50 protein-coding genes and 6 pseudogenes (1 of these 56 only partly in view) are annotated in these 57,671 nt (G+C 51.7%); 37 read left to right on the forward strand and 19 right to left on the reverse strand.

The window, feature by feature from the left end; genetic code table 11:
* Positions 1–554: 554 nt before the first annotated feature.
* Positions 555–1,433 carry an IS982 family transposase gene (locus tag ACVX3G_RS08570; RefSeq protein WP_014196309.1) on the reverse strand — a complete coding sequence of 293 codons (879 nt, stop codon included), beginning with the start codon at positions 1,431–1,433 and terminating at the stop codon, positions 555–557.
* Between the two features lie 506 nt (positions 1,434–1,939).
* Between ACVX3G_RS08570 and ACVX3G_RS08575 the strand changes: the two genes are divergently transcribed.
* The 3 genes and pseudogenes from ACVX3G_RS08575 to ACVX3G_RS08585 form a co-directional block, all read left to right on the forward strand.
* Entirely contained in the window at positions 1,940–2,203 is a 264-nt protein-coding gene (locus tag ACVX3G_RS08575; protein WP_033845386.1) for a hypothetical protein, read from the forward strand.
* A gap of 315 nt (positions 2,204–2,518) precedes the next feature.
* The gene (locus tag ACVX3G_RS08580; RefSeq protein WP_014196308.1) at positions 2,519–2,995 is read left to right on the forward strand and encodes a GNAT family N-acetyltransferase; all 477 of its coding nucleotides are present in this window, start codon (positions 2,519–2,521) and stop codon (positions 2,993–2,995) included.
* A gap of 456 nt (positions 2,996–3,451) precedes the next feature.
* A pseudogene (locus tag ACVX3G_RS08585) lies at positions 3,452–3,754 on the forward strand (sporulation initiation factor Spo0A C-terminal domain-containing protein); the annotation flags it as partial.
* 151 nt (positions 3,755–3,905) lie between these two features.
* On the opposite strand, the gene ACVX3G_RS08590 reads toward ACVX3G_RS08585, so the two are convergent.
* Entirely contained in the window at positions 3,906–4,058 is a 153-nt protein-coding gene (locus ACVX3G_RS08590) for a YycC family protein (RefSeq protein ID WP_011231868.1), read from the reverse strand.
* Positions 4,059–4,167: 109 nt separating this feature from the next.
* On the opposite strand from ACVX3G_RS08590, the gene ACVX3G_RS08595 reads away from it, so the two are divergent.
* Positions 4,168–4,896, forward strand: coding sequence for a glycerophosphodiester phosphodiesterase (locus tag ACVX3G_RS08595; protein ID WP_011231867.1), 729 nt, complete (start codon positions 4,168–4,170; stop codon positions 4,894–4,896).
* A gap of 75 nt (positions 4,897–4,971) precedes the next feature.
* Here the strand turns inward: ACVX3G_RS08595 and ACVX3G_RS08600 are convergent, their stop codons facing one another.
* Complete coding sequence (locus tag ACVX3G_RS08600) at positions 4,972–5,220, reverse strand: DUF2627 domain-containing protein (protein WP_011231866.1); 249 nt, start codon at positions 5,218–5,220, stop codon at positions 4,972–4,974.
* 139 nt (positions 5,221–5,359) lie between these two features.
* Here ACVX3G_RS08600 and ACVX3G_RS08605 point away from each other — a divergent pair, with 139 nt between their 5' ends.
* The 13 genes and pseudogenes from ACVX3G_RS08605 (at position 5,360) to ACVX3G_RS08665 (ending at position 20,927) form a co-directional block, all read left to right on the forward strand.
* Complete coding sequence (locus ACVX3G_RS08605) at positions 5,360–7,423, forward strand: sigma-54 interaction domain-containing protein (RefSeq protein WP_031206533.1); 2,064 nt, start codon at positions 5,360–5,362, stop codon at positions 7,421–7,423.
* Between the two features lie 140 nt (positions 7,424–7,563).
* Positions 7,564–8,463: a phosphate butyryltransferase gene (gene yqiS, locus ACVX3G_RS08610; RefSeq protein WP_011231864.1), complete on the forward strand. Its 900-nt coding sequence runs from the start codon at positions 7,564–7,566 to the stop codon at positions 8,461–8,463.
* Positions 8,464–8,487: 24 nt separating this feature from the next.
* The gene (locus tag ACVX3G_RS08615) at positions 8,488–9,591 is read left to right on the forward strand and encodes a leucine dehydrogenase (RefSeq protein ID WP_011231863.1); all 1,104 of its coding nucleotides are present in this window, start codon (positions 8,488–8,490) and stop codon (positions 9,589–9,591) included.
* Positions 9,592–9,646: 55 nt separating this feature from the next.
* The gene (gene buk / locus ACVX3G_RS08620; RefSeq protein ID WP_011231862.1) at positions 9,647–10,759 is read left to right on the forward strand and encodes a butyrate kinase; all 1,113 of its coding nucleotides are present in this window, start codon (positions 9,647–9,649) and stop codon (positions 10,757–10,759) included.
* A 30-nt stretch (positions 10,760–10,789) separates the two neighbouring features.
* Positions 10,790–12,211 carry a dihydrolipoyl dehydrogenase gene (gene lpdA, locus ACVX3G_RS08625; RefSeq protein WP_479454604.1) on the forward strand — a complete coding sequence of 474 codons (1,422 nt, stop codon included), beginning with the start codon at positions 10,790–10,792 and terminating at the stop codon, positions 12,209–12,211.
* A 69-nt stretch (positions 12,212–12,280) separates the two neighbouring features.
* Positions 12,281–13,276, forward strand: a complete 996-nt coding sequence (locus ACVX3G_RS08630; RefSeq protein WP_011231860.1) for a thiamine pyrophosphate-dependent dehydrogenase E1 component subunit alpha — start codon at positions 12,281–12,283, stop codon at positions 13,274–13,276.
* A gap of 13 nt (positions 13,277–13,289) precedes the next feature.
* Positions 13,290–14,273 carry an alpha-ketoacid dehydrogenase subunit beta gene (locus ACVX3G_RS08635; protein WP_011231859.1) on the forward strand — a complete coding sequence of 328 codons (984 nt, stop codon included), beginning with the start codon at positions 13,290–13,292 and terminating at the stop codon, positions 14,271–14,273.
* Positions 14,274–14,450: 177 nt separating this feature from the next.
* Positions 14,451–15,794 (forward strand): dihydrolipoamide acetyltransferase family protein, encoded by a 1,344-nt coding sequence (locus tag ACVX3G_RS08640; protein WP_011231858.1) that lies wholly within the window; start codon positions 14,451–14,453, stop codon positions 15,792–15,794.
* Positions 15,795–15,913: 119 nt separating this feature from the next.
* Positions 15,914–16,891 (forward strand): YncE family protein, encoded by a 978-nt coding sequence (locus ACVX3G_RS08645; RefSeq protein ID WP_047758052.1) that lies wholly within the window; start codon positions 15,914–15,916, stop codon positions 16,889–16,891.
* On the forward strand, positions 16,888–17,562 hold the full coding sequence (locus ACVX3G_RS08650) for a response regulator transcription factor (RefSeq protein WP_011231856.1): 675 nt from the start codon (positions 16,888–16,890) through the stop codon (positions 17,560–17,562). The genes ACVX3G_RS08645 and ACVX3G_RS08650 overlap by 4 nt, the downstream gene beginning before the upstream one ends.
* A 2-nt stretch (positions 17,563–17,564) precedes the next feature.
* Positions 17,565–18,971, forward strand: a complete 1,407-nt coding sequence (locus tag ACVX3G_RS08655) for a sensor histidine kinase (protein ID WP_011231855.1) — start codon at positions 17,565–17,567, stop codon at positions 18,969–18,971.
* Positions 18,972–19,037: 66 nt separating this feature from the next.
* A pseudogene (locus tag ACVX3G_RS08660) lies at positions 19,038–19,520 on the forward strand (Uma2 family endonuclease); the annotation flags it as partial.
* A gap of 270 nt (positions 19,521–19,790) precedes the next feature.
* A complete protein-coding gene (locus ACVX3G_RS08665) occupies positions 19,791–20,927 on the forward strand; it encodes an IS110 family RNA-guided transposase (protein WP_110107723.1) in 1,137 nt (378 codons plus the stop codon).
* 344 nt (positions 20,928–21,271) lie between these two features.
* On the opposite strand, the pseudogene ACVX3G_RS08670 reads toward ACVX3G_RS08665, so the two are convergent.
* A pseudogene (locus ACVX3G_RS08670) lies at positions 21,272–21,408 on the reverse strand (type II toxin-antitoxin system HicB family antitoxin); the annotation flags it as partial.
* A 186-nt stretch (positions 21,409–21,594) separates the two neighbouring features.
* Between ACVX3G_RS08670 and ACVX3G_RS08675 the strand changes: the two are divergent.
* The 6 genes and pseudogenes from ACVX3G_RS08675 to ACVX3G_RS08700 all read left to right on the forward strand — a co-directional run bounded on the left by ACVX3G_RS08675 (position 21,595) and on the right by ACVX3G_RS08700 (position 28,828).
* Positions 21,595–23,643, forward strand: a complete 2,049-nt coding sequence (locus ACVX3G_RS08675; protein WP_042380944.1) for a methylmalonyl-CoA mutase family protein — start codon at positions 21,595–21,597, stop codon at positions 23,641–23,643.
* Positions 23,627–25,822 (forward strand): methylmalonyl-CoA mutase, encoded by a 2,196-nt coding sequence (gene scpA, locus ACVX3G_RS08680; RefSeq protein WP_014196299.1) that lies wholly within the window; start codon positions 23,627–23,629, stop codon positions 25,820–25,822. Before ACVX3G_RS08675 ends, scpA begins: the two co-directional genes overlap by 17 nt.
* Complete coding sequence (gene meaB, locus ACVX3G_RS08685; protein WP_047758049.1) at positions 25,819–26,967, forward strand: methylmalonyl Co-A mutase-associated GTPase MeaB; 1,149 nt, start codon at positions 25,819–25,821, stop codon at positions 26,965–26,967. Before scpA ends, meaB begins: the two co-directional genes overlap by 4 nt.
* Before the next feature lie 32 nt (positions 26,968–26,999).
* Positions 27,000–27,437 (forward strand): BrxA/BrxB family bacilliredoxin, encoded by a 438-nt coding sequence (locus tag ACVX3G_RS08690; RefSeq protein ID WP_020756259.1) that lies wholly within the window; start codon positions 27,000–27,002, stop codon positions 27,435–27,437.
* Positions 27,438–27,677: 240 nt separating this feature from the next.
* Positions 27,678–28,424 carry an HIRAN domain-containing protein gene (locus ACVX3G_RS08695; RefSeq protein WP_033012375.1) on the forward strand — a complete coding sequence of 249 codons (747 nt, stop codon included), beginning with the start codon at positions 27,678–27,680 and terminating at the stop codon, positions 28,422–28,424.
* 107 nt (positions 28,425–28,531) lie between these two features.
* Positions 28,532–28,828 (forward strand): annotated as a pseudogene (locus ACVX3G_RS08700) (nucleotidyltransferase family protein).
* Positions 28,829–28,953: 125 nt separating this feature from the next.
* Here the strand turns inward: ACVX3G_RS08700 and ACVX3G_RS08705 are convergent.
* The 10 genes and pseudogenes from ACVX3G_RS08705 to ACVX3G_RS08750 all read right to left on the reverse strand — a co-directional run bounded on the left by ACVX3G_RS08705 (position 28,954) and on the right by ACVX3G_RS08750 (position 40,223).
* Positions 28,954–29,586 (reverse strand): hypothetical protein, encoded by a 633-nt coding sequence (locus ACVX3G_RS08705; RefSeq protein WP_021322388.1) that lies wholly within the window; start codon positions 29,584–29,586, stop codon positions 28,954–28,956.
* Complete coding sequence (locus ACVX3G_RS08710; RefSeq protein WP_014195391.1) at positions 29,579–30,445, reverse strand: ATP-binding cassette domain-containing protein; 867 nt, start codon at positions 30,443–30,445, stop codon at positions 29,579–29,581. Before ACVX3G_RS08710 ends, ACVX3G_RS08705 begins: the two co-directional genes overlap by 8 nt.
* Positions 30,429–32,450 carry an ABC transporter permease gene (locus ACVX3G_RS08715; RefSeq protein WP_021322389.1) on the reverse strand — a complete coding sequence of 674 codons (2,022 nt, stop codon included), beginning with the start codon at positions 32,448–32,450 and terminating at the stop codon, positions 30,429–30,431. Before ACVX3G_RS08715 ends, ACVX3G_RS08710 begins: the two co-directional genes overlap by 17 nt.
* A 114-nt stretch (positions 32,451–32,564) precedes the next feature.
* The gene (locus ACVX3G_RS08720; protein ID WP_014195389.1) at positions 32,565–32,729 is read right to left on the reverse strand and encodes a hypothetical protein; all 165 of its coding nucleotides are present in this window, start codon (positions 32,727–32,729) and stop codon (positions 32,565–32,567) included.
* 74 nt (positions 32,730–32,803) lie between these two features.
* Positions 32,804–33,463, reverse strand: coding sequence for a hypothetical protein (locus tag ACVX3G_RS08725; RefSeq protein ID WP_033012969.1), 660 nt, complete (start codon positions 33,461–33,463; stop codon positions 32,804–32,806).
* Positions 33,460–34,329: an ABC transporter ATP-binding protein gene (locus ACVX3G_RS08730; RefSeq protein WP_020279884.1), complete on the reverse strand. Its 870-nt coding sequence runs from the start codon at positions 34,327–34,329 to the stop codon at positions 33,460–33,462. Before ACVX3G_RS08730 ends, ACVX3G_RS08725 begins: the two co-directional genes overlap by 4 nt.
* Entirely contained in the window at positions 34,326–36,377 is a 2,052-nt protein-coding gene (locus ACVX3G_RS08735) for an LTA synthase family protein (protein ID WP_020279883.1), read from the reverse strand. Before ACVX3G_RS08735 ends, ACVX3G_RS08730 begins: the two co-directional genes overlap by 4 nt.
* A 213-nt stretch (positions 36,378–36,590) precedes the next feature.
* A complete protein-coding gene (locus ACVX3G_RS08740) occupies positions 36,591–37,838 on the reverse strand; it encodes an RNA-guided endonuclease InsQ/TnpB family protein (RefSeq protein WP_110107725.1) in 1,248 nt (415 codons plus the stop codon).
* A gap of 136 nt (positions 37,839–37,974) precedes the next feature.
* A pseudogene (locus ACVX3G_RS08745) lies at positions 37,975–38,358 on the reverse strand (hypothetical protein); the annotation flags it as partial.
* Positions 38,355–40,223: a DUF2339 domain-containing protein gene (locus ACVX3G_RS08750; RefSeq protein WP_011231839.1), complete on the reverse strand. Its 1,869-nt coding sequence runs from the start codon at positions 40,221–40,223 to the stop codon at positions 38,355–38,357. The gene ACVX3G_RS08750 and the pseudogene ACVX3G_RS08745, both read right to left, overlap by 4 nt.
* Before the next feature lie 192 nt (positions 40,224–40,415).
* Between ACVX3G_RS08750 and ACVX3G_RS08755 the strand changes: the two genes are divergently transcribed.
* The 6 genes and pseudogenes from ACVX3G_RS08755 to ACVX3G_RS08780 all read left to right on the forward strand — a co-directional run bounded on the left by ACVX3G_RS08755 (position 40,416) and on the right by ACVX3G_RS08780 (position 45,227).
* Entirely contained in the window at positions 40,416–40,508 is a 93-nt protein-coding gene (locus ACVX3G_RS08755; protein WP_021322083.1) for a hypothetical protein, read from the forward strand.
* A gap of 220 nt (positions 40,509–40,728) precedes the next feature.
* Positions 40,729–42,385, forward strand: a pseudogene (locus tag ACVX3G_RS08760) (IS1634 family transposase).
* A gap of 470 nt (positions 42,386–42,855) precedes the next feature.
* A complete protein-coding gene (locus ACVX3G_RS08765; protein WP_015375348.1) occupies positions 42,856–43,263 on the forward strand; it encodes an AbrB/MazE/SpoVT family DNA-binding domain-containing protein in 408 nt (135 codons plus the stop codon).
* Entirely contained in the window at positions 43,250–43,588 is a 339-nt protein-coding gene (locus ACVX3G_RS08770) for a type II toxin-antitoxin system RelE/ParE family toxin (protein ID WP_015375347.1), read from the forward strand. The genes ACVX3G_RS08765 and ACVX3G_RS08770 overlap by 14 nt, the downstream gene beginning before the upstream one ends.
* An 89-nt stretch (positions 43,589–43,677) precedes the next feature.
* The gene (locus tag ACVX3G_RS08775; protein WP_020960464.1) at positions 43,678–44,652 is read left to right on the forward strand and encodes an aromatic acid exporter family protein; all 975 of its coding nucleotides are present in this window, start codon (positions 43,678–43,680) and stop codon (positions 44,650–44,652) included.
* Between the two features lie 68 nt (positions 44,653–44,720).
* Positions 44,721–45,227 (forward strand): L,D-transpeptidase, encoded by a 507-nt coding sequence (locus ACVX3G_RS08780; protein ID WP_020278250.1) that lies wholly within the window; start codon positions 44,721–44,723, stop codon positions 45,225–45,227.
* Positions 45,228–45,271: 44 nt separating this feature from the next.
* Here ACVX3G_RS08780 and prli42 read toward each other — a convergent pair whose 3' ends face one another.
* Positions 45,272–45,364, reverse strand: coding sequence for a stressosome-associated protein Prli42 (gene prli42, locus ACVX3G_RS08785; RefSeq protein WP_012820630.1), 93 nt, complete (start codon positions 45,362–45,364; stop codon positions 45,272–45,274).
* A gap of 213 nt (positions 45,365–45,577) precedes the next feature.
* Here prli42 and mce point away from each other — a divergent pair, with 213 nt between their 5' ends.
* The 7 genes from mce (at position 45,578) to gndA (ending at position 51,682) form a co-directional block, all read left to right on the forward strand.
* A complete protein-coding gene (gene mce, locus ACVX3G_RS08790; RefSeq protein ID WP_021322086.1) occupies positions 45,578–46,000 on the forward strand; it encodes a methylmalonyl-CoA epimerase in 423 nt (140 codons plus the stop codon).
* Positions 45,997–47,547 (forward strand): acyl-CoA carboxylase subunit beta, encoded by a 1,551-nt coding sequence (locus tag ACVX3G_RS08795; protein ID WP_021322087.1) that lies wholly within the window; start codon positions 45,997–45,999, stop codon positions 47,545–47,547. The genes mce and ACVX3G_RS08795 overlap by 4 nt, the downstream gene beginning before the upstream one ends.
* Before the next feature lie 87 nt (positions 47,548–47,634).
* Positions 47,635–47,886 (forward strand): hypothetical protein, encoded by a 252-nt coding sequence (locus ACVX3G_RS08800; RefSeq protein WP_011231830.1) that lies wholly within the window; start codon positions 47,635–47,637, stop codon positions 47,884–47,886.
* 224 nt (positions 47,887–48,110) lie between these two features.
* Positions 48,111–49,235 carry a tripeptidase T gene (locus ACVX3G_RS08805; protein ID WP_014196287.1) on the forward strand — a complete coding sequence of 375 codons (1,125 nt, stop codon included), beginning with the start codon at positions 48,111–48,113 and terminating at the stop codon, positions 49,233–49,235.
* Between the two features lie 116 nt (positions 49,236–49,351).
* A complete protein-coding gene (locus tag ACVX3G_RS08810; protein ID WP_014196286.1) occupies positions 49,352–49,837 on the forward strand; it encodes a chemotaxis protein CheW in 486 nt (161 codons plus the stop codon).
* Positions 49,838–49,919: 82 nt separating this feature from the next.
* The gene (locus ACVX3G_RS08815) at positions 49,920–50,111 is read left to right on the forward strand and encodes a hypothetical protein (RefSeq protein WP_012820645.1); all 192 of its coding nucleotides are present in this window, start codon (positions 49,920–49,922) and stop codon (positions 50,109–50,111) included.
* Between the two features lie 161 nt (positions 50,112–50,272).
* Positions 50,273–51,682: an NADP-dependent phosphogluconate dehydrogenase gene (gene gndA, locus ACVX3G_RS08820; protein ID WP_014196285.1), complete on the forward strand. Its 1,410-nt coding sequence runs from the start codon at positions 50,273–50,275 to the stop codon at positions 51,680–51,682.
* Positions 51,683–51,846: 164 nt separating this feature from the next.
* Here the strand turns inward: gndA and ACVX3G_RS08825 are convergent, their stop codons facing one another.
* The 4 genes from ACVX3G_RS08825 to ACVX3G_RS08840 all read right to left on the reverse strand — a co-directional run bounded on the left by ACVX3G_RS08825 (position 51,847) and on the right by ACVX3G_RS08840 (position 56,308).
* A complete protein-coding gene (locus ACVX3G_RS08825; protein WP_014196284.1) occupies positions 51,847–53,772 on the reverse strand; it encodes an FtsX-like permease family protein in 1,926 nt (641 codons plus the stop codon).
* Positions 53,769–54,524 carry an ABC transporter ATP-binding protein gene (locus ACVX3G_RS08830; RefSeq protein ID WP_014196283.1) on the reverse strand — a complete coding sequence of 252 codons (756 nt, stop codon included), beginning with the start codon at positions 54,522–54,524 and terminating at the stop codon, positions 53,769–53,771. The genes ACVX3G_RS08825 and ACVX3G_RS08830 overlap by 4 nt, the downstream gene beginning before the upstream one ends.
* A 93-nt stretch (positions 54,525–54,617) precedes the next feature.
* Positions 54,618–55,622 (reverse strand): sensor histidine kinase, encoded by a 1,005-nt coding sequence (locus tag ACVX3G_RS08835; protein WP_014196281.1) that lies wholly within the window; start codon positions 55,620–55,622, stop codon positions 54,618–54,620.
* Positions 55,622–56,308, reverse strand: coding sequence for a response regulator transcription factor (locus ACVX3G_RS08840; protein ID WP_014196280.1), 687 nt, complete (start codon positions 56,306–56,308; stop codon positions 55,622–55,624). Before ACVX3G_RS08840 ends, ACVX3G_RS08835 begins: the two co-directional genes overlap by 1 nt.
* A gap of 511 nt (positions 56,309–56,819) precedes the next feature.
* Between ACVX3G_RS08840 and ACVX3G_RS08845 the strand changes: the two genes are divergently transcribed.
* A protein-coding gene (locus ACVX3G_RS08845) for a YncE family protein (protein WP_235045602.1) crosses the window boundary here: on the forward strand, positions 56,820–57,671 show its 5' portion. It continues 777 nt past the right edge of the window; 852 of the gene's 1,629 nt are visible here — the first part of the coding sequence; it begins with the start codon at positions 56,820–56,822; its stop codon lies off the right edge, out of view.

A 57,671-nucleotide genomic window follows, 5' to 3' on the forward strand; every position in this document is an offset into this window, starting at 1 on the left:
GTTGAACAAGGCATACAAAAAAGACAGATTTATTTCGGTCTTTTTCTGTGGTATAAAAATCAACACTGAAATTTAACAAAGCCGAAGATTTAAAAAGCGTGATAGGTAAAATTTATCTTTCGAAAACTTTTTATTCTTTTCTTATTTAACTATCCCGAAAATTAGTATTTTCATCATTTGCTGGTGCCGTAAGCACGACATGGAGGTCTATCCTGAAAATTTCTCTTTCCAGTATTTTAATAAGGTTATGTAACATAGTTGAACATTCCATTAATTTTACGAACGGTTGGCAATAGTTGAGTGACAAAAAGAAAACGTTTGGTTTTTAAAAAATTATCCAAGCGTCTTTGCTTAGTGTGTGTTCAATCTTATGCTAAATGGTCAATGAAATGATGATTGTTTTATGTTGTTATTTGAGATTTTGTACTTCAAAATCTTTTAGTTAATTATCTCAGTGCAGAAAAATTTATGAATTTTAATAATGCAGAAAAAAGGCAAGAAAAAATTATTGACCAAAAATGAGATAATTTATAACCCGTGGTGCTAGTTGAACGTCAGCGCTCAACCAGCCCTAGTGTGACCAAGGAATAAGCCAACAAGATGCCATCGAGTGCCACTTCAAACCCGGCCATGGAATTCGCTCGAATGTCGGTGATCCGGTATTGGTCTACGAGAATCGAAAACACCGTCTCGATGACTTTGCGTTTTTTCCTGATCCATTCTTCCCATGCCTTGGATGGGCCGTGCTTTTGATTGTGTCGAGACGGTGTCCAGAACGCGGCTTGGTGTTCTTCGTACAGCTTTTCTCGAAGAGCGTGGCTGATGTACCCTTTGTCCCCAAAGTTGTAGGGATGAGGGATTTGAGTCATCACCGTTTCAGCGGCTTTGACGTCGTGGCAGGACGCTTCCGTCACGACATAGCCCATGGCCAGCCCTTGATTGGTCACTTGAAGATGCAGCTTGAAACCGTAGTACCATTGCTTTTTGGAAGCACAATACCCCATATCCGCGATCCCTCGAAACCGCTTGACGCGCTGCATTCTTGCGGGATGGCATAACGGAAGAGGCAAGCTGTCGACGACCGCATAAGCATGGTGTTGGCCACGTTTCGCCAGCTCATGACGGATCCATTTGATGGCGAAACCAAGCGCCCGGCAACGGCGGTTGTATCGGGAGCGTTCAAGAAACGAGCCGTTTGTGAACAAATTTCCCGTGACAAAACGATGCCATGCCCGTTCGGATGTAAAACCGAGCAGCTTTCCTAAAAGATGAATGGCGATGATGACAGCGTCCTCTTGCTTGACCAAATGGCGATTTCGACGGTGAAGATGTACCTGAATGCATGAAAGTTGGGCAGAAACAAAAACGAAAATGGCGGCATATTGCTTTTGCAGTTTGGCTGGATCTGTAGTAAAATGAAAGTGCTCTTGCATGGGGGATCTCTCCTTTCGAATGTTGGGTGACACTTTCATTCTACAGGAGATCCGCCAGCAAGGGCTATTTTTATGCTTGTCTGAGTTTTATCTAGCACCACGGGTAATTTATATAATATCTGCAAACAGCACGAAGGTTCGAGTCGTATTCGGTAATAATGAACCAAAAAATGAGGAAATGAAAGAACCCCTTGTTGCATCTGGGTTTGCTTTAATTGAGAGGAATGCACGGTTTCATAATCGACTCAAAATCGTGTTCCCGTGAGGGAGTGTGGGTTCGACTCCCACCATCGGCACTGAAAATAAGGGAAAAGCCTCTAGGATCAAGGGTTCTCACATTTGTGAGAACCCTTGATTTATTTTTATCGAATACGATTCAAGCAAGAAAAATCGTGTGCGACTAATCGTTATTCGGTGAGGTGGAAGTGAGAAAAATGAGAAATTTTGTTTGCTTCGCTAACGTGACAAGATAGTTAAGACTAATGTTAAGAAAAAGGAAGGTAACGATGAATACTTTCGGAATTGGTGTGATTATGTTAGTAGTAGGTATAGGACTTTTCCCCTTTGGAGTAATGTATTTCAAGCAAAGTTGGAATGAATATAAAAAATTACCATCAAACAAAAAGAAAGTAGCTATTTTTCTTGAAATATTAGACGTATTCTCATTATCATCTTCCCTATCAACGGGGTTAATTTTTATCTCACTCCTACTTATTATTGGAGGTTCTGGATTAATTTTTTTATACCTAACAAGGGCAATGTTTAAATAAGCCATTGCTTCTTTCTTTTATTCAAATATCTTAAAAATTTATGAACCCAAAAAGGCAGCACTCCCATACGAACTCGAAGTATCAGTTTGTAATCGACCTCTGACTTCAGCTGACATATATTTATTCTTCTGATGGTGAAGCATAGATGCGGCATGGTTGTTTCCTGTGGAAGAACGAATGTCCTTCCATCATATGTATTAAAGTTCACTTCATGGTTGGCTAAGGGGCAGGTTAGTTAAAAAAGGAATAACATTAAATTTGCCCTTATGATAGTATTAGTTTAAATAGACTTTTACATAATGAGGGGGGATTAAGATGGAAATCCGTTCAGTGAAAGAGTCAGACTATTATGTCATCTCTCCACTAATCAATGAGTGGTGGGGCGGGAGGCAAATGTATGATAAGTTGCCAAAATTATTTTTCGACCATTTTCAAAATACAAGTTTCATTGCCAAAAAGGATGGAAAAATCGTTGGATTTTTGATCGGTTTTCTATCGCAAACATATCCAGAAGAAGCATATATACACTTTGTTGGGGTGCATCCAGATTATAGAAAAAGTGGTATAGGAAGAAAACTTTACAATGAATTTTTTGATATTGTTAAAAAGAATGGTCGGAATATCGTACGTTGTGTAACTTCACCAGTGAACAAAGTTTCCGTTGCATTTCATACGAAAATGGGATTTGAAATCGAGAAAAACGGAGATAAAGAAGTAGATGGAGTCTCTGTATATACTGATTATGATGGACCAAATCAAGATAGAGTTTTATTTGTAAAGAAGTTAATTTAATTGTGAACTTGTTCAACTCCCGTGGAAGAACAGATTTTCTTCCATGATCTGTGGTGCCATGAAACATGGTAGATGGATGGCTAACGGGAAACGATAGTTGAATAAAGAGTAACCAAAAATTTACATGAATAACATTCAACAACAGTATATGAAGTAGCATAGGGGGAATATATTCAAGCCCTGAGTGGGATAATTGCACATTGTAATACTATCTAATGAGGATGGTGTATAAATAAATATTTCAACCAAAAGATATTGACAAGAATTTTTCATGTTTATTGGAATATAGCTTGTCTCAATATTTATGTAAACATATAATAAAAGTAAACCAACAAATTCTGTGTTTATAACCGATAAATTGCGGTGAGATGGAAAAGTTATATTGGTTAAAATCCGAATATTTTTCTGATTTTATGTTTTAAAATTCGGTTTATATGCAGAATAAGGGCGGCAACAGCGCATATTAAAGGATATTTATATTTACGTGAAGCGATTGCGATGGTATATAACGATATCGAATTGCTCGGATCGATTACGAAAGTGCTTTATCCAGACATTGCGAAAAAATATAACACAACCGCCAGCCGTGTAGAGCGGGCGATCCGCCATGCGATTGAAGTGGCTTGGAGCCGAGGCAACATTGAATCGATTTCTTCCTTATTCGGCTACACCGTCAGCATGTCGAAAGCAAAACCAACGAACTCGGAATTCATCGCCATGGTGGCCGATAAGCTCCGGCTTGAGCATAAAGCATCGTAACGGAAAACGAATGATAGCCAAAGCGGCAAGACGCTCCGCAATCGGGGGCGTCTTTTTTGCCGTTTGGCGGCTTGCTGGAACGAAAAAAGGGGGAACGTGGCTTGCGCCGGTGTGGTGCACAGAGGCGGCTTTACCGCCAAGGGCCAGACGGTTAAGATGGGTCGTTTTCTTTTTCTTTTTTCTCCAATTCCAGCAGCTTGTTCACCAAAATGTGCGGCGGCATATGCATGATCTGCTCGATCGGCACGCCGAGCGCTTTGGCCAGCTTTTGCGCTGTTTCCAGCGAAATTTTCAACGGCTGCATCATCTCCACCTCGTTTGTTCATAGTATTATTTTTAGTATAACGAACGACCGCCGGTTTCGGCCAGCTCGTTGGCTGAACGGCGAATAAATGCGAAAGGAAGAAGGCAGAATGACATTGATTTTTGCCCACCGCGGGGCGGCGGGGACGCACCCGGAAAATACGATGGCGGCGTTTATCGAGGCGGAAAAAGCGGGAGCGGACGGCATTGAATTGGATGTGCAGCTCACAAAAGACGGCGAAGTGGTCGTCATTCATGACGAAACGGTCGACCGGACGACGGACGGCAGCGGCTGGGTGAAAGACATCACGTACCGCGAACTGCGCCGATTGAACGCGGCGGCCATGTGGGACGGCAAACACGGCCATTGTCCGATTCCGCATCTTGAGGAAGTGCTTGCTTGGCTGTCATCAACACGGATGGCGGTCAACATCGAGCTGAAAAATAGCCTCATCGCCTACGAAACGCTTGAGCAAAAAACGATCTCCCTCGTGCGCCGCTATGGGCTTGAGAAGCGGACGATTTTGTCATCGTTCAATCATCATAGCATGCGCCTTTGCCGAACGCTTGCACCGGAAATCGAGACGGCGCTCTTGTACATTGAGCCGCTGTATGCCCCATGGACGTATGTGCGTGCCATGAACGCCGACGGGGTGCATCCGCACTATCGGACGGTGACGGCGGAATTTGCCGCCGAAGCGCGGCGGCGCGGGGTGGCGGTCCGCCCGTTTACGGTAAATAAGCGAAATGTGATGAAAACGATGTTTGCTTATGGCGTTGACGCCGTCTTCACCGACTACCCGCGCCAAGCGAAGCAATGGAAAGAGAAAACGCCTTAACGAGAGACGTTAAGGCATTTTTTGTTTGCCTTGAAATGGATGTTTTCCCAGTGTAATAGGCATCAACGTTCCGGGTCAAGGCGTTTTTCGTTTTCGTTGAAAACGCGCCTGCACTTTGTTGCGTTTCCGGTCGCGGTGCAGCAAAAAACCGCCGAGAAACGCCAGCCCAGCGGCAAACAGCGCGAGCCCGGCGAGAAATTGCAGCCATAAGGCAGAAAACAGCGGCCCGTTGATGCCAAACAACGCATCGCGCATCCATTTGATGCCAAGCGCCGCTCCAAGCCCGGGAATGACTAAAATCAACAGCGCAATCATTCGCCCCATCGCGATCGCGTTCCTTTCCGAAAAGAGTAGCCTTATCGACTATCATAGCGGTTATTGGGCGTTTGTCAAGGAAAGAGCAAATCAAGTATGATAAAAGTGTCTGCAAAAATTGGCATACTATAAAGTGTGGTGAATGGACATGAAAAAAGTGATGATCATTGGGGCTGACTCGCGCGGAATGTCGCTTTTGAAGCTGCTTCACGGGGCGTCGGGATTTGACGTTGTGGCGGTTGTTGACGTCGATGAACAAGCTCCGGGGGTGCAACTGGCGCAAAAATGGGGCATCGCTGCTGCGAGCGACTGGCGTCCATGGATGGCCGAGCCGCTTGATTTGATCATTGAAACGACGGGCAGGGCGGATGTCCTTGAGGAAATCCGTCGATTGGCGCCAGAGGGAGCCAATATTGTCCCAAGTGCAGTCGCGCAGATGATGGCCGAGCTCGTTGAAGAAAAAGAAGCGCTCATCGCCAAATTGAAAAGCGAAGCGGCTCGGCGCGCGCTCATCTTTCATTCGTCCCACGATGGCATGATTGTCGTTGATGAATATGGTTACATTACCGATATGAATCAAAGCGCGGCGGAGCTGCTTGAAGTCGATAAAGACAAAGTGATCGGCAAGCATATTTTGACCGTTCTGCCGTCAAGCGGCTTGCCGCGCGTGCTCGAAACGAGGCAGACGGAGTTTCATCAAGAAGTGGAGCTGGCCAATGGAAAAAAATTGATCACCACCCGCATCCCGATCATCGATGACAATGGCAAACTGTTTGGGGCGCTCGCGGTATTCAAGGACATCACCGAGCTTGTCGCTTTGGCGGAAGAAATCACCGACTTAAAAGAAGTCCGCATGATGCTCGAAGCGATCATCTATTCGTCGGAAGAGGCGATTTCCGTCGTCGATGAAAATGGGAACGGTATTTTGATCAACCCGGCGTATACACGGCTCACCGGTTTGACAGAGGAAGACGTCATCGGCAAACCGGCGACCGCCGACATCGCCGAAGGGGAAAGCATGCATATGCAAGTATTGAAAACGCGCCGCCCGGTGCGCGGAGCGCGCATGAAAGTCGGCCCGAAAAACCGGGATGTCATCGTCAATGTTGCGCCGATTATTGTTGATGGCGTATTGAAAGGGAGCGTCGGCGTCATTCATGATGTGTCAGAAATTCAGCGGCTGACGACTGAGCTCAATCGGGCGCGGCAAATCATCCGCACGCTCGAGGCGAAATATTCGTTTGCCGACATCGTCGGCGAGTCGGAAGAGATGAAGGTTGCCATCGAGCAGGCGAAGCTGGCGGCGAAAACACCGGCGACGATTTTGCTGCGGGGGGAATCAGGGACGGGCAAGGAGCTGTTCGCCCACGCCATTCACAACGCGAGCGACCGAAAGTATAACAAGTTTATCCGCGTCAACTGCGCGGCCATTCCGGAAACATTATTGGAAAGCGAACTGTTTGGCTATGAGGAAGGAGCGTTTTCCGGCGCGCGGCGCGGAGGCAAGCGAGGGCTGTTTGAAGAAGCAAACAACGGAAGCATTTTCCTTGACGAAATCGGCGAACTGTCGGCCAGCACGCAGGCGAAGCTGCTCCGCGTCTTGCAGGAGCGGGAGATCGTCCGCGTCGGCGGGACGAAGCCGATCCCGATCAACGTCCGCGTCATCGCCGCCACGAACGTCAACCTTGAAAAAGCGATTGCCGAAGGCGCCTTTCGCGAAGACTTATACTATCGGCTCAATCGGATGCCGATTTATATTCCGCCGCTGCGTGCCCGCAAGGAAGACATTCCAGCTCTTTGCCGGCGTTTGATCCAGAAACTGAACCAAGATTACGGGCGCAACGTCGAAGGTGTCACGGATGAAGCGATGGCGAAGCTTCTTGCCTATGATTGGCCGGGAAATGTCCGCGAGCTCGAAAATGTGCTCGGGCGGGCGATGATTTTCATGAAATTTCATGAAGTGATGATCGATGCGACGCATTTGCCGCCGCTCGCTTCGCCTTCGTCAGTGCCGGCTCATCGAGTGGAAACGGAAGAGGAGATTCGGCCGCTTGAGGAAATGGTGAGCCGATACGAAGCGAGCTTGATTGAGCAGGCGCTTCGCCGCCATCGCGGCAATAAAACAGCGGCGGCCCGGGCGCTTGGCATTTCGGTGCGCAATTTATATTACAAGCTGGAGAAATACGGGCTTGACAAAAATATCATGCAATAATTTGCGCGGAGTGAAGAATATTGCACATATCTGTTTGCGAAGGTAGTGTGTTTTAAAGCGCTTTCAGTCATTTTTGGTTGGCACAGTTTTTGCATAAAAAGACTGTGCCGCACGATTTGCAGAAAAGGTTGGTGCAGATGATGAAGCTTGAATCGTTAGTGCAAGAAGCAAGACAATGCCAGGACCGGACGGTGGCCGTGGCGGCGGCGGAAGATGAAGAAGTGATTGAAGCGGTGGCGATGGCGCTCGAACACCGTCTCGGACGCTTTGTGCTTTATGGCGATCGGGAGCGGCTCGGACGGCTGTTGAAGGAAAAAGGATGCGCCCGCTTTTCCGACGTCGATGTCGTTCATGCGAATTCGATCGGGCAAGCCGCAGAGCTTGCCGTGCGCGCCGTCCATTTGAACGAGGCGGATGCGTTGATGAAAGGGCATGTGCCGACGGCAACGCTGCTGAAAGCGGTCTTGAACAAGGAGTATGGGTTGCGCGCTGGGAAGGTGTTGTCCCATGTCGCTGTTTTTGAGGTGCCGGAGTTTGAACGATTTGTCATCGTCACCGACGCGGCGATGAACATCGCTCCGGATTTGGAGCAAAAGGTGCAAATTGTCAACAACGCCGTCAGCATCGCGCGCTCCATCGGCATCGAGCGCCCGAAAGTCGCGGCGCTGGCGGCGGTGGAGACGGTCAATCCGGCCATGCCGGCAACACTTGATGCAGCGGCGCTCGCAATGATGCAAAAGCGGGGGCAAATCGAACATTGCCTTGTTGACGGACCGCTTGCGTTGGACAACGCGGTGTCGCTGGCGGCGGCGAAGCATAAGCGGATTGAAAGCGAAGTGGCTGGACAGGCTGATATTTTGCTTGTGCCGGACATTGAATCCGGCAACATGCTGTATAAGTCGCTCGTCTATTTTGCGAACGCACGCGTCGGCGCAGTCATCGCTGGGGCGAAGGCGCCGATCGTGTTGACGTCGCGCGCCGACTCGGCGGAAAGCAAACTGTATTCGTTGGCGCTTGCTATTTGTTCGGCAGCAAAATGAAATAGATGAAGGAGGCCATCAGTGATGGAACTGTTTCAATATATGGAAAAATATGATTATGAGCAAGTGTTGTTTTGCCAAGACAAAGAATCCGGATTGAAGGCGATCATTGTCATTCATGACACGACGCTCGGCCCGGCGCTCGGCGGGACGCGCATGTGGATGTACAATTCGGAAGAAGAGGCGCTTGAAGACGCCCTGCGCCTCGCCCGCGGCATGACGTACAAAAACGCGGCCGCCGGCCTTAATTTAGGCGGGGGCAAGACGGTCATCATCGGCGATCCGCGCAAAGATAAAAACGAGGCGATGTTCCGCGCGTTCGGCCGGTTCATTCAAGGGCTGAACGGCCGCTACATCACGGCGGAAGACGTCGGCACGACCGTTGCCGATATGGACATCATCTATCAGGAAACGGACTATGTCACCGGGATTTCGCCGGAATTCGGCTCATCCGGCAACCCGTCGCCGGCCACGGCTTACGGCGTATATCGCGGGATGAAAGCGGCGGCGAAGGAAGCGTTTGGCAGCGATTCGCTTGAAGGAAAAGTTGTCGCCGTCCAAGGGGTTGGCAATGTCGCCTACCATTTATGCCGCCATTTGCACGAAGAAGGAGCGAAACTCATCGTTACCGACATCAACAAGGAAGCGGTGGCGCGCGCGGTCGAGGAATTTGGGGCGAAAGCGGTCGACCCGAACGACATTTACGGCGTGGAGTGCGACATTTTTGCTCCATGCGCGCTCGGCGGCATCATCAACGACCAAACGATTCCGCAGCTGAAAGCGAAAGTGATCGCCGGCTCGGCGAACAACCAGCTGAAAGAGCCGCGCCATGGCGACATGATCCATGAAATGGGCATCGTCTATGCACCAGATTATGTGATCAACGCCGGCGGCGTCATCAACGTCGCCGATGAGCTGTACGGCTACAACCGTGAACGGGCGATGAAAAAAATCGAGCAAATTTATGACAACATCGAAAAAGTGTTTGCCATCGCCAAGCGTGACAACATTCCAACGTATGTGGCCGCTGACCGGATGGCCGAAGAACGAATTGAAACGATGCGCAAAGCGCGCAGCCAATTTTTGCAAAACGGCCATCATATTTTAAGCCGCCGCCGCGCCCGCTAATAGTGGCGAGGGGCGGCCTTCCGCCCCGCCGGCGGATGATGGAGGGACAGCAACGATGGAAGAGCAGAAGTTTCGCATTTTAACGATCAATCCAGGCTCGACTTCAACGAAGATCGGCGTCTTTGAAAACGAACGGCCATTGCTCGAAAAAACGATCCGCCATGAGGCGGACGTGCTTCGGCAATATAAAACGATCGCGGACCAGTATGAGTTCCGCAAGCAAACGATTTTGCAAGCACTGGATGAAGAAGGAATCAATTTATCGAAGTTGAGCGCCGTCTGCGGCCGCGGAGGGCTTCTCCGTCCGATCGAAGGCGGAACGTATCGCGTCAATGAGGCGATGCTTGAAGATTTGCGGCGCGGATATTCCGGCCAGCACGCGTCCAACCTCGGCGGCATTTTGGCGCATGAGATCGCCTCGGCCTTAAACATCCCGGCGTTTATCGTCGATCCGGTCGTTGTCGACGAACTCGATCCAATTGCCCGGATCAGCGGATTTCCGCTCATTGAGCGGCGCAGCATTTTCCATGCTTTAAACCAAAAGGCGGTCGCGCGCCGCGTCGCCAAGCAGCTTGGGAAACGGTATGACGAACTGAACTTGATCGTCGCCCATATGGGCGGCGGCATCACGGTCGGCGCCCACAAGCAAGGAAGGGTCGTCGATGTCAACAACGGCCTTGACGGCGAAGGCCCGTTCAGCCCGGAGCGCGCCGGGACGGTGCCAGCGGGCGATTTGGTTGCTTTATGCTTCTCTGGTGAATATTACCGCGAAGAGATCATGAACATGCTCGTCGGCGGCGGCGGCCTTGTCGGTTATCTTGGCACGAATGATGCGGTGAAAGTCGAGAAAATGATCGAAGCCGGCGATGAAAAGGCCAAGCTCGTGTATGAGGCGATGGCGTACCAAGTGGCGAAAGAAATCGGTGCGGCAAGCGCCGTGCTTTCCGGCAAAGTCGACGCCATCATTTTGACCGGCGGACTGGCGTATGGCAAATCGTTTGTCGAACAGATCACTCGCCGCGTGCAATGGATCGCCGATGTCATCGTCCATCCGGGCGAAAACGAACTGCAGGCGCTCGCTGAAGGCGCGCTTCGCGTCCTGCGCGGCGAAGAAGAGGAAAAAGTGTATCCAGGCAAGGCCGTTTCGCCGGTTCCAGCCCGGCGCTGATGCGGCAACGGACAGAAAGGAGAAGGCAAGATGGCAAAAGAATACGATGTCGTCATTCTCGGCGGAGGAACGGGTGGCTATGTGGCCGCCATTCGCGCCTCGCAGCTCGGGTTGAAAACGGCCGTTGTGGAAAAAGGGAAGCTCGGCGGCACGTGCCTGCACGCTGGCTGCATTCCGTCCAAAGCGCTGCTTCGCAGTGCCGAAGTGTACGCACAAACGAAAAACGGCGAGGCGTTTGGCGTCATCGCCGACGGCGTGCGCCTTGATTTTGCCAAAGTGCAGGCGCGCAAAGCGGCGATTGTTGAGCAGCTCCACAAAGGCGTGCAGCATTTGATGAAAAAAGGGAAAATCGATGTGTACGCCGGCACCGGCCGCCTGCTCGGCCCGTCGATCTTTTCCCCGCTGCCGGGGACGGTGTCGGTCGAAATGAACGACGGCAGCGAAAACGAAATGCTCGTCCCGGAATTCGTCGTCATCGCCACCGGTTCGCGCCCGCGCACGCTGCCGGGGCTCGAGCCGGACGGCGAATTCGTGATGACGTCCGATGAGGCGTTGCAAATGGAGACGCTCCCCTCGTCCATCTTGATCGTCGGCGGCGGTGTGATCGGCATGGAATGGGCGTCCATGCTTAATGATTTCGGCGTTGACGTGACGGTGCTCGAATATGCCGATCGCATTTTGCCGACAGAAGATGAAGACGTGTCAAAAGAAATGGAAAAACTGCTCCGCCGCCGCGGTGTCAACATCGTCACGGGAGCGAAAGTGCTGCCGGAAACGCTCGAGAAAGGAAACGGCGTCACGATCCAAGCGGAGCATCAAGGCGAGCGGAAAACGTTTACGGCCGACAAGATGCTTGTTTCCGTCGGGCGGCAGGCGAACATTGAGGGGATCGGCTTGGAAAACACCGAGATTGTCGTGGAGAAGGGGTATATTCAAACGAACGAGTTCGGCCAAACGAAAGAATCGCACATTTACGCGATCGGCGATGTCATCGGCGGCCTGCAGCTTGCCCATGTCGCCGCCCATGAAGGGATTGTCGCCATTGAGCATTTGGCCGGGCACAACCCAGCGCCGATTGACTATACGATGGTGCCCCGCTGCATTTACACCCGTCCGGAAGCGGCGGCGGTCGGCTTAACCGAACAAGAGGCGAAAGCGAAAGGCTATGATGTCAAGGTCGGCAAATTTCCGTTTAAAGCCATTGGCAAGGCGCTTGTGTTCGGTGAGGCGGAAGGGTTTGTGAAACTCATCGCCGACCGGAACACGGACGATCTGCTTGGCGTCCATATGGTCGGGCCGCACGTGACCGATTTGATTTCCGAAGCCGGTCTCGCCCGCGTGCTTGATGCGGCTCCGTGGGAAGTGGCGCATGCGATCCATCCGCATCCGACGCTGTCAGAGGCCATGGCGGAAGCGGCGCTGGCGGTCGATGGCAAAGCTATTCATTTTTAACCGATTTCGCCGTATGCGCGCGGCGCGTGATCATTGGTTGACTATGTGAATCTAAGGGAGGTTGTTGCGATGGCGCAAAACCGTCATCAGGCGCTTGGATTAAGCGATGACACGGTGTTGGAAATGTATGAAACGATGCTCTTGGCCCGCAAGCTCGATGAACGGATGTGGCTGTTAAACCGCGCGGGGAAAATTCCGTTCGTCATCTCATGCCAAGGGCAGGAAGCGGCGCAAGTCGGCGCGGCATTCGCCCTCGACCGGACGAAAGACTATGTCTTGCCGTATTACCGCGATGTGGGCGTTGTCCTGACGTTTGGCATGACGCCGAGAGAATTGATGTTGGCGGCGTTTGCCAAGGCGGAAGACCCGAACTCCGGCGGCCGGCAAATGCCAGGGCATTTCGGGAAAAAGAAAAACCGGATCGTCACCGGTTCATCGCCCGTGACGACGCAAGTGCCGCATGCGGTTGGCTTTGCGCTGGCGGCGAAAATGGAAAAGAAAGATTTTGTCGCCTTCGTCACGTTCGGCGAAGGGTCGTCGAACCAAGGCGACTTCCATGAAGGGGCGAACTTCGCCGGCGTTCATAAACTCCCAGTCATCTTTATGTGCGAAAACAACAAGTACGCCATTTCCGTGCCCATTTCGAAACAACTCGCGTGCGAAAAGGTGTCCGACCGCGCCATCGGCTATGGCATGCCGGGCTATACGGTCGACGGCACCGATCCGCTTGAAGTGTACCGAGTCGTGAAAGAAGCGGCCGACCGCGCCCGCCGCGGCGAAGGGCCGACGCTCATCGAGGCCGTGACATACCGGCTGACGTCGCACTCGTCGGACGATGACCACCGCGTCTATCGGACGGAAGAAGAGCTCGCCGAAGCGCGCGCCAAAGACCCGATCGTGTCGTTTGCCAACTATTTGAAAGAAACCGGCGTTTTGACCGACCAGCTTGACGAGGACATTCAAGCGCGCGTCATGAAAGAAGTGAACGAAGCGACCGACTACGCGGAGAAGGCTCCGTACGCCGAGCCGGAGCATGCGCTTCGCTACGTGTATGCCGAGGAGTAAGGGGGAATCGACGATGCCTGTTATTTCCTATATTGATGCGGTTACGATGGCGATTCGTGAAGAGATGGAGCGCGACCCGCGCGTGTTTGTGTTAGGAGAAGACGTCGGCCGGAAAGGCGGAGTGTTCAAAGCGACGCAAGGATTGTACGAGCAGTTCGGCGAAGAGCGCGTCATCGACACGCCGCTTTCCGAGTCGGCGATCGTCGGCGTCGGCATCGGCGCGGCGATGTACGGCCTGCGCCCGATTGCCGAAATTCAGTTTGCCGATTTTATCATGCCGGCGGTCAACCAAATCATTTCTGAAGCGGCGCGCATCCGCTATCGCTCGAACAACGACTGGAACTGCCCGATCGTCATCCGCGCCCCATACGGCGGCGGCGTTCACGGCGCTTTGTACCATTCGCAGTCAGTCGAAGCGATTTTCGCCAACCAGCCTGGGTTAAAAATCGTCATGCCGTCGACGCCGTACGATGTGAAAGGGCTGCTGAAAGCGGCGATTCGCGACGAAGACCCGGTGCTCTTTTTCGAGCATAAACGCGCCTACCGCCTCATTAAAGGGGAAGTGCCGGAGGACGACTACGTGCTTCCGATCGGCAAGGCGGACGTCAAGCGTGAAGGCGATGACATCACGGTCATCACGTACGGGCTGTGCGTCCATTTTGCCTTGCAGGCGGCCGAGCGCGTCGCCCAAGACGGCATTTCTGTCCATCTGCTCGATTTGCGCACCGTCTATCCGCTCGACAAAGAAGCGATCATCGAGGCGGCGAGCAAAACAGGAAAAGTGCTGCTCATTACGGAAGACAATAAAGAAGGCAGCGTCATGAGCGAAGTCGCCGCCATTATCGCGGAGCATTGTTTGTTTGATCTCGACGCGCCGATTATGCGCCTCGCCGGCCCGGACGTTCCGGCCATGCCGTATGCGCCGACGATGGAAAAATTCTTTATGATCAATCCAGAAAAAGTCGAAAAAGCAATGCGCGAATTAGCGGCGTTTTAACAGATGAACAAAAGGCGTCTCCAGCTTGGAGGCGTCAGGAAAACATGGGATGTTCGGTTAGGGAATCATTTCATCCTAATGAAGGGATTCCCCACAAACGCCGGCCTCGAAGCCAACCCTAGACGGCGTGGGGACGTCACGGCAAAGATATTGCAACAGAGATAGGAGGGTATCGATGTGGCCATCGAACAATTGACGATGCCTCAGCTCGGGGAAAGCGTCACGGAAGGCACGATCAGCAAATGGCTCGTTTCCCCGGGCGACAAAGTGAACAAATACGACCCGATCGCTGAAGTCATTACCGATAAAGTGAGCGCGGAAATTCCGTCGTCGTTTGCCGGCGTCATCCGCGAGCTGATCGCCAAAGAAGGGGAGACGCTCCCAGTCGGCGCGCCGATTTGCACGATCGAAGTCGAAGGCGCTGCACCGGCTTCGGAAGCGAAGCCGGCGGATGAAGCGCCGAAAGCAGAAGACAACGCCAAGCCAGCCGCTCCGAAAAAGGCCGGCCGGGCAAACAACGGCCGCTATTCGCCGGCCGTGCTCCGCTTGGCTCAGGAACACGGCATTGACCTCGAACAAGTCGAAGGCACCGGCCTTGGCGGGCGGGTGACGCGCAAAGATTTGCTGAAGCTCATTGAGTCTGGACAAATTCCGAAAGCGGGAGCGGCACCGGCGGCGGAACAAGCCGCGCCAAAAGCGGAACCGAGAACGGAACAACCGGCCACAGCCGCCGCAACCGTTCAACCGTCTGCCGCGGCCGCGCCAACCGCGCCGCAGGCAGCGCCGATCAAACCAGCGGCCCCGAACGTCGAAGCCGGAGCGGGCGACATCGAAATTCCGGTCACCCCGGTGCGCAAGGCGATTGCGGCGAACATGCTCCGCAGCAAACACGAAGCGCCGCACGCTTGGACGATGGTCGAAGTCGACGTCACCGATCTTGTCGCCTACCGCGATGCCATCAAAGACGAGTTCAGGCGGCGTGAAGGCTTCAATTTGACGTATTTCGCCTTCTTCGTCAAGGCGGTCGCCCAAGCGCTGAAAGAATTCCCGCAGTTGAACTCAGTGTGGGCGGGCGATAAGATCATTCAGCGCAAGGACATCAACATATCCATCGCTGTCGCGACGGATGACGCCTTGTTCGTGCCCGTCATCAAGCACGCCGATGAAAAAACGATCAAAGGCATCGCCCGCGAAATCGCTGAACTGGCGGCAAAAACGCGCGCCGGCAAACTGCGCCCGGAAGACATGCAGGGCGGCACGTTCACCGTCAACAACACCGGCGCGTTCGGCTCGGTGCAGTCGATGGGCATTATCAACTACCCGCAAGCGGCCATTTTGCAAGTGGAAACGATCGTCAAACGTCCGGTCGTCAAAAACGGCATGATCGCCATCCGCGACATGGTCAACTTATGCTTGTCGCTCGACCACCGCGTCTTGGACGGCCTCATTTGCGGCCGCTTCCTCGCCCGCGTCAAAGCGATTTTGGAAAACATGAACAAAGACAACACGCCGATTTATTAACGATTCCCCCATCGCCATCGGTTGGCGGTGGGGGTTTTTGCGTGGCGCGATTTCAAACTTCTTTCACAAATGTGATGTATAATGAGGACAGAAACGAACGTGCGAAGGAGAAAAACGAGATGAAACGAGCGAGCGTATGGATGTTGTTGTGTTGCTTCTTTCTGCTAAGCGGCTGCGCCAATCCGTCGTTTCCCCCGGTGGCCGATTCGCTTTCTGTCGTCATCAGCCTCGATGTCAAAGCGGAAACGGTCACCTTTTTGAACGCGGAAAATGGCGGCAAGATCGCCCGTTGGAACATCAACGAACCGTTTCAAGGCGGGGCGTTGAGCTCGGACGGCCGGACGCTTCTTTTGTACGGGCGGGATCTTGACGGCGTCTATCGGTACGATCTCGCGACCGGGAAGCTGCTTGGCGAATGGAAAATAGGAAGCGGCATTGTGAGCGCTGCTCCATCTCCGGATGGCCGCACGTGGTTTTTTGGCGACAGCACCCATCACGCGGTGCGCGTTGTGAGCCGGGACGGGAAAGAGATCGCCCGCCTTTCGGTCGGACGCTCCCCGATGACGCTGCTTGTCAATCGCCAGGGAACGGAGCTGTATGCCATCGACTTTCAAGACGGCCGCGCCTTTGTCATTGATGCAAGCCGCCTCCGTGTCATTCGCTCATTTTCTGTGCCGAAGATGGCGTTAGGCGGATTGATGCGCGAGCGGCAAGGGGAGCTGTGGGTCGGCGGACACGGAAGCGGAAACAAGGTGGAGAAGAATGTTCACGTCTATTCGCTTCAAGACGGCCGCTTGTTGCGGACGATTGCCGCCCCGATCATGCCGGTTGATTTTGTCGAAACAGGCCGCGGCGTGTTTGTGCTAAGCCACGGTTCGAACACGATCTATCAGTTTTCAAAAGAAGGAAAAAAACTCGCTTCGGCGTCTGTCGGCGCCAATCCGTTTGCCATGGAAGCGGCAGGAAGCCGTTTGTATATTGCGAGTTATGACAGCGATGAAATCATCGTGGTCGATGAGGCGACGCTGCGTCCGCTTGCCCGTTGGAAGACGGGAGACGGCCCGCTGCAGCTATTCATTCGGGAGGGACGAACATGAGCGAACGAACCGTTTTAATCGTCGATGATGAAGAAGAAATGCGCCTGCTCGTTGGCATGTATTTGGAAAACGCCGGCTTTCGTTGCCTCGAAGCAGGGGACGGGGAAGAAGCGCTGGTGCTGCTTTCGCAACATCCGGTTGATGCCGTGCTGTTGGACGTCATGATGCCAAAACAGGACGGATTCGCCGTCTGCGCCCGCATCCGCGAGCAGTCGGACGTGCCGATTTTGTTTTTGACCGCGCTTGGCGAAGAATGGGATAAAGTGAAAGGATTGAAGCTTGGCGGCGACGATTACATCGTCAAACCGTTCAGCCCAGGAGAGCTCATCGCCCGCCTTGAGGCGGTGTTGCGCCGGGTGCAGCGCGTCCGCGAGAATGACGGCCGGCTGCAATTTGGCGACCTTGCCATCGACGAAAAAGGACGAACCGTGACCGTTGGCGGCGAGGCGGTGAAGCTGACGTTGAAGGAGTTTGAGCTGCTGCTGTTTTTGGCAAAACACCGCGGCCAGGTGTTCAGCCGCGACGATTTGCTCGTCAAAGTGTGGGGATATGATTATACAGGAAACGCCCGCACGGTCGATACGCATGTGAAAACGCTGCGCATGAAGCTGAAAGACGCCGCCCGCCACATCCAAACCGTATGGGGCATCGGCTACAAGTTTGAGGGATGAACATGAAACGGCTTCGGTTAGGACAAAAACTATGGCTGGCGATCGGCGCCGCGGTCGTGGCGACGCTGGCGTTTTCCTTTGGCCTTCTGAATTATTTTTACCGGACGGTGTACATGAAAGAAGTTGAGCGAACGTTGATCGCGGAAGGGACGAGCCTCGCCCGCGACTATCGCGGCGGGGCGGTGACGGAGGCATATCGCCGTCAAATCGAATGGTATGACGAAAAATCAACGGCCACGATCTTGTTGATCGACAACCCGCGCGAACTGAGCGCCTGCTTTCCGTTTCCGGTCCACTATGACGCGTTAGTCAGCGGCCGCGACCGGGAAACATTGTTAGCCGGGAAGCCTGTTGTCAAAACGGGATACGAAAAGCGGTTCGGACGCCGCGTGATGGCGGTCGTCGTTCCGCTTTTGGACGGCAAGCGGCTTGAAGGAGCGATTTACTTGTATTTGCCGTTAGCCGACGTTCAGGAAGCAACGAAGCGGGCGGCCGCCGCGTTTTGGCCGTTGGCCGCCATATTCGCCGCCGCGCTTTTGGTTGTCGGCCGACGGATGGTGCGGCAGATGACCGAGCCGCTCCAAGCGATGGAACAAGCGGCAGAACGCATGGCGGAAGGACGCTACGAAGCGGACATCCCCGTGCGGAGCGATGATGAAATCGGCCGCCTGGCGGAGGCGTTCAACCAAATGGCGGACGCCATTGCTAAAGAAGACGAGCGGAAACGCGAGTTCTTAGCGAACGTCTCGCATGAGCTGCGCACGCCGCTCAGCTATATGAAAGGATACAGCGAAGCACTCCTTGCTGGCCTCGCGAAAACGAAGGAAGAAGAAAAGGCGTACCTTCGCCTTATCCACCGCGAAACGGAGCGGATGGAGCGGCTGGTGCGCGATCTTCTTGACCTGGCGCGCCTTGAAGGGCAAAGCGTGCCGCTCGAGCGCGCGCCGGTGGCGTTTGCCCAAGTGATCGAAGATGTCATCGCCACGTACGAACCGATCGCCTCGCAAAAGCGGATCGAGTTGGCGTGCGAGTTGGACTATGACATCATCGTCAACGGCGACGCCGACCGGCTCGAACAAGTCGTGCGCAACTTGCTTGACAACGCCATCCGCTACACCCCGGAAGGCGGCGCGGTGACGGTGCGGCTTTCCCGCTTGTCGGAAGCGGAAGGCGAGCTTGTCATCCAAGACACGGGAAAAGGCATTCCGAAAGACCAGCTCCCGCTTCTCGGCCAGCGCTTTTTCCGCGTCGACCGCGCCCGCACCCGCAAAGAAGGCGGCACCGGCTTGGGGCTTGCCATCGTCAAACAAATCGTCTCTCTTCATGACGGCGCGATTTGGTTCGACAGCGACCTTGGACGCGGGATGACCGTATTCGTCCGCCTGCCGCTCGTTCGGGAAGAGGAATAAACATCGTTCAAGACACAGGAATGGATGATGTATAATCAATATAAAATTAGGAGGCAGGTGGAGGATATGGGTTCACCAGAAAAGGAACAGGCCCCTATGACCTACAAAGAGTATGCGACATGGCCGGAAGGAAAACGGTGCGAGGTCTTGGACGGGAACATCATTAGCATGGCGCCGTCGCCGACACCGGAACATCAATCAGTTTCGCTTCAACTTTCCATTGAATTCGGGATGCATCTTCGTGGGAAGGATTGCCGCGTGTTGGCCGCCCCGATCGATGTGTATCTTTTCGAAGATCATCGCAAGGGATGGATGGATGAAAACGTCCGAAACTGGGTATGCCCCGATCTTGTCGTCATCTGCGACAAAAACAAAATTCAAAAAAACCGCATTGTCGGGGCTCCGGATTTGGTCGTCGAGATCTTGTCCCCCGCCACGGCCAAAATCGACCGGATGGACAAACGGATCGCGTACGAGCGGGCCGGGGTGAAGGAATATTGGATCGTTGACCCGGCGAATCAAGTGGTGGAAGTGTATTTGCGCGGAAAAGTTCCATGAGCAATTTTTGCTCTCCACCCGGGCATGAAAATCCCCCTTTTCTTCCCATAATGAAGAATAGGCGCAAACAGTTCAACAGGACGTTATGCTTAATGGTGGCTTAGACCCTGTACGGAAAAGTGTTTGAATCCACTGGGTGCACCACCCATTGTCCGCCCTTTCCTGTGATAGAGGAAAGGTGACGACGAACGGAAAACTGCCGCATTTCTCCCGTGGATTCGCTGTTTGCGCACTCGATCATCGAAAAGGAGGATTTTCATCATGGATGTCATCTATCCTCGCTGCGCAGGATTGGATGTTCATGCCGAAACCATCGTCGCCTGCGCGCTATGGGAAGAAGATGGACACATTCAAAAGGACATTCAAACCTTCTCCACGTTCTCGAAAGGACTTGGCGACCTGCTCGAGTGGCTCGAAGACCATGGGGTCACCCATGTCGCCATGGAATCCACCGGCGTGTATTGGAAACCGGTCTTTGCCTTCCTCGAGGGCTATGTCGACTTGACTTTGGCCAATCCGCAGCGGATCAAAAATGTCCCGGGAAGAAAAACCGATGTCTCTGACGCCGAGTGGATCGCCAAGCTGCTCCGTCATGGACTCATTGAAAAAAGTTTCGTCCCCCCAGCGCCGATTCGTGAACTGCGGGATTTTACCCGCCTCCGCAAAAAGTGGGTCGGACAGTTGAGTTCAGAGAAAAACCGGATTCAAAAAGTGCTGGAGTCTTCCAATGTCAAACTGGGCTCCGTCCTCTCGGATCTCTTCGGCGTTTCCGGACGAAACATCCTTGCCCGGCTGCTCGAGAAGGGATACGTGGACAAGGACGAGCTGGATCAATGCCTGCGCGGAAGGCTCAAAAAGAAAAAGCAAGCGGTGTACGATTCGCTGCTCGGCACCTTGACCGAACACGAGCTCCGTCTCCTTCGCCTCTTGTGGAAACACGTTGAGGAATTGGAGCAGTTAATCGAAGAAGTCGACCAGCACATCGACCGCCTGCTCGAGCCGTATCGCGAGGAAGTCGAATTGCTGATGACCATGCCCGGAGTGAAAAAACAAACCGCCGCCGTCATCATAGCCGAGATGGGAACCGACATGAGCGTCTTTGAAACGCCGGAACGGGCGGCTTCATGGACTGGATTGTCCCCCGGCAACCATGAAAGCGCCGGAAAGCGAAAGAGCACGCGCACGACAAAAGGCAATCCCCATCTCCGATCGGCGTTATGCGAGGCGGCATGGTCAGCAGCTCGATCCAAGACACATCCCTTGTCCCGAAAATTTTGGTCGTTGGCGGCCCGATGCGGGAAGAAAAAAGCCCTCATCGCCACAGCTCGACGAATGTTGGTGATCATCTTTTGCATGATCTCCCGCAAAGAGTCGTTCCGCCAACCACAACTTATCTAGTATAGCCAACAGGCAGCCAGATCATACGAGATGTCCGAAAATGGGGCACCTCTGCTTTCCTATTGCCTTCTTTGGCCATTTTCAGTATACCCACACGGATCAGGAGCGTATACAGCACTCACCCAGTGGTGGGGATTTTTACGGAAAAACAGGAAGATTGGAACTTCATGGAGTGTACAACCGGGATGACGCCGTTTTGGTTCATGTATTGAAGGATTTCGTGATCGATTTGCGAAACATTTTCCAATGAATAAATGGCAGTTGAGATTTTCGCTAAGCGGTGATTTGGAGGGGGACGAGGGAGCATCGTCCAAGAGAGCATGCAACAACGCCCTCTTCCTTTCATGTTTTTTCAGGGCTTCTTGGAGGATTTGTGAATCGTTGAGATGGTGTTGTTTCGCCAAGTCATCGAGCCATTTCGGGATCGTTCATGTTTTTTTTTGACCGCTTTGTTTTCCATTTCATGGCGAAATGGTGGCATCAGCAAGTTGTTTGCCTTTTTGTTCATTGCCCAAACGCGGCCGATGTACTACAATAAACATAGAAACCGTTTTTTCCCACACGAAGCGTCATCAGCGCTTCGTTCTGAGCAGACGGGTTCGAGAGGGAAAGGTGCGGCTTGAAAAGAAAGCGGTTTCTTATGTCTGGAAGGCAAAGGGGGATCGGAATGAGCGATGTCGCAAAGATGAAGGAAGCGGCGTTTCCGGCTCCGACGGTGGAGGAGTGGGAGCGGGAAGCGGAAAAGTCGCTGAAAGGCAAGCCGCTCGAGCGGCTTGTATCGATGACGTACGAAAACATTGCGGTCAAACCGCTCTATACGCGCCGCGATGTGGAGGCGCTCGGCCCGCTTGAGCAGTACCCGGGCTTTGGCCGCTATGTGCGTGGGGCGCGGCCGGAAGGGTATCGGGGCGAGCCGTGGAAGGTGAGCCAGGAGATTTCGGCAGCGAGCCCGTCCGACTGGAACGAGGCAGTGAAGCACGACTTGGAGCGGGGGCAGACGGAAATCCATCTTGCCCTTGGCCGGCTGCCGTTTGCCGTCGAGTCGGTTGATGATGTGGCGGCGATGTTGGATGGCGTGCCGCTGGACCGCTATTCGCTCCGTGTGGACGCCGGGGCGCGGTCGCTTTCGTTTTTGGCGCTGTTGGCCGCTTATTTAGAGGAACGGGGCGTCCCGCTATCGAGCGTACGGGGCGCGATCGGCATGGATCCGCTCGGAGCGTGGGCGGAGCAGGGGACGCTCCCGTGTTCGCTTGAGCGGCTGTATGATGAAATGGCGGAAGCAACGAAGTGGGCGAAGGAACAGATGCCTGCCGTTCGCACGATTTTGGTGCGCGGCGAGCCGTACCATAACGGCGGGGCGAACGCCGTGCAGGAGCTCGCGTTTTCGTTGGCGGCAGCCGTCGAGTACATCCGCGCCGGGTTGGACCGGGGCTTGACGGTTGATGACATCGCGACAAGGATGCAAGTGTCGCTCGCCGTCGGAGCCGACTTTTTCATGGAAATCGCCAAGCTGCGGGCGGCGCGGCGGTTGTTTGCGCAAGTGATCGAAGCGTTTGGCGGCGGTGAATCAGCAAGGCGGATCGAGCTGCATGTGCGCACGTCGCCCTTTACGAAAACGGTGTACGACCCGTATGTGAACATGCTCCGAGCGGCGGCGGAAGCGTTTGCGGCCGTTGTCGGCGGCGCCGATGGCGTGCACGTGTCGCCGTTTGACGAGGCGCTCGGACTCGCTGATGAGTTTTCGCGGCGCATCGCCCGCAACACGCAGCTCATTTTGCTCGAAGAGGCGCATGTGGCGAACGTCATCGATCCGGCGGGCGGCTCGTATTATGTGGAAACGTTGACCGCCAAGCTCGCCGAAGAAGCGTGGAAGCTGTTCCAGCGTGTGGAGGAAAAAGGCGGCATGGCGAAGGCGCTCGAAGACGGCTTCGTGCAGACGGAAGTGGAAGCGGTCGCCAAGCGGCGGCTGGATCGTGTCAAGACGCGGAAGGAAAAAATCGTTGGCACGAACGTGTACGCCAATTTGGAGGAAACGCCGGTCGAAAAACCGAAGCAAGACGCAGCGAATGTGGCGCTGCCGCTGGATGAAAAGCGGGTGGCCGATATTCGCGCCTCGCTCGCGGGCGGGAAGTGGATGGAAGCGGCGATTCGTGCGGCCTGCCGTCGAGCAACCGCTCGGGAGATCGCGGCGGCGTTGGTCGATGGGAACGCGGTTGTTGCCATCACGCCGATTCGGGCATGGCGCTTGGCCGAGCCGTTTGAGCAGCTGCGGAAGGCAGCCGAGGAGCATGCCGAACGCACAGGAAGCAGGCTTTCCGTTCACTTGATCAATATCGGGCCGCTTGTCCGTCATCAAGCGCGCGCCGATTTCATCGCCGGGCTGTTTGCGGCCGGCGGGGTGGCGGCTGAGCGGAGCGATGGCTTTGCCTCGGTCGCGGAAGCGGTCGAATGGGTGCGGAACACGAACGGGACGCATTATATCGTGTGCGGCGCCGATGACGATTACCCGGCGTTCGTTCCAGCGTTGGCTGAGGCGTTCAAGCAAGCCAAGCCGAACGCGAAGCTGTATGTCGCCGGAAAGCCGCCGGAAGAGCTTGAGAGAACGTACGCGGACGCGGGCGTGGACGGATCGATTCATCTCGGTTCGAACGCGTACGATGTGATCGTGGCGTTTCTAACGGAAAGAGGGGTGGCGCTTGATGGCGAAGTACGTTGATTTTACCAACATGACGCTTTCCGACGCAACGGCCGATGTGGATGAGAAACAGTGGAGAGACGCGGTGGAGCGGCGCGTGCAAGCGTCGATCGATGAGCTGTTGTTTCAGACGAACGAACACATTGCGGTGAAGCCGCTTTATACAAAGGAAGACATCGATGGGCTCGATTTTCTTGATTATATGCCCGGCTTGCCGCCGTACTTGCGCGGGCCGTACCCGACGATGTACGTCGTGCGGCCGTGGACGATCCGCCAATACGCCGGCTTTTCGACCGCCGAGGAGAGCAACGCCTTTTATCGGCGCAACTTGGCGATGGGGCAAAAAGGGCTGTCGGTCGCTTTTGACTTGGCGACGCACCGCGGCTATGACTCCGACCATCCGCGCGTCGTCGGCGACGTCGGCAAAGCGGGGGTGGCCATCGACTCGGTGCTCGATATGAAAATTTTGTTTGACGGCATCCCGCTCGACCAAATGTCAGTGTCGATGACGATGAACGGGGCGGTGCTCCCGATTATGGCGTTTTACATCGTCACCGCCGAAGAGCAGGGAGTGACGCAAGACAAGCTGTCCGGCACGATCCAAAACGATATTTTGAAAGAATATATGGTGCGCAACACGTACATTTATCCACCGGAGATGTCGATGCGCATCATCGCCGACATTTTCGCCTATACGGCCAAATACATGCCAAAATTCAACAGCATCAGCATTTCCGGCTACCATATGCAAGAAGCCGGGGCGCCGGCCGATTTGGAGCTGGCGTACACGCTCGCTGACGGGCTTGAGTACGTGCGCACCGGCTTGAAAGCCGGCATTGACATCGACTCGTTCGCGCCGAGGCTGTCGTTTTTCTGGGCGATCGGCATGAACTACTTTATGGAAGTGGCGAAACTGCGGGCGGCGCGCCTCATGTGGGCGAAAATGATGAAAACGTTCAATCCGAAAAATCCAAAATCGCTCGCTCTAAGGACGCATTCGCAAACGTCGGGCTGGAGCTTGACCGAGCAAGATCCGTTCAACAACGTCGTGCGCACGCTCATCGAGGCGCACGCGGCGGCGATGGGGCATACGCAGTCGCTCCATACGAACGCCTTGGATGAAGCGATCGCCTTGCCGACCGACTTCTCGGCGCGCATCGCCCGCAATACGCAGCTGTACTTGCAGGAAGAAACCGGCATTTGTCGGACGATCGACCCGTGGGCCGGTTCGTATTACGTCGAGACGTTGACGAACGAGTTGATGAAGCGGGCGTGGGCGCATATCGAAGAAATCGAAAGCTTAGGCGGGATGGCGAAAGCCATTGAAACCGGCATCCCGAAAATGCGCATCGAAGAAGCGGCGGCCCGCCGCCAAGCGCGCATCGATTCAGGAGCGGAAACGATCATCGGCGTCAATAAATACCGCCCGGAAAAAGAAGAGCCGATCGACATTTTGGAAGTCGACAACACCGCCGTGCGCCAGCGGCAAATCGAGCGGCTGAACGAGCTAAAGGCGACGCGCGACAACGAGCAGGTCGAAGCGGCGCTTGACGCCATCACAAAAGCGGCGGAAACGGGCGAGGGGAATTTGCTCGAGCTTGCCGTCCAAGCGGCGCGCGTCCGGGCGACGCTCGGGGAAATTTCGTACGCGATCGAAAAAGTGGCGAGCCGCCATCGCGCCGCCATCCGCTCGATCAGCGGCGTTTACAGCTCGGAATACAAAAACGAAGCGCAGCTCGAGCGGGTGAAGCGACGGGTTGAGCAGTTCGCCGAACTCGAAGGACGCCGCCCGCGCATCTTGATCGCGAAAATGGGGCAGGACGGCCATGACCGCGGGGCGAAAGTCATCGCCACGGCGTTTGCTGATTTAGGGTTTGACGTCGACATCGGCCCGCTCTTCCAGACGCCGGAAGAAACGGCGCGCCAGGCGGTCGAAAACGATGTGCACGCCGTCGGCATCAGTTCGCTCGCCGGAGGGCATAAAACGCTTGTGCCGCAGCTCGTCGAGGAGCTTGAAAAACTTGGCCGCGATGATATTTTGGTCGTCGTCGGCGGCGTCATTCCGCCGCAAGACTACGCGTTTTTGTATGAGCACGGCGCCGCCGCCATTTTCGGACCGGGCACGGTCATTCCGGAAGCGGCGGAAAAAGTGTTGGATGAAATTTACGCCCGGCTTGGCTATGAGGAAGTGAACCAATGAACGGCGAAGAGAAACGGCGGGAACAGGCAAGCGGCCAGAGCGCAGTTTCGGACGGACAGCCGCGGCGCCCGGAATGGGCGGACGGCAATGGTCTGTCGTCGTACGTGCAAGCCGAGCGCCCGCCGGCGCCGAAGCGGCTCGTGCGGCGAAAAGAACGATCGGTTAAAGAATACGTCCAAGGAGTGCTCGCCGGCGACCGCACCATTTTGGCGCAGGCGATTACGCTTGTCGAAAGCAATGCGGCCAGGCATATGGATCTCGCCCAGCAAGTGCTCAATGAACTGCTTCCGCACGTCGGCCGCTCGATTCGCATCGGCATCACCGGCGTGCCGGGGGCGGGAAAAAGCACGTTCATTGAAGCGTTTGGCACGTTTTTGTGCGAGCAGGGCCATCGCGTCGCCGTCTTGGCCGTCGACCCGACGAGTTCGTTGACCGGCGGCAGCATCCTTGGCGACAAAACGCGGATGGAGGCGCTTGCCCGCCATCCGCACGCCTTCATCCGTCCATCTCCATCCGGTGGGGCGCTTGGCGGCGTGCATCGGAAAACGCGCGAGACGATGATGCTGTGCGAAGCGGCCGGCTATGACATCATCCTCGTCGAGACGGTCGGCGTCGGGCAAAGCGAGTTTGTCGTCCGCGGGATGGTTGACTTTTTCCTGCTGCTCGCCTTAACCGGCGCCGGCGATGAGCTGCAAGGCATGAAGCGCGGCATCATGGAGCTGGTCGACGCCATCGTCATCAACAAGGCGGACGGCGATAATAAAGAAAAAGCGCGGATGGCGCAAAACGAATACAACCAGTTTCTCCATTACCTCCGCCCGGCCACGCCCGGCTGGGAGACGAAAGCATACACATGCTCGGCGCTGTTGGGCGAAGGGATCGCCGACATGTGGCGCGTCATCCAGGCGTTCGTCGAGACGACGAAGCGATCCGGCGTCTTTTTTGACCGCCGCCGCCAGCAGCAAAAAGACTGGATGCACGCCATGATCAAAGAATATGTGGAAACGCGCTTTTTTGCCGATCCGGTCGTGAAAGAAAAGCTCCCGATGCTCGAGAACAGCGTCATTTCCGGCGCCAAGCCGGTCACCGCCGCCGTCCGCGAGCTGATCGAAGCGTATGAACGGAAGCAGAGCGGTGAACTGTGATATGATAAAGGAAAATCGAAGGAGGTGTTGAGATGTTCCAATTTCAATTTCCGCTCTATCACGACATCGTCGAACAAGCGCGGCGTGAAGCGGTCGAAGCCGGATTTGAAGAGCTGCGCACGCCGGAAGACGTCGATGCGGCATTCCGCCGTCCGGGCACCACGCTTGTCCTCATCAACTCCGTGTGCGGCTGCGCCGGCGGCATCGCCCGTCCCGCAGCGGCCCACGCCGTTCACTACGACAAGCGCCCGGACCATTTGGTGACCGTCTTTGCCGGCCAAGACAAAGAAGCAACGGCCCGCGCGCGCGAGTATTTTGTCGGCGAGCCGCCGTCCTCGCCGTCGTTCGCGTTGTTAAAAGACGGGAAATTGTGCGCCATGCTCCACCGCCACGACATCGAAGGGCACGAACCGGTCGCCGTCGTGCAAAAGCTGCAGGCGCTGTTTGACGAATATTGCGAGGAAGTGTGAAAGGAGAACCCGAAGTTCGAAAAGGGACTTCGGGTTTTTGCATGACCATTATTGTTTGTGATAATAGAAATGAAGAAGGAAATTGATCGTATCAGTCAAATAAATGAGCAACAAGTCACAACTGTTTTAGATGGTGTTTCAGAAAATGTCATGAGTAAAATTTACAAAGAATGGGTATTAAAATTATTACAGTATCGAAAAGAATGGCTCGTAAATTGGTATATGGAGGTGAAATAAGCGATGCGCCCTTTTGTGCTTTGGTTAATTTGGCAAAATGAATGTACTCGGCAGCGATATCATATTGGAAACTTATTACACGATGGGGATAAGTATGTATTTTATTATGAACGTAGCAGGAAGAGAAGAGGACTGTTCGAAGCACTAGAAAACGGTTATCAACCTCATTTGTCGTTTCCGGATATAGGAAAAAAATACGTTTCTAACAGATTGTTCGGGCCTTTTGAGCGGCGTTTGCCTGACCGGCGCCGTCCGGATTTTTTAGAAATTTTGCGGACATACGGCTTGCCGCGCGATTGTACAGATATGGATATGCTGCGAGCGACTGGTGGTAAACTTGCGACAGATTCTTATGAATTTGTAGCGCCAATTTATGTATCGGGAAATCATTTCGATTTTGATTTTTATGTCGCGGGTTGGAGATATTACGAGGGAGATCGAGTAATTCAATATCTTAAAGTGGGGGATAAGGTACATTTTCGATTAGAGCCGGAGAATAGGCAAGATTCTAAAGCAGTAGAAGTGTTAACAGATGAAGGGGGTAAGCTAGGGTATATTCCTGCTTTCTATAGCGAGTTTATGTTTAACCTTATTCAAAATAACGGGCGTTATATGGCGAGAATTGAATCAATTCATGTTGAGGCTTTTCCACAGCGGAAAGTAAATATAAGTGTCTACGGTGAGCTCCTTCCATCTTGCCAGACGCAAGATCTCGATATGCTACATGAAATATCGTTAGAAGTGATTTAGTCTGTTCACTGTTTTCTGAAGTAGGCATGTTTGATTTCAGATGAATGAATATGTCCACGAAATCGAAACGCTACTGCAAAACATCAAAGAAGAAGTGATCGACCGTGATGTATGGAATGAGCCCGACCGTGTTTGAACGGCTGATGGCGTATTTCGCGGGCGAAGAAGATATACAAAAAGTCGTTTTGTTCGGCTCGCGGGCGCGCGGCACGGCCCGCTACAACTCGGACATTGACTTGTGCATTGACTAGACCGGAAAACAGAAGTGGAAAATCAAAGAGGATCTTGACGAGATTGTCGGCATTTACTCATGTGATGTGCTCTTTTTTGACGCGCTGAACGAAGCGATCCGGCGCGAAATCGAGCGCGACGGGAAGACGATTGATGACAAAGCCCGCTCATAAACTATTTTTGTTTAGGATGGTCTGTCCCGTATCGGGGAGATGAGGTGGGGGCTGTACGGGTGTGTCCAACGAACGGAGACCACACCAGCAAGCCCCCACATTCCTCTGTTGGGTTCCGCCCTCGTTTACCAAAACTCCCGTCCAATCCACCACACCGAAAGGACAATGCCCGCCCCCAGCCACATCATGGGGAGAAGGAGGGACAGCGAATCCGCCGGCGCTTGAAACAAAAACAGATGCGGCCACGGCATGAACGTCCCTTGCGTCGCGACTTCCATAAACGTATAGACCGCGATGACGGACAAGGCGACATCCAGGCTGCCAAAGACGCCTAACAAGGCAAGCCCAATCAACTGGTAAAACAAAAACAACAGAAACAGGTGCCCCAACACGGGAGCGGTGAGAAACATCGTTCCTTGAATCCCTATGACCGCCGCGACAAGAAGAGCGATGCATCCCCCATGCAAAACGGCATAGCGGACCAAGTCGAAGACGACCGCTTTCCGGTAATGCCATACCAACGCGTCTTTCGCCCCTTCGTCGTACAAATGGCGGTACAAAAAGACGAGATGCCATCCGGCGATCGGCACGGCGATGCCTTGGATGACGGTGTACGGCAAAAACGGTTCGTCGGAGCGGGCGGACAAGATCCCCATCAACCCGACGCACAGCCCATAGACGAGAAACGGAAACCAGTACAATCGGCCGAGCAAGCGGCGGTCAAAAGAAAAATGATGGGCGATCGTCTTTTTATCCATGCGCTTCCGCCTCTTTCAACAACGCCAAATATCCGTCCATCAGCCGCGGGGCGACGCGCCGACCGATCGGCTCTTCGGACAAGACGCGCACGACGACGTGGGAAGGCTCTTCGCTCATTTGCACGACTTCGTTGGTGGCCATGATCGAGTCGAGTTCCGCAAACGGCACCTCCAACTCATACGTATAAGGGGCGGCTTTTTGCTTGAGCTCGTCCGGGCTGCCTTCAAACAGCACCGTGCCGCGGTCCAACACCCCGATTTTGGTGCACAGAAATTCAATGTCCTCGACAAGATGCGAAGAGATGACGATCGTATGATCGTGCCCCAGCCGCTTCAACAAATTGCGAAACCGTACGCGCTCACGGATGTCAAGCCCGGCCGTCGGCTCGTCAAACAGGAGGATGGACGGCTCCCGAAGCAGCAGCATGGCAATGCCCACCCGCCGCCGCATGCCGCCGGACAGCTCGCGCATTTTTTTGTTGATGTGCGAAGACAAGTTGACTTGTTCGATGACCTTCTCGATTTTGGATCGGCAGGCGGCGGGATGTTCACCTTGCAAGACAGCGAGATGCTCAAGCACTTCATACATCGTCAGCTCCGGGTACATCATAAACTCTTGCGGCAAATAGCCGATCTCGTTTACCCGCTTCACTCTCGTGCCCGTGCTGATCGGCTCGTCTCCGAGCGACACCCGTCCGGCATTGAACTCCAACAGTCCGGCCACAATGCGCATCAACGTCGTCTTGCCGGCGCCGTTTGGCCCCAGCAAGCCGTACACGCCGGAGAGGGTGAGGGAGACATCGGATAAAATCGGCTTCTTTTTCACGATTTTCGTCAATCCTTCAATGACGACCGCCAACGCCGTTCACCTCCTGCATCATCTCCAAGATGCGGTCCCATGTCCAACCGTCGTCCATGTTCGCATACCATGTCCGCAAACATCGTTGCTTTTGGTCGACATCCAGCGGCTGAAACGCTTGATAAATGGCTTCAATTTGCTTCTTTACGGATGACGGCTGCGACTCGAACCACTCGCTTTTGGAGCTCCAGTCGATCACCGAAAGGCCTTGTTTTTGCATCAGCCAGCGGGTGGCCAGCGAAATCCACTCGTTGTACATGATCCGCGATCCTTTCGGCGGAACCGAAAGACGGAGCATTTTTTCATAATAATCTCGTTCCATATGATAGGTGCCAATCGAAAAAAAATTCGTGTTATAGACAAGATGGTCATGGGCCATAAACGAGGATAGCCCCGAGCTGGAGAACACAATCTTGTTCGGCAACGATGAAACCGCCGTTGATGCGATTTGTTGTACATGACGGAATGTTTTTTCCATCTGGTGGATGACCGTCGGCGCCCGTTCCGCCATGTGCGGCCAATCGGCCGGGTAGGTGATCTCATATCCTTGATCGACGAGTTGATGCCCTTGCCCTTTGATCAAGGTGACCGCTTGCGCCTTCCCTCGGTAAACCGTCCCCCGCTTTGGCACATTGCAAAACAGCACATCGCCGTCCACGTTCAAGGTAAAGGTGTACGTTTCATTCGGAACGAATTGATCGGTGAACGCCCCATCCCAAGCTCTCGTTCCCGCCACCTGATATTCATAAGCCTGATACATGTGCGAAGCTCTCCTTTTCGGATACCACGCTCGATCAGCCAACAGAACGATACGGCCATTGGTGTACGGGATGAGAGCTGTATCGACGATCTCATACGAAAACGTGAGCGTCGAGGTGCGTTTCGGCAGCCACACGGTCACGAGATCGCCGTTTCTTGTAAACTTGACGGGCTGATGGTCCGCTTCAATCGAGTGGAGCGGATACAAATGGTACAGTTGAAACGTGGGCCGGTTCGTTTCCAACTGGGACAAGGCCACGCGCACGACCGCGCGCGATCCATGCAAGGAAATGTCATACGACTGGATACGGTAGCGCAAATCGGCTTTGATGGTTTGCGGCATTCGACGGTACTCCTCGAGTTCGGTCGTCTGATCGGCCCGAGTAAACGCCTTGGTGTTCGTTTGCAAGGAGTGGTAGGCGGTTAGGACGATCAGAAACGGGAAGATGAGCAGCGCTTTCAGGACGGCGTTTCGCTCCTTTCTCGTCTGCGTAAAGCGGATCGACGACAACAACGCCAACCCGACAAGGGAAAGAAACCACGCGGCCCATTTCCATTCCCCGCCGCGGTCGACCTCAAACCCGATGTAGGAATCATACGCTCGTTGAATCGCGTGTTTTCCGATAAACAGCAGCGACGCCCAGTCGCGGGCATGAACAGTTTTGGACAGATCGATGAACAGCTCAGTCGTCATCGGGCCGGTCAGGATCCATACAAGCAACATAGCGAAAAAACTGACCTTTTTCGTTTCCAACAGCAGCGCGATGATGACGCCGTACAGAACGGTGAGCACGAGCGGTCCAAACTGGTAGACGGCGAGAAACCGAAGCAGCGACCAATACAGATCCGAAGGCTCCACCCCAACGAAGAGATACACGAGTGAAAAAACGCCGTAGCTCATCATCAGCATGATCCCTTGGCACAGCGCATGAACCGCCAGCAAGGCGCTCATTTTCTCCAGCAAAATCCGGTAGCCGTCGGCGAACCATGACGAAACGCCGTAACGAAGCTCGTTGGAGTAGAGAAAGTAGAACCATACGATGTAAAAGAGCGAAACGATTTGGACAAGCATGAACACTTCAGAAGGCAAATCTCCAGAGTATTCCATGCCTGCATTCATATCGTCTGAAAAGAATAAAATGAACCTGACAAGCAGCAAAACAAAAAATAGGATGCTGGCGCCAACGTATAACTTGCTTTTCAACAATCGTTTCCAATAAAAAACAAACAGCCATTTCCACCTCATCACCGATCAACCGCTTTCTTTCTGAGAAGTTGACAAATGAAAAATGCGGTCAGGGATCTCCGCATTCTTTTTTAGGCGTATCCCTGACTTCCTCATCATCCGGATTCGGCATCGTTATTTGACCGTAATGGTCACGTATCCTCTTGAACCAACCGTTTGGCCAACAATTTGGCCATAATACTTATCGTCTTTGGTTTGTGGAAAACTGCGCGTTTCTTCTTGACCAGGATTGAGCCAGTTGGTGGAGGCGACGACGCTGTCGGGCCACCAATTGATCAATTTGTAAGCATAGCCTTTCGTTTGGATGGTAAGCCGTTATTTGCCGCCAAACGTCAATGATCCCCTATCTGCTTTTATTGAGGTTTCCGATCTCCTTTGCTGATCCAGACAATGGTGATGAATGCTGCTAGAAAGATGGACAGCGTTAACATGATGAATTTGTTGATGAGCATCGGTTCCCAAACCGGCGGCTCGAACAAAAAGATATGCGGCCAGGGCATGAACGTTCCTAATGTGGCCACTTCAAGCACCGTATAAATAAAAATGACTGTCAGTGCGATATTGGTGTTTTTTGTAAGAACAAGGGAGGCAGTGCTGAAAAATAGGTAAAAGAACGTCAATAGAATGAAATGAATGAGATTCAAAAAAGACAAAGAAGAAACTCCATATTTCCACATGAATGCCCCGCTTAGCACGACAACCCCAAACAAATGGATGAAAGAATAACGTACAATATCGATCCAAACCCATTGCCTATAGTAAGGGACAAGCGTCTCTTGCGCTCCGTCTTCATACAGTTCGCCGAACCGATAGATGAGGCACCAGCCGGAAAACGGGATGAACAGCCCTTGGATGATAATCACATTGTCGTAAATACTTGGCGATTTGCGGGGAACAAGCAAAATAAGCAACAGAGATAGGATGAACATCGCTGGTGGGATAAAAAAGGCTCCGCCCATTGTCTTGCGGTCAAACACGAATGCGGTTCGCATCCATTCGATGTAAGCTTTCATCTTGGTTCCCCTCTCCTGACAACAGCCAAATATCCGTCGATCAATCGCGGCGCCACCCGTCTCCCCCCTGTTCCCCCGTTTTTGGAAAATACTCGCGCGTGAATGCCATCCTCTTCTTCGAGAAGCTGCACCACTTCTCGCGTTGCGATCAAGTCATCCAATTCTTCGGGGTGTATGCAATATTCCCATACGCAGCCTTTTGCGCGGGACTTCAGCTCAGACGGCGTGCCTTCAAACAACACTTGCCCTTGTTTTAAAACCCCAATTTTGGTGCACAAAAACTCAATGTCTTCCACAATGTGCGAAGAAATGACAATCGTATGCTCGGAACCAAGCTGTTTGAGCAGATGGCGAAAGCGGATTCGCTCTTCAATATCCAAGCCGGCCGTCGGCTCGTCAAACAGCAAGATGGACGGCTTTCGCGTCAATAAATGAGCAATTCCCACCCGTCGCCGCATTCCCCCGGACAGCTCGGACATCTTTTTCGTCTCATGGCCGTTCAAGTTCACTTTTTGAATTGCTTCGGCAACGGCCGCGTGCCGTTCGCCTTTGTCCATCATTCCTTGCAATAAAGCGAGATGGTCAAGCGCTTCTTCGACCGTAATGTTTGGATAAACCATGAAATCTTGCGGCAAATAACCGATCCGTTCATGAGCTTTCACATATTTTCCTTTGGTGCAGCTTCGTTCGTCGATCGCCACCTGCCCTTCATCCATGGGTGTCAAGCCGGCCAATATTTTCATCAATGTCGTCTTGCCGGCTCCGTTCGGTCCGACTAACCCGTAAATCCCCTCTATGCAGAGCGATACGTTCGATAAAATGAGTTGTTTTTTGATTCGTTTCGTGACGCTGGATACATGGATCATGTCTGTCCCTCCTGAACCATGAGGATAAGTTGTATCGCTTTCTCCCAGCTGCCATCTGCTCCTTCTCTCATTTGTTTGTACCATAAAGCCAAAAATATTTGTTTTTTCTCATCGGATAAGCGTTCATACTCCCCAGACAGCTGCCTCAGCACTTGCTGTGTTTTCCCGTCAGGAGAGTCGACTGACAAAGTCAAATCAAACGTCAAATCTCCTCCGGAATAGGGAAGGGCTAATTGTTGTTGGAACCATCTTGCCAGCAACGCTTGAAACACTTCTTTTTGCATCGATGAATGTACTCCCCTCCAAAGAAGTCCTTCTGTTATGATTTCCGGCAAATACATCAATGTTCCTTCTTGGGAGCGAAGGGAATATGGCGTATCAATTTGAAGAAGCAAATGATCGCTGCTATATACGCTCCGTTGTTCACCATGGGGAGCGAGCAACACGATGTTCGTCGGCAACTTTGCCTCTTTTAAATCGAACATCTGCACGATGTCATGGTGGATGCGCCGTACATGACGTTCGAAAACCGGCCAATCCCGCTCAAGATTCGGCCAATCGGCGGGGTGCACGATCTGCCACGGCCCGATTTTTTCCTTCACAAACATTCCCGCTACGGCTGTAATGCCGCCGGACACAACTCCTTCGTACGTTCCGTCGCTTCGGCGCGGCAAATTCGTATAAAACGGCGCCGTTCCGTGAAACGACAACGTATAGCGGATCGGATGGCTCGGTTGCATCGATACAGGCACCGGACTGGAATGAACATTCACAAAGGCAAACGGCGCATGTTCGGCTTTTGTCGGCACCCAGCTGAAATCGCTCGGCAAAAACAAATAGTGCGGTGAAATCGGAATTTGCGCGGAATCGTTCATTTGATACTCAAATGTCCATTCGTCGGTCAAGCGATTGGGTGAACGTTTGACCGTGATGACATCCCCCTGTTGAATAAACGGCAGCTGTTTTCCGGTTTGATCGGTGATTCGCTTCAGAGAAAAATGATGATAAAGCACGAACGACAGCGTGTCGCCCCGAATTTGCCGCAAGGTCACTTTCACTTTCGCATGGACACCGTTTTTGGCCTCCAGCTGAATGTCGTACCGTTCAATCGAATAGTGCAATGTGCTTGGTTGGATGGTTGGATTGTGAGTTTGGTAGTAAACGTTTTCTTTAGCCAAATCAGCGTAGCTGAACACCAGTTTGTTTCCGGTGAAAAGATGCGGAAACAACCAAGCATCCCCCGCTAAAAGCAAAACGACACCTGTAATAATGGCCGCTTTCTCCTTTGTCGTGCGGGCCGTTTTCCAAAGAATGGCCCATACCGCCATCATCGACGTTAGAATCCAAAACAATAGTTTCATGTACGTCGGAAGGCTGACATTGTATCCAACGACGTCACGAAATACATCGTCCATATTCAACGGACCGATGTAGAACAAACTACGGATGTCAGAAAAGGGGATGCGATGGAAATAACGAGAAAACAATTGTGTATTCATCGGGCCGATGGCCAGCCAAATGACCATCATCCAGGCAAAGCTTAATCGATTTTTCCCAAACAATAGAGCAGTGAAAATACCAAGAAAAAAGGCAAATACGAACGGCAAGAGCCAATACACCGCAATGTACGACGCCGTTTCCGTATACAACGAAGAAAAGGGAAGACCCCATGTGCGGTAAAACTGCCATACAAGTACAACTTGCAGACCGGTGAAGAATGAAAGAAACAGCAAGTGATTCACGAACAAGGCGGCGATTTTCAACGCCGTGATGCGCAGTGAGCCGGCAAACAAAAGATTGGCGCCAAATCGGTATTCATCAGAGAACAACTTGTAAAAAAACACCATAAACAGCAGCATTGCCGCTTGGACGATTAACGTCATTTCCCCGACAAAATTTCCATAATCCGTCTTACCAAAGGAATCGTACTGGCGAATGAGAAAGCGCATCATCAGCATGATTAACAAAAATGTGTATGTTCCCATATAGAGAATGCTTTTTCCCATCTGTTTGGCGTAAAACCACGATAGGCGAGTAAACAAAGCCATAAGGGGTCACTCCATTTTCAGCATGGTCGTATCCATCAACGATAAAGGAAAGCAAGCGAATGCCGGTGTGATGGAGCCGTGTTGACATTCGCTTGCTTGTTGAATGAAGCGTGCAAACTTAATTCACGGTCACTTTTGCTTCGCCGTGAACTACCCCCACTTAATTTTCTAGCGAAAATTTGAAGTGGGGGCTTCCAAAGAAGTTTGACTGCTTCAAGCAATCCTTATTCTTTGAGGCGTGTCCACTTCGCCGCTAGAGCATAAGACACTCAGGTCTACAGCTTTACTTTTCTTTAAGATGTTTAATGCGCCATTGACATCAGCATTAATTAGTTTGCCAGACTTTGTTCGATACAAGCCGCGCTTAATACGTTTGCCGCTGAACTTATATTCTTTTGGATTGTCGGCATTATATTCAGGAATCTCATCGCCGTCAAAAAAGCTGGCTTGAGACGTATATGATTCTTCCTGTTTCAAGAATTCAATGCCGTAAAATTCACAAAGATATTCTAGTTTTTCTTTTATGTTACCGAGAGGAATATTGACAAAGTTTTGATTTGTCTTTTTTCCTAGATTAATATTGCGTTGCCATGTTTCCGCATAGCCAATGACAAGTTTGCCAATTTGATTTTCAATACAGTAGTTAATGATGTAACGGCAAGTCTTGTTGATATAATCATTCACTTTATTATTGCGATTCATAGCAAGCAAAGCCTGTTTACGAGTGGTGCCTTTGATTTTTTGCTTATCTTTTATGCTTTGAAGTCTGGCATTTTCTTTGTTAAACCATTGATTTATACTTTTTAATCTCCGCCCATCAATGATGAATGATCTGCCGTCTGATGTGACACAAGTGGCAAAATTGTTTAATCCTAAATCAATTGCCAGTGCTTTTTGGTCATTTAATTCTCTTTGATCTTCAGGCATTTCATATTTGTACTGAATCTCAAAGAACCTGGCATGATGCTTAGGAATGATTTCAATCTGCTTAATCTTTTTGTCCAGTAACACAGGCGGAATCGTTATCGTGATAGGCTTGTGAGTCTTTTTAAATAGGCGAGAATACGGTATCGTGAATTTGTTGCCGTCTATACGAATCTGGCCAATGATCAGTGAATGAAAGCCATCTTTTTTAAGATATTTTGGAATACTGATAGCCTTGTGGTCATATTTTCCTTGTTTGGCAAGAATGATCAAACCAAAGAAAGATTTAAAGGCTTCATTGACCTTTTTTAAAATTTGCTGTGCCATGTTGCTGTTTAACAGCTTATAGTTTTCGTTAGTTTTGGCAAGATGATAGTTTTTCTCATAATTAAGAAATTCCTTGTGTTCAAAATAGTATTGTCTGACATTGTACAATCCGACGTTGTACATGTTCTTGGCAATATGGCACAGTTCTCGAAGAGTCAAGTATTCTTCTTTGGTCAAACCATTTAGCTGTTGTTTGATACAAAAATACATGTTTTCACCTCCCATCTAACTATATGATACTATATTTTACTGAATCTATCCTATTTTCAGCAAAATATAGTTAAGGCGATTCATCTCCCACTTACTCCGCTTCGCTTCGTTGAAGTGGGAGTCTTCTCGCCTAATTAAGATAAATCAGCCGTTGAAACATCGTGAATGAATCGATTGATGCATGGGAAGGGAGGCGATATTTTTTCCATAGTGCCGATTGCTGAAAAGGACGATTCAGCCATATCGAAATATCTTGCAAACGATAGTTTCTCCACAGTTGGTGGTAGTTCTCAGGAATCACGAAAAATACGGTTTTATTGCGTTTTCCTTTTGCTGCCTGTTCATCGAAATGGATTTCCCCTTCATCGATAGGATGAAAGCCGGCAAGCGCTTTGGCGACAATATCTGTGCGAATGTGATTTTTGGCTAGAATGATGGATTGGGAAGGAAGATTGACGGAACAATGATGCAAAATAAGTTGGCGATGGTGCTTAATGGTCACGTTTTTTAATTCCATCATCTGTCTCCTTTCCCCCTTTCTTGTACTAGATGAATCAGTATGTTTTCTTTTTCTTTCATCGATAATGCCTTGTAGTGTTCCCACGCTGTTGAGTTAATGGAGGCTTTTTCTGCTAATCTGTGTTCATATCCGATAGATGGAATATGTAGTTTTTCCATTAAATATAAGCCGGCAAAGAGACTGATCTGTTCGTTTTCGAACAATCGGTATGGGATGAAAAACGCAGCCAACTCCTGAATATGTTTGGTTGCCGGGATGCCATTGACGTCCAAGAACGGATCAACATAAAACGTGTAGGTTCCGTCAGCCACCGTGCTGTCGTAGAGCGAAAGGTTTGTGGTGTTGATGCTTTTTGGGATGATTGAGACGCTCTTGACTTCTTTTGTGCAATAATCTGTATTTGCAAGATTCGGAAACAAGTGGCATAGCTCATTGCGGATGGAAACGAGTTGATGCTTCAATTCCATATAATTTCTTGTTGTAGTGAGAAATGGTTTATAAACAAGGAAACGAGTATGTTGCACTTGAATTTGTTTGTAAGGACCGTTGATCACGGAGAGACAAGGGAGATGGTCCCCATGCCAACGGTACTTTTCCTTTCCGACAATCATGTTGACTCGTGTGCATGTTTTCGTTTCTACATTGGAGTGAAGCGTTCCGGATGAGTTGATATCGTAAAGCGTTGAATCCATGGACTGCGGATACCAGTTGGCTTCAAATGGCAACAACGTGACGCCCGATGTCAACGGATAAAAGGTTGAGCCGAACGTATGTCGATAATAGATCGTCATGGATGGGGCACCGTTGGTCTGCACCTGAACAACGTTTCCTTGTTGTTGAAAGGGCAAACGCTTCCCTCCGCCTTGGATGTGATCGATTTGAAATTGCTCGTTGATCGAAAAACGAACGGTGCGTTCGTTCGGATGCAGAGAGAGTGTGGCTTTGATCGGATACGTGGATTTCGGATTCACCTCGATCTCCTTGATTTTCCAATATCCATACAACGGGATGTTCTTGGTTTGATCCTGATGTTTGATTTGTTGATAGAGTTTGGCGTCGTTTGCCAACAGAATGTCATCCAACTGGAATTTTGATTGTGCATGTTGAAGGAAAAATGTTACGAAAATAACGAGAGTCACACCAGCCGCAAGCCCCGCGAAGGATCGCCGCATGCTTCGAAAAATGCCATAAACGGCGATGGAAGAAAGGATATACGCCAACTTGATCAGCACGCGTTCTTTTTGAAAGGTTAGGCTGAATAACGGGTCAATGTAAGGCCAGCGATGGTTTATCCATAAGGAGAAGGATGGATTGCAATATTCCAAAGAAAACAGCACGATGATCCACAAAACAAACACACCAACGAGCAACATCGCTTTTTTGGAAGAATGATAGGCGTAAACAGCGCCTGCGGACAATCCGATCATCCACGCCCATAGAAATGGGAGAAGAAAATGAATCAAATACAACGGAAACAGAAAAGTGAAAAGATCCCAACCCGCTGAATAGTTGATCACCACCGCACCGGCGATGATCCCGGCCAAGGCCAGTTGCCAAGCGAAAAAACAAACAAACACGATCAAAGCTTGGCAGAAGACGATCGTTTGCGGGTTTGGCATGATGTCATTCATCGCGATCCAGTGAATCGGCGTCGAAGTGAACAACGATACATGCAAGCGGAAGCTGAAGAACAGCCAGACCGCCATTCCAATCGGAACCAAGTATTTCGTATATAAAATCCATTCCGCTGGATTAATCGTATGGGGATTGAGGCAAACAAAGATCAAAACCCCAGAAAATACGAATATGAAACTAGCTTCCGCTTTTAAGCGGGACGCCATTCTTGAAATGAACACCCATTTCATATGGAACGCCCTCTCTAATCATGAATTTGAAATGTTTGTAAAATTCAATGGCATTATAAAAAAAAAAAAAAAAGAAGATGTCAACCTTTTACATGGAAATTCACAGTATATTCACAAATAATAGGAAAATTGTATTGTCATGATGACGATTTTTGGCCAATTTTGCGTCTTTCGGTGTAGGGAGTGTTCATTGTGCGACGTGCTTTTTTCGACGCGCTGAACGAAGCGATCCGGCGGGAAATTGAGCGCGACGGGAAGACGATTTATGAGAAATCTCCGTCGTGAGCCTAGGCGGCCTGCCCCGCATGAGCGGGCGGCCGTTTTTTTTGTGTCCGGCGGCCTTAGGGCAAGCGCGCTGTCCGTTTTTCAGTTGCATCGAAAGCGCTGTTATCGGTACAATGGAACTCACATTTCGCACCCTCCCGACAAAAATCGGGAGGATTTTTTTTCGCCTTGCGTCGAATGAATCTTTGAAACACAAGGAAAGCGAAGGAGTTTTCACACCATGGGCATTCCAATCGATGCGGTCTATGAAGGTTCCTATTTGAATATAATAAGTGCCATATTCAAGAAGCTTGGCCTCCTCCAGTTGATTGACCGTCTCGTTCCGGTCGATCCTCAATGCCAAACCCGAACGAGCGATGCCGTTTAGGCCATCGTCTACAATCTTTGACGGCCGGCAAGCGCTCGTTCACTTGGAACGATGGGCGCATGAGATCGACTTGCCCAAGCTGATCCGTCTTGGACTTCACCCCTCTTGGTTCAATGACGACGCTTTGGCGCGCCATCTGGATCGCCTGTATGAGGCCGACATCCATCACGTCACGTCGGCTTGTCTCGCGCAGATCTACAAGAAGGAAGACCTCCCTCTTTGGGTGTTTCATGCCGATACGACCGATAAGACGGTATATGGTGCGTACGAAACGAACTCGACCGAAGGCTTGCAAATCACCTATGGCTACAATCGGCATCATTATTGGCAAAAACAGATGGGATTCGGGTTGGTCGGCAATCAAGACGGCCTTCCGTTTTACGGAGATGTGCACGACGGCCATCTGCCCGATAAGACATGGAATCCTTCCGTGTTGGCACGGATGAAAGAATAGTTTGAACGCGCGGGAATCGAAGACGAATGGATTTACGTGGCCGATTCGGCCGCCATGACGCGCGGCACCTTGGCGCAAACGAAAGCCGCCAACGCCTTTTTGATCACGCGCGGCCCGGCTTCGCTTCGGATCGGCAAAACGGCGCTGGACCAAGCCGATGCCGAGGACACGCCGTGGAGCGATCCGTTCGTCTTGGCAGAGAAAAACGGCGCCGCGTATCGAGTGTGGGAAACCGCCTCGACGTATGAAGGCCATCCGGTTCGGCTGATCGTCGTTGAATCCAGCGCGCTGGACCAACGAAAAGGGAAGAAACTTGAAAACAAACGGAAAAAAGAAGCAGAGCTTCTTTCACAAGAACAAGCCCAATGGGAGAGCCGCCTGTTTTCCTGCCGGGAAGACGCCGAACAAGCGCTGGCGTCTCTCAAGGCTTCCCTTCGCCCTCGGTTCCATCGCGTCGAGGCGTCCGTTGACGAGGTCATTCGCCCGAAAAAACGGCGCGGACGGCCGAAAAAAGGGGCGGAACCGGAGGTGGAAACGCGGTTCGCCCTTCGCCTGAACGCGGCATTCGACCAAGAGGCGTGGGAGCGGGCGAGACGGAAAGCGTTCCGTTTTGTCTTGGTCACGACCGTTCCGGAGGAATGGAAGGGCCAACCGATGGACGCGAAAGAGATCTTGAAGCTGTATAAAGGCCACATCTCGGTGGAAATGAACTTTGCCTTTTTGAAAGACCTGTTCTTTACGGATGAAATCTATGTAAAAAAACCGGAACGGGTCGGGGTGCTGGGGTATTTGTTTTTGTTGGCGTTGGCCATTTATCGCGTCTTCCAGCGCCGGGTGCGCCAATTCATTACTCCGGAGCAGCCTCTAAAGGGCGCAGGAGGACGCAAACTGACCCGGCCGACGGGGCAAGCGATCTTTCAGTTGTTTCAGTATGTCAAAGTGGTGCTTCTCAAGCAGCCAGACGGGCAAATCCAACGTGCGTTAAGCCAACCGCTCACGTACGAGCAGCGAAGGATTCTGCAAGGGTTGGGGTTGGACGAGAGCATTTACGTCTAATGGGATAAAGAACGACCAGCGATGGTAAAAAAAGGATTGCCATCGCTCGTTGTGTTGGTTCAAAAGTTATTCTAAAAAAACAAATAAAAAATCCTTTCGTTCTACTTAGTAGGGGTGCGAAATGTGAGTTCCAATGTCAAATGAATCCTTGAAATACAAGGAAAGTGAAGGAATTTCCACACCATGGACGTTCGAATTCGTATCATTTATGAAAGTTCCTATTTGAAATAATAATCGCTATCTTTGAGAACCTTGGCCTCCATCAATTGAGCGTCGTTTTGTTCAGGAATTCTCCGCTTTGTTCCACTAGGATGTTAGTGTTTGCATCAATCTATTCCTCTTCCGCAAACATTGAACACTTCTCCTCCCTACGGTATGGGAAAATCATTGTGTTTGTTTCCCCACCATGCTATGATCATTAGTAAAGAAACCAAGAAATTTGGTTATTTTTTTGGAAGGAGGGGAATAATATGGTACCATCAGATTCGATGACAAAGGAGAAGGTACCGATGGACAATATCCCTAACCGTAAGAAAAACCTTGTGAAACGAATTGCCGTATCGAGCAAAAAACAAATTACGATCCCAAAGGATTTTTATGAGCAATTAGGAATTGGAAACGAGGTGTTAATTGAGTTAGCGGATAATAAGTTAATTATTCATCCTATTCATGAGGATCATTTTGACTTTTCCGATCTGATTTTAAAAGACTTGATCGAAGAAGGATATACAGGCGAAGAACTATACAAAGAATTTGTATACCGTAAATCGCAAATTGCCCCTGCATTCAACGCGATGATTTCTGAGGAAAGACCGAAGGCAAAAACGTATACCGCGGATACGTTAGAGGAGTTATTCGGCGAAGATGATGAACAATAATCGGCTGCAATTGCTCCCAAAAGCAGAAAAAACCATCAAAAAGCTGACAAAGAAAGATCCGGTGCTGAAACAGCGTTTGAAAGAAGCCTTGCGGGAGATTCTTTCCCATCCAACGGAAGCAGGAGAAGCGAAAACAGGGGATTTGGCAGGGATTTACGGTTACGACATTTATCATCAAGGAGTCAATTACGAAATCGCCTATTTTATTGATCAGGATGAAAGCGGGAATATGGTGGTCGTTGTCTTGGCGGGAACCCGCGAAAATTTTTATGATGAGCTGAAGCGTTATATGAAAGCGAACAAAGCGAGACTTCCTAAACCATAGCTGTGATAGGTTAAGAAAAACAATGGCCATTTTATCTCTCTCTTCATGTCTTGTCTGCCGTTGTTGATACGATAAAAGGAGACGGCGCGATGAAAATCGGCTATCGGACGTTAAAAACCGCGGTGGGGGCGGCGCTAGCGATTGCCATCGCTCAGCTGATCGGCCTGCATAATTTCGCTTCCGCTGGCATTATCGTCATTTTATGCGTCCAAGTGACGAAAAAGCGGTCGCTTGAGACCGCTCGGGCCCGTTTTGCGGCGTGCGTCGTTGCGGTCGGGTTTGCGGCGTTGTTTTTTACCGCCTTCGGCTATCATCCGTGGACGATCGGGCTGTTGCTTTTGTTGTTCATTCCTGTGACGGTTCGCTTGAAAATCAATGAAGGCATTGCGACAAGCTCGGTCATTATTTTGCATTTGTATGCGGCCCAAGACATCACGTGGGGATTGGTCGCCAATGAGATCTTGCTCGTGGCGGTTGGCATTGGGGTAGCGCTGCTGATGAACATGTACATGCCGAGCGCCGAGAAGGAGCTCAAAGAGTACCAGCGCATTGTCGAAGATTTGTTTCGCATTATTTTAAAAGAAATCGTCCGCTACTTGCGCACAAATGAGCTTGATTGGGATGGAAAAGAGCTGCCGCTTGCGGCGGAGACGCTCGACAAAGCGAAAAAGCTCGCCATGCGCCACGCCGACAATCAATTATGGCGGAATGAGGATGAATATGTCCGCTACTTCCGCATGCGTGAGCGGCAGTTGGAAATCATCGAGCATATGCTTCCGCTTGTGACATCGCTCGTCTACACGGTCGAGCAGCGGATGATGGTCGCCGATTTTATCGACGAATTAAGCGACGCCATTCATCCGGGAAATACGGCGGACCGCTTTTTGCGGCGCCTTGCCGAGATGCGCGAACAGTTTAAAGCGATGCCGCTGCCAAAGACGCGCGAGCAGTTTGAAGAGCGGGCGGCGTTGTTTCATTTAGTGCGCGAATTGGAGCGATATTTAATCATCAAAAGCGAATTCCATCCCGGAAACGAACGAAAACCGCAGCGGCTGAAGGCATGATGCAGGGCATATGTCCATCCGTTTTGGCGCACACTATAGCCAAACATTCAAGCAAAGGATGGACGGATATGCGGGTATGGTTGGCCATTTGTCTCGTGCTCACCGCCGTGTTGGGAGCGCCTTTCCCGACAGCGGCGGAGGCGAAGCCGCTTGTCATTGTGAACAAAGCGATCAATAAGCTCGCGCTCGTCCGCGACGGCCGCATCGAAGCCGTTTATCCGGTGGCGACCGGGGTCAATACCGATTTGACGCCGGAAGGAATGTTTACGGTGACGGTGAAGGCGAAACACCCGTATTATCGGAAAAAGAACATCCCAGGCGGGGCGCCGAACAATCCGCTCGGCGCAAGGTGGATCGGCTTTAACGCGCGCGGGACGGACGGGCGCATCTACGGCATTCACGGCACGAACAACCCGGCGTCGATCGGCCAGTATGTGTCGCAAGGTTGTGTGCGCATGCACAACCGCGATGTCGAGCATTTGTATGAACGGGTGCCGATTGGCGCCAACGTGCTCATTCTCCGCAGCAACGAATCGTTTTACGCCATCGCCAAACGGCACGGCGCTGTCCGATGAAAAACGCAAGCTCCGTTTCGGAGCTTGCGTTTTTTTGGGCAGGTTTAAAACCACATGCTGATGCCGGCGAGGAGCGTCGTCAGCAGCATGCAAATGAGCATCAAGTAAACCACGAATTTTTGCGTTTTGCGCGACAACGGTCCGTCCTCCTTCCGTCCGCTGTTCTACGTTTATTGTAACGGCAAACAGCGGAGCGGACAAGGAAAAAAGCAGGATGAGAGATGAAACGGACCGCTCCATGGCTTGACCGTTGCGCAGACAAAGAAAAACAAAAAAAGCAGGATTTTTTGTCGAAACGGCGAATAATAAAATGTTGGCCTCATCATTTTGCGGCAAAGGGGATGCAGACGATGGAAGTAAAAAAAGTCGACCATATCGGCATTGCCGTCCGCTCGATCGAGAAAGCGCTTCCGTTTTATACAGATGTGCTCGGCCTGCCGTTTCTCGGCATCGAGGAAGTCGAGTCGGAGCAGGTGAAAGTGGCGTTTTTGCAGGCTGGAGAGGCGAAAATTGAACTTCTTGAGCCGCTGTCGCCAGAGAGCGCGGTGGCGAAATTTATCGAGAAACGCGGCGAAGGGATTCATCATGTGGCGCTTGGGGTTGAAGACATCACCGAGCGCATCCGTGAGCTGAAGGAGCATGGCATCCGCATGATTCAAGATGCGCCAAAACGCGGCGCCGGCGGAGCATGGGTCGCGTTCATGCACCCGAAATCGACCGGCGGCGTGTTGTATGAGCTTTGTGAACGGATGAAAACGGAGGGACACCAATGAGCGACATGTACGATAAAATCAATGAATTATATGACCGCCGACGTGAGATTGAACTGGGCGGCGGCGATGAGAAAATTGAACAGCAGCACGCGAAAGGGAAGCTGACGGCGCGCGAGCGGATTGACTTGCTTTTGGATGAAGGAACGTTTGTCGAACTCAATCCGTTCATCGAGCACCGCTGCACCGATTTTGGACTTGGCGAAAAGAAGGGGCCGGGCGATGGGGTCGTCACCGGCTACGGGAAGATCAATGGACGCACCGTATTTGTGTTCTCGCAAGATTTCACCGTCTTCGGCGGGGCGCTTGGGGAAATGCACGCGAAAAAAATCACGAACATCATGGATTTGGCGGCGAAAACCGGGGCGCCGGTCATCGGCTTGAACGATTCGGGCGGCGCCCGCATTCAAGAAGGGGTCTTGTCGCTTGACGGGTACGGGCACATTTTTTACCGCAACGCCATTTATTCCGGCGTCATCCCGCAAATTTCCGTCATTATGGGGCCGTGCGCCGGCGGGGCCGTCTATTCGCCGGCCATCACGGATTTTGTGTTCATGGTCGAAAAAACGAGCCAAATGTTCATCACCGGTCCGAAAGTGATTGAAGCGGTGACCGGGGAGAAAATCAGCGCCGAAGATTTAGGCGGCGCCCGCGTGCACAACACGATCAGCGGCAACGCTCATTTTGCGGCGGCGAATGAAGAGGAAGCGCTCGCCGAGGTGCGGCGGCTGCTTGGCTATTTGCCGTCAAACAATAACGAAAAGCCGCCGTTTGGCCCGATTCCGGACGGGGACGACTACCGCCCCGATTTGGCCGATGTCGTGCCGATTGACGCCGTCCGCCCGTACGATGTGCGCCACGTCATCGCCCACGTCGTCGATGACGGATCGTTTCTGGAAGTGCAAAAAGATTTCGCCAAAAACATCGTGATCGGCTTTGCCCGCATCAAAGGCGAAGTGGTGGGGCTTGTGTGCAACCAGCCGAAGTTTATGGCCGGCGGGCTTGACATTGATTCGTCCGACAAGGCGGCGCGTTTTATCCGTTTTTGCGATTCGTTCAACATCCCGATCATTACGTTTGAGGACGTCACCGGCTTTTTCCCGGGCGTCAAGCAGGAGCACGGCGGCATCATCCGCCATGGGGCGAAAATTTTGTACGCCTACTCGGAAGCAACGGTGCCGAAAATTACGGTCATTTTGCGGAAAGCGTACGGCGGCGCGTACGTCGCCTTAAACAGCAAATCGATCGGCGCCGATGTCGTCTATGCGTGGCCGAACGCCGAAGTGGCCGTCATGGGGCCCCAAGGGGCGGCGAATATCATTTTCGCGAGCGAAATTGAAAAAAGCCCGAACCCGGAAGAGACGCGGGCGCAAAAAATTGCCGAGTACCGCGAGAAATTCGCCAATCCGTACGTCGCCGCGAAATACGGCATGATCGATGACGTCATCGACCCGCGCGACACGAGAATCAAGCTCATTCAGGCGCTCGAGATGCTTCGAAACAAGCACGAGGAGCGGCCGAAGAAAAAGCATGGCAATATTCCGCTGTAAACGATGGAAGGCGTCCGGTCAATCTCGGGCGTCTTTTATGTTTTGGGTTTGATATGGTATAATATGGTTAAAAAAGGGGAGAGGAAAATGAATTTTTTCAACGACCCAAACAGCAGAGTGAAGTTGATTCCATTGATTATTGCCGTCATTGGATTGTGGCTCCTTTTAAATAGCCCTAAATTAGGAAGTGATTCTGTTTCATCATGGGTTCGATCCGTAGGCGGCTCGGCCGGTTCGCAAGAATACTTGCAAATGTTAAAAGGGTATATCAATGCCTATCAAATGGTAGGGGGCATTTTCTTATTGACAGGGTTATTTTCTCTTTTTAAAAGAAAATGACAATAGAAGATGACAAAGAAAGATTAGCATGAGACATCCGCAACCTTTCCTGAACGAAGGTGCTTTGCTGCGCTTTTCATGATTTCAGCATTTGTCTGAAGTCATGAAAAAACTGAATTCCACTCATCATTCGTTTACTCAAGCTGTTTCGGCGTCTAGTTTGGTGTTTGGCGGAAACTTCCGGTATACTGGAAGAGGAATCTATACATAGGAGGACGAAACAGATGGTAAACGAGCAGCGTCTTGTCGACGAATTTTTGGAACTCGTGCAAATCGATTCAGAAACGAAGCATGAAGGGGAAATCGCCAACGTGCTCAAACAAAAGTTTGAAGCGCTCGGCCTTGAGGTGATCGAAGACGATGCCGCCGCGAAAACCGGGCACGGCGCCGGCAATTTGATTTGCACGCTCGCGGCGACGAAAGACGGGGTGGATCCGATTTATTTCACATCGCATATGGATACGGTCGTGCCGGGCAAAGGCGTGAAGCCATCGATTCAGGACGGCTATGTCGTCACCGACGGGACGACGATTTTAGGCGCGGATGATAAAGCGGGCTTGGCGGCGATGTTGGAAGCGATTCGGGTGTTGAAAGAGCAAAACATCCCGCACGGCGTGATCCAGTTTATCATCACCGTCGGAGAAGAGTCGGGGCTTGTCGGGGCGAAGGCGCTCGATCCGTCGCTCATCCAAGCGAAATACGGCTATGCCTTGGACAGCGACGGCAAAGTCGGCAACATCGTCGTCGCCGCCCCGACGCAGGCGAAGCTGAAAGTGGTTGTGCATGGCAAAACCGCTCATGCCGGTGTGGCTCCGGAGCGAGGAGTGTCAGCCATTACGATTGCGGCGAAAGCGATCGCGAAAATGCCGCTCGGCCGCATCGACGAGGAAACAACGGCCAACATCGGCCGCTTTGAAGGCGGCACGCAAACGAACATCGTCTGCGACCGCGTCGATATTTTAGCGGAAGCCCGCTCGCTTGTCCCAGAAAAAATGGAAGCGCAAGTGGCGAAAATGAAAGAGGCGTTTGAAACGGTCGCCGTGGAAATGGGCGGCCGCGCCGATGTCGAAGTGGAAGTGATGTACCCTGGCTTTAAGTTCAGCGACGGCGACCATGTCGTGGAAATCGCCAAACGGGCGGCGGCGAAAATCGGCCGGCCGTGCAAGCTCGAGCGAAGCGGCGGCGGCAGCGATGCCAATATCATCGCCGGCTTCGGCATTCCGACGGTCAACCTCGCTGTCGGCTATGAAGAGATCCATACGACGAACGAGCGGATGCCGATTGAAGAGTTGGTCAAACTGACGGAAATGGTCATCGCCATTGTCGAAGAAGTCGCCAATGCCGAGTGAGCATCCCGAGGCTGGATGCTCTTTTTCTCGAGCGGAGAACATTCGCGCTGAAAATAGGATGAAAGCTGCCGATAAAAAAAGCAAAGGCAAGATGTTGAAGAAGAGAGGGCTGGGGAATGGACAAATATGTCATCTTTCGCGTTGAGCGGGAACAGTACGCCGTTTCGATCGCGTATGTCGTCTCGATTGAAAAAATGACAGAGCCGACCGCCGTTCCGCATATGCCGGACTATATGGCCGGCGTCGTGCGCATCCGCGGCGAGCTTGTGCCGGTGCTTGATATGCGCAAGCTCCTGTACGGGCGGGCCATCGAAGAAACGGACCAGACACGCCTCATTGTCGCCGCTGTGGATGGCTTGTCGGTCGCGTTTATCGTCGATGAGGCGAAAGAGATCGCCGATATTGAGCCTGAGGCCATTAAACCGCTTCAACTGATGTCCGCGGAGCGCACGCCGTATGTAGTCGGGATGGCGGCGCAAGCCGACCGGCTGTTGACCGTGCTTGACCCGCGCGTCTTGTTTGCCCATTTGGACGAGGCAGAGGAGATTCGCGAGCAGGTGGCCGCTGCCCAAGCCGCTGTCCGGGCAGGAGAGACGGTATAGGTGTTTGCCTATACCGTTTTTTCTTCCGCGCATATCCTAATCATGGAAATGAACTTCAACTCATGAAGAGGAGGCGCATTCCATGGTTCGACCGTTTGGCCCGTATCCAGGCGGCTTTTATCCACCGTACTTTGGCGGCTACGGCCACTATCCGTATGGCTACTATCCTTATTGGCACGGGGGCTACGGCGGCTATCACCATTTTCCATACGGGATGTATGATGGCCACTATCCGTTTTCCCCATACGGCTTCCCGCACTATGGAGGCTACTAAGCATGAGGGGCGTTGCGCCCCTTTCATTTTCAATATGAAAATGGCAAACAAATCCGTCGTGCAGACTCGTTCATAAATCGGTTTAGAAAAACTTGCAGGCAAGCGTAAACGTATGGTATGTTGTTTGATGAACAAACCAAAACGGAAAGGGACGTTGGACAATGGCGAAACAGCAAATCGGCGTCATCGGACTGGCGGTCATGGGGAAAAACTTGGCGTTGAACATTGAAAGCAAAGGCTATTCAGTGGCGGTATACAACCGTTCGCGCGAAAAAACGGACGAGTTTTTGCAGGAAGCGAAAGGAAAAAACATTGTCGGTACATACAGCATCGAAGAATTCGTCAACGCCTTGGAAAAACCGCGGAAAATTTTGCTGATGGTGAAAGCGGGAGCGCCGACGGACGCGACGATCGAACAGCTGAAGCCGCATTTGGAGAAAGGCGATATTGTAATTGACGGCGGCAATACGTATTTTAAGGATACGCAACGCCGCAATAAAGAACTCGCTGAACTCGGCATTCACTTTATCGGCACAGGGGTCTCCGGCGGTGAGGAAGGGGCGCTGAAAGGCCCGTCGATCATGCCGGGTGGGCAAAAAGAAGCGCATGAGCTCGTGCGCCCGATTTTTGAAGCCATCGCTGCGAAAGTCGACGGCGAGCCGTGCACGACGTACATCGGTCCGGACGGCGCGGGGCATTATGTCAAAATGGTGCATAACGGCATTGAATACGGCGACATGCAGCTGATCGCTGAAGCGTACTTCCTGCTCAAACATGTGCTCGGCATGGATGCTGCAGAGCTGCACGAAGTGTTTGCCGACTGGAACAAAGGCGAATTGAACAGCTACTTGATTGAAATTACGGCCGACATTTTCACGAAAATCGATGAAGAAACAGGCAAGCCGCTTGTTGATGTCATTTTGGACAAAGCCGGGCAAAAAGGGACGGGCAAATGGACGAGCCAAAACGCCCTCGATTTGGGCGTGCCGCTGCCGATCATCACGGAATCGGTGTTCGCCCGTTTCATCTCGGCGATGAAAGACGAGCGCGTGAAAGCAAGCAAAGTGCTCGCAGGCCCAGCGGTGAAGCCGTTTGAAGGCGACCGCGGCCACTTCATCGAAGCCGTGCGCCGCGCGCTTTATATGAGCAAAATTTGCTCGTACGCCCAAGGATTTGCGCAAATGAAGGCGGCTTCTGAGGAATACAACTGGAACTTGCGCTATGGCGACATCGCCATGATCTTCCGCGGCGGCTGCATCATCCGCGCGCAATTTTTGCAAAAAATTAAAGAGGCGTACGACCGCGATCCGGCGCTTTCGAACTTGCTCTTGGATCCGTATTTCAAAGACATTGTCGAACGCTACCAAGACGCGCTCCGCGAAATCGTCGCCACCGCGGCGATGCGCGGCATTCCAGTGCCAGGATTCGCAAGCGCCCTCGCCTATTACGACAGCTACCGCACCGCGGTGCTCCCAGCCAACTTAATCCAAGCGCAGCGCGATTACTTCGGCGCCCACACGTACGAACGCGTTGACAAGGAAGGCATTTTCCATACGGAATGGTTGAAATAAGAAAAAAGCCCTTAGAGTCATTCGCTACTCTAAGGGCTTTTCGTGTTCGATAAAGCTAAAATTCGTTCCGTCAACTGGAACTGCATCTTCAGAATGGGATGACCACTGATCGAGTGGGCGAACGTTGGAACGGTTTTGGTTCTTCCCTCACTCGCTGCATCGTTTTAAAGCGCCTCGCGAATTAGCTTTTTGTAATAACGAACGGACAACACGCCAAACAGCGAATAGCAGACCGTGTAAATCGCCATCACCGTCAACATCGGCATCCACAGTTCGGTGCCGAAAAAGAACCAGCCGGAGCGGACGGCGAAATAGCTATGGGACAATCCCAGCAACAACGGAATGCCAAAGTAGAACAGCTGTTTCCGCCGAATGCCCCCGAGCAAGTCTTTTTCGGTGAATCCCAGTTTGCGCAAAATGGTGTAATTCGGCCGCTCTTCTTCGCCGGCGCCCATTTGCTTGAAGTAAAGAATGCAGCCGGATGTGACCAAAAAGGCGAGTCCTAAAAAGGTGACGACAAACATGATCAATCCGAACGTTTGCTTTTGGTGGCGGCTCATCATCAGGCGCGAATCGGCGATGGAGGAAAACTCCATGCGTTGAAACAACTGATCAGCCCGTTCAATATTTGTTTCGTCAGTCAGATGAATTCCGATATGCACCTTTTTCTTTTGTGGATCGGTTTCTTTTTGCAAATGATCAAACATTGTTTGGTCGACGATGACGGTCGGCATGCCGTACGTGAAATGATAGTTGACGTAATAGTCTTTTTTCATCCCAAGGTAATGAAGTGGGACCATGCGGCCGTTTTCTTCTAAGCGAATCGTTCCCGTTTCTTTAAACGGCAAGAATTGACGGAGTATGTCCTGATATCCCGTCAGCAGCGCTTCCCCAGGCTTGACATCGATGCGGCCTGTACTTGTGTCGCTGATCACCGATAACGGCGCGGCGGACGGCTGAAACTGGAGCCGGCTTTGATCAGCGGTGTCCAAAATCATCGAAATATCAGTCGGTGCTTCGATGACATCGATAATCGTTTCCCGATAGCGAATATCATGAGATCGCAGCGCCGCCGTAAAACGGGCGGCATCTTTTTTGTCCGTAAACGCGAAATCGGCGGCGACGTTGTTTTTGGCTGATTGCTCGGCTGAATAATAGGAAATATAGCTTAGTGAGATCAACCCGATCGCGATGGCCGACACGGTCGTGATGATCGTCAGCAGCAACGCGTTCGATTTCATGCGAAACATGAGCGACGATCCCGATAGCACGGCGTTGATCGACAAATAGCCGCCTTTTTGTTTTCGCCATAGGTGGAACAGAAAGCTGATCGTTCCTTTGAAAAACAAATAGGTGCCGATGATGACAGCGCCTAAGATGAACGCCATGGCCATGAATAATCCTTGCACGCTCTTCCAGTCGCTGCTAAACAATTTCGTCGATATACCATAGCCGCTGGCGATGAGGATGATCCCCACCATCCCCACGACCATGTTCCATACGGATACGTGTTTTGCTTCGGTTGTGGATGTAGTGCGGAACAAGGATAAAATCGTCTGTTTTTTGAGAAACAAGCGGTTCATCCCCATCATGAGGACATCAATCACGCTGAACACAATCAACGTTTGCACTAGTGCTCGTCCAGAAAAGGAAAGAGATGCCGCTAGTGGAATATCGATGATTTTAAACAAAATCATCATCAACAGCTTGGAAGCGGCAAATCCTACCAATATGCCGATGATCAGTGTGCCGTAATAAAGAATGACGTTTTCGGCCGCCAGCATCAAAAAGATGTTTCGTTTCGTCATGCCGATCAACTGCAAAAGAGCGATCTCATGGCTCCGACGCTTGATAAACAGGGCGTTGGCGTACAAAAGAAAGACGGCGACAATCACGATAAGAAGCACCGCGCCTGTGCGGACGGCCGCCGCGCCTTTCACTCCCCCTTTGATGGCATCAAGCGATGGATCGTACTGCAATGTCACGAACGCGAAATACAAGGCGGAAGCAAACATCAAGGCAAACACGTACAAATAATAATGTTGGATGTTTTGTTTCAAGTTGCGGAACAGGAGTTGCTTCATGCTCATGGCCGAACACCGCCCAGCACGCCTTGCGTTTGCATAATGGCTTGGAAAAATTGCTGCCGCGTTTCCGTTCCTTTATACAGTTGCGTATACAATTGTCCGTCTTTGATAAAAACGACACGGCCTGAGAAACTGGCGGCGACCGGATCGTGGGTGACCATGATGATTGTCGTCTTCCGTTTTTTATTAAGTTGTTGCAGCTTGTGCAATAAATCGGAAGCCGCTTTTGAATCGAGTGCGCCTGTCGGCTCATCAGCAAAAATGATGCTCGGTTCATGGATGAACGCCCGCGCCGCGGCAGCGCGCTGTTTTTGCCCACCAGAAATTTCGCTCGGATAGTGGTTTTGGATGTCCGTGATGCCAAGTTCAGCTGCCAATTCTGCAAATTTCTTTTCCGCTTCTCGCTTGGGCGTTTTCGTAATCGATAAAGGCAAAAGGACATTCTCCTTCACCGTCAGCGTGTCAAGCAAATGATACTCTTGAAAGATGAAGCCGACATGGCGTTTGCGAAACTCTGCCAGCTCTCGGTCTTTCATGGCGACGACGTTGTTTCCTTCGATGAAAATAGCGCCCTCGCTCACTCGGTCGATTGAGGAAAGAACGTTGAGGAGCGTCGTTTTCCCTGATCCCGAAGGCCCCATGATCGCGAGAAATTCCCCCTTCTCCACACGCAGATCGATGCCTTTGAGCACTTCTTGTAGATTCTTTTTCGTTCCGTACATTTTGCGGATGTTGGTTGCTTCCAATATGATCATCTCATTTTCCCTCCTTCGTTTCTATCATAAGCAATGAGATTATTTTTTTCCTGCGTTTGGCCGAACAAAACGAAGCCGCATGTGACAAAATCGTCACATGCGACGTGTGCGGATGATGTCATTTTCTTGTGGAAATAGGATCGTAAATGTCGTTCCGCGCCCGGGCGTGGATTCGACATGAAAGTCAAGAAGAAGCGGTTTGGCGGCTTTTTTCGCCAAATACAGTCCCATCCCTGTCGCCGCTTCATTTTGGTGTTCGGCGGTGGAGGTGAATCCTTTCTCGAAAATGCGCGGCAAGTCCTTTGGATCAATGCCCAAGCCGAAATCTTGAATTTGTAGGAAGGCATGGCCGTTTTTCATAAAGCTTTTCACGACAATGTCAGATGACTCGCTGTATTTCACCGCATTTGTGATGATTTGCCGGATGATAAAAGAAAGCCATTTGGCATCGCTCAGGACGGAGCGGACGTCTAATTGAAGGTCAAAGCCGATGCCTTTTTGCATACACCACGATTGCAGCGGTTTAATCTCATTGATGAGAAGCGGCTCAAGCTCGACTTGTTCGATATATAAGTCGTTTTCCATGTGTGGAAGCCGTCGTTGATGAAGTTTCTGATCAAGAAGCAGATGCATGCGCAGCCACTCGTACAAGAGTTGCGCTTTCGTGTTTTCGTCCTCGACTCGATCGATGATGAGCCGCATGGCCGTCAGCGGCGTTTTCATTTCGTGAATCCATGACAACAGTTCATCTTTCTCTTGTTCCAATGTAGCGAGGTGTTCTTTCAGTTCTTGTTTCCATTGTTCCGTTTGGCTGGCGAGGACGCGTTCGACGATCTTCTCCAGTGGGCTTGCCGCCCGCAGGGCAGAGATGGGATCGAGGCGGCGCTCCCACTCTTGCAAACGTTGATAAAATGTCGTTTCTTTTTTCCAACGAATGATGACAAAGACAACAAAGATGATAGTCGTTAAAAAGACGATGTAAAGAATGGAGGAGAATGGAATCGTTGGATCCAGATAAGCGACAAACAGGATGAACAGCTCTAGAAAGAGAAAGAGGGCCATCCAGCTTTTTCGTTCCCACAAATAGTCTTTGAGCATCAGTAACTCCCTTCTTCCGTAGCCATATAGCCTTGCCCAACTTTCGTTTCAATGAAGCACCCCAAACCGAGTTCGTCGAGTTTTTTCCGCAGGCGGTTGACGTTGACGGTCAGCGTGTTGTCGCTGACAAACCGTTCGTCTTCCCATAGCCGTTTGATCAGCTCCGTCCGAGCAACGATCTGGTTTTTCTTATCCAATAAATGTTTCAAAATCAACAGTTCGTTTTTCGTCAGCTCCACCGTTCCGTGTTCATTTGAGACTGTGCTTTTTTCATAGTCGACCGTTGCCCCGCACCATGTTTGCAGCTGAATGGGTCCGGCATTGTAGTTGTACACGCGGCGGAGCAGCGCTTGGATTTTGGCGATCAGCACATCGAAATGAAACGGCTTTTGGATGTAATCATCAGCTCCAAGCTGCATCGACATGACCATATCAGTCGGGTGGTCGCGCGATGATAAAAACAAAATCGGGACGTTCGAATGAGCACGAATCTGGCGGCACCAGTGGAACCCGTCAAATTTCGGCAGCTGGATGTCGATGATCACCAAGTGCGGCTTGCAAGCAGAAAACTCTTCCATCACACGGCCGAAATCGCGGATGCCGCAAACGTCGTACGACCATTGTTCCAAACGTGCTTTGATTTCTTGAAACAACGTCACATCATCTTCAATGAGCAAAATGTTCAACTTTGCCTCACCCCACTTGTTTCTATTGGGAGCTCCGTTTTCATTATATTTGTTTGACCGTTCGGGGGAAAGGAGGTTCAAAATGGAAAGCATGAAAATGTATTAGACAGCAAAGCGATGGCCGCTGTTCGTGATCGGCGGCAGTTGGTGTATGCGGCCGAACGGGGTGCGTATGGCAAAAAGAGCTTGAAGTGATGATCAACGGTGGGCTATCATGGATATTGAGGATGGATAAGGAATGGTCAAATGTCGGTGCTCGATTGTTTGAGCTATGCTATGCGCAAGGAATGTATAGGAATTAGCAATCATCGTTTGACGGGGGATTGGAATGGGAACAACATTTAGGAAAGGTTTTTTATTTTGTCTCTTCTTGTTTATCTGTCTTTTCCATGTTTTTCCTTCCGCTAAAGCGGAAGCGGCGGGACCGCGTACGCAACAGCTTCCTGGGCGCGTGCTCGATTGGGTCATGGATGATCAAAATGGGTATATTTATGCGCTCACGGAAAAGGGGATGTTATTATTTATTGAAGCGAGCACATTGTCGATCAAAAAGCAGGAACCCGTTTCTCTGCGGGCATACAGCGCTTTATGGCGGAAATATGCCCAGCGGTCGGTCACTCTTCTTTTGCGGGACGGGAAGCTGTATGTGCCGTCTGAAACATCGATAGACGTTTTTGACGTCAAAACGAAACGGCTGATTCAACGAGCCCCGTATAACGGATTGCCGTTTGGCCTATTAGGCAACAAAATCGTAACTTTCGGAAAGCAGTACGGGCGCGGGAAGACGACGTATGAGATGTACATGTGGGATTTGGCGGCGAAACGCCAAACAAGCCGGCTGATTGCTGATCCTAACTTTTTTTCCGTTTTTTCAGAGGAAAATACGTTGTTTTTCGATGAGAAGCGAGGTCTGGCCTTCATCGGCCGCAATGTTTCCATTCCTGATTTAGCGGTATTGCGCCTGTCCGATTTGAAGGTGGTGAAGCGAGTTTCGTATCAAGGGCCGAGAGGTAGCGCTCCCACCCATCCGCTCATCGTTGACGGAAGCGATGTGTTTTTTGCGGGAAGGCGCATTGATGCCGGAAATATCAACATGGTGCACGACTGTTATAACGGCCCCGTTTTAGATGTTCAAGGGGCCTATGTGGTGACAAATAAGGCGGTGTATGACCGTTACACCTCTGCTAAGATAAACGCGCTTCCATTCCCGACGAACTATGCGTTGATGGATGCAAAGTACAATTTGTATTTGATCAAAGAAGGGGAAAATCGAATTTATAAATATCCATTGCCGGCCGATGAGAGCTATTATGTTCGATCGTCCCATTATGCTTTCACCAATGTCCCCATTTCCCATTTGGCT

It is taken from the genome of Geobacillus sp. PLS 41 (genome assembly GCF_056494105.1).

Coding starts and splice junctions, on each gene's coding strand:
- ACVX3G_RS08770 (WP_015375347.1), top strand. CDS start 43,250: ATGATGAACAATAATCGGCTGCAATTGCTCCCAAAAGCAGAAAAAACC.
- buk (WP_011231862.1), top strand. CDS start 9,647: ATGGAAGAGCAGAAGTTTCGCATTTTAACGATCAATCCAGGCTCGACT.
- ACVX3G_RS08810 (WP_014196286.1), top strand. CDS start 49,352: ATGGACAAATATGTCATCTTTCGCGTTGAGCGGGAACAGTACGCCGTT.
- lpdA (WP_479454604.1), top strand. CDS start 10,790: ATGGCAAAAGAATACGATGTCGTCATTCTCGGCGGAGGAACGGGTGGC.
- ACVX3G_RS08575 (WP_033845386.1), top strand. CDS start 1,940: ATGAATACTTTCGGAATTGGTGTGATTATGTTAGTAGTAGGTATAGGA.
- ACVX3G_RS08695 (WP_033012375.1), top strand. CDS start 27,678: ATGCGCCCTTTTGTGCTTTGGTTAATTTGGCAAAATGAATGTACTCGG.
- meaB (WP_047758049.1), top strand. CDS start 25,819: ATGAACGGCGAAGAGAAACGGCGGGAACAGGCAAGCGGCCAGAGCGCA.
- ACVX3G_RS08600 (WP_011231866.1), bottom strand. CDS start 5,220: ATGGGGCGAATGATTGCGCTGTTGATTTTAGTCATTCCCGGGCTTGGA.
- ACVX3G_RS08795 (WP_021322087.1), top strand. CDS start 45,997: ATGAGCGACATGTACGATAAAATCAATGAATTATATGACCGCCGACGT.
- ACVX3G_RS08630 (WP_011231860.1), top strand. CDS start 12,281: ATGGCGCAAAACCGTCATCAGGCGCTTGGATTAAGCGATGACACGGTG.
- ACVX3G_RS08835 (WP_014196281.1), bottom strand. CDS start 55,622: ATGCTCAAAGACTATTTGTGGGAACGAAAAAGCTGGATGGCCCTCTTT.
- ACVX3G_RS08725 (WP_033012969.1), bottom strand. CDS start 33,463: ATGAAAGCTTACATCGAATGGATGCGAACCGCATTCGTGTTTGACCGC.
- ACVX3G_RS08705 (WP_021322388.1), bottom strand. CDS start 29,586: ATGGATAAAAAGACGATCGCCCATCATTTTTCTTTTGACCGCCGCTTG.
- ACVX3G_RS08635 (WP_011231859.1), top strand. CDS start 13,290: ATGCCTGTTATTTCCTATATTGATGCGGTTACGATGGCGATTCGTGAA.
- ACVX3G_RS08675 (WP_042380944.1), top strand. CDS start 21,595: ATGAGCGATGTCGCAAAGATGAAGGAAGCGGCGTTTCCGGCTCCGACG.
- ACVX3G_RS08665 (WP_110107723.1), top strand. CDS start 19,791: ATGGATGTCATCTATCCTCGCTGCGCAGGATTGGATGTTCATGCCGAA.
- ACVX3G_RS08730 (WP_020279884.1), bottom strand. CDS start 34,329: ATGATCCATGTATCCAGCGTCACGAAACGAATCAAAAAACAACTCATT.
- yqiS (WP_011231864.1), top strand. CDS start 7,564: ATGAAGCTTGAATCGTTAGTGCAAGAAGCAAGACAATGCCAGGACCGG.
- ACVX3G_RS08615 (WP_011231863.1), top strand. CDS start 8,488: ATGGAACTGTTTCAATATATGGAAAAATATGATTATGAGCAAGTGTTG.
- ACVX3G_RS08830 (WP_014196283.1), bottom strand. CDS start 54,524: ATGATCATATTGGAAGCAACCAACATCCGCAAAATGTACGGAACGAAA.
- ACVX3G_RS08750 (WP_011231839.1), bottom strand. CDS start 40,223: ATGAAATGGGTGTTCATTTCAAGAATGGCGTCCCGCTTAAAAGCGGAA.
- ACVX3G_RS08650 (WP_011231856.1), top strand. CDS start 16,888: ATGAGCGAACGAACCGTTTTAATCGTCGATGATGAAGAAGAAATGCGC.
- ACVX3G_RS08735 (WP_020279883.1), bottom strand. CDS start 36,377: ATGGCTTTGTTTACTCGCCTATCGTGGTTTTACGCCAAACAGATGGGA.
- ACVX3G_RS08580 (WP_014196308.1), top strand. CDS start 2,519: ATGGAAATCCGTTCAGTGAAAGAGTCAGACTATTATGTCATCTCTCCA.
- ACVX3G_RS08590 (WP_011231868.1), bottom strand. CDS start 4,058: ATGCAGCCGTTGAAAATTTCGCTGGAAACAGCGCAAAAGCTGGCCAAA.
- ACVX3G_RS08605 (WP_031206533.1), top strand. CDS start 5,360: ATGAAAAAAGTGATGATCATTGGGGCTGACTCGCGCGGAATGTCGCTT.
- ACVX3G_RS08825 (WP_014196284.1), bottom strand. CDS start 53,772: ATGAGCATGAAGCAACTCCTGTTCCGCAACTTGAAACAAAACATCCAA.
- ACVX3G_RS08740 (WP_110107725.1), bottom strand. CDS start 37,838: ATGTATTTTTGTATCAAACAACAGCTAAATGGTTTGACCAAAGAAGAA.
- ACVX3G_RS08775 (WP_020960464.1), top strand. CDS start 43,678: ATGAAAATCGGCTATCGGACGTTAAAAACCGCGGTGGGGGCGGCGCTA.
- mce (WP_021322086.1), top strand. CDS start 45,578: ATGGAAGTAAAAAAAGTCGACCATATCGGCATTGCCGTCCGCTCGATC.
- ACVX3G_RS08800 (WP_011231830.1), top strand. CDS start 47,635: ATGAATTTTTTCAACGACCCAAACAGCAGAGTGAAGTTGATTCCATTG.
- scpA (WP_014196299.1), top strand. CDS start 23,627: ATGGCGAAGTACGTTGATTTTACCAACATGACGCTTTCCGACGCAACG.
- ACVX3G_RS08690 (WP_020756259.1), top strand. CDS start 27,000: ATGTTCCAATTTCAATTTCCGCTCTATCACGACATCGTCGAACAAGCG.
- gndA (WP_014196285.1), top strand. CDS start 50,273: ATGGCGAAACAGCAAATCGGCGTCATCGGACTGGCGGTCATGGGGAAA.
- ACVX3G_RS08805 (WP_014196287.1), top strand. CDS start 48,111: ATGGTAAACGAGCAGCGTCTTGTCGACGAATTTTTGGAACTCGTGCAA.
- ACVX3G_RS08595 (WP_011231867.1), top strand. CDS start 4,168: ATGACATTGATTTTTGCCCACCGCGGGGCGGCGGGGACGCACCCGGAA.
- ACVX3G_RS08780 (WP_020278250.1), top strand. CDS start 44,721: ATGCGGGTATGGTTGGCCATTTGTCTCGTGCTCACCGCCGTGTTGGGA.
- ACVX3G_RS08655 (WP_011231855.1), top strand. CDS start 17,565: ATGAAACGGCTTCGGTTAGGACAAAAACTATGGCTGGCGATCGGCGCC.
- ACVX3G_RS08815 (WP_012820645.1), top strand. CDS start 49,920: ATGGTTCGACCGTTTGGCCCGTATCCAGGCGGCTTTTATCCACCGTAC.
- ACVX3G_RS08645 (WP_047758052.1), top strand. CDS start 15,914: ATGAAACGAGCGAGCGTATGGATGTTGTTGTGTTGCTTCTTTCTGCTA.
- ACVX3G_RS08765 (WP_015375348.1), top strand. CDS start 42,856: ATGGTACCATCAGATTCGATGACAAAGGAGAAGGTACCGATGGACAAT.
- ACVX3G_RS08715 (WP_021322389.1), bottom strand. CDS start 32,450: ATGAGGTGGAAATGGCTGTTTGTTTTTTATTGGAAACGATTGTTGAAA.
- ACVX3G_RS08570 (WP_014196309.1), bottom strand. CDS start 1,433: ATGCAAGAGCACTTTCATTTTACTACAGATCCAGCCAAACTGCAAAAG.